The organism is Aromatoleum anaerobium, from assembly GCF_012910705.2.
In the GTDB taxonomy this organism is placed as follows: Bacteria; Pseudomonadota; Gammaproteobacteria; order Burkholderiales; family Rhodocyclaceae; genus Aromatoleum; species Aromatoleum anaerobium.
This window is the reverse complement of the sequence record NZ_WTVG02000032.1, coordinates 57,672-102,617: the sequence shown is the minus strand read 5'-3', so window position 1 is coordinate 102,617 and position 44,946 is coordinate 57,672. Positions and strand designations below refer to the sequence as shown.

General features: G+C 65.9%; 42 protein-coding genes (1 of these 42 cut by a window edge). 23 read left to right on the top strand and 19 right to left on the bottom strand.

Features of this window, described 5'->3' with window-relative positions; translation table 11 throughout:
• The 4 genes from GO606_RS01755 to GO606_RS01740 form a co-directional block, all read left to right on the top strand.
• The coding region (locus GO606_RS01755) for a PKD domain-containing protein (RefSeq protein ID WP_246979282.1) at positions 1-2,767 on the top strand (2,767 nt) is incomplete at its 5' end.
• A gap of 144 nt (positions 2,768-2,911) precedes the next feature.
• Positions 2,912-3,568, top strand: a complete 657-nt coding sequence (locus GO606_RS01750) for a PEP-CTERM sorting domain-containing protein (RefSeq protein ID WP_169117902.1) — start codon at positions 2,912-2,914, stop codon at positions 3,566-3,568.
• Positions 3,507-5,369, top strand: coding sequence for a type I secretion system permease/ATPase (locus tag GO606_RS01745; RefSeq protein WP_169117903.1), 1,863 nt, complete (start codon positions 3,507-3,509; stop codon positions 5,367-5,369). The genes GO606_RS01750 and GO606_RS01745 overlap by 62 nt, the downstream gene beginning before the upstream one ends.
• The gene (locus GO606_RS01740; protein ID WP_169117904.1) at positions 5,359-6,702 is read left to right on the top strand and encodes an HlyD family type I secretion periplasmic adaptor subunit; all 1,344 of its coding nucleotides are present in this window, start codon (positions 5,359-5,361) and stop codon (positions 6,700-6,702) included. The genes GO606_RS01745 and GO606_RS01740 overlap by 11 nt, the downstream gene beginning before the upstream one ends.
• 57 nt (positions 6,703-6,759) lie before the next feature.
• On the opposite strand, the gene pepN is transcribed toward GO606_RS01740, so the two are convergent.
• From pepN to GO606_RS01715, 5 genes are all read right to left on the bottom strand, one after another.
• Complete coding sequence (pepN, locus tag GO606_RS01735) at positions 6,760-9,462, bottom strand: aminopeptidase N (RefSeq protein ID WP_169117905.1); 2,703 nt, start codon at positions 9,460-9,462, stop codon at positions 6,760-6,762.
• A 194-nt stretch (positions 9,463-9,656) separates the two neighbouring features.
• Entirely contained in the window at positions 9,657-10,103 is a 447-nt protein-coding gene (locus GO606_RS01730; protein ID WP_211166568.1) for an RDD family protein, read from the bottom strand.
• Between the two features lie 25 nt (positions 10,104-10,128).
• Entirely contained in the window at positions 10,129-10,581 is a 453-nt protein-coding gene (locus tag GO606_RS01725; protein WP_169117906.1) for a DUF3106 domain-containing protein, read from the bottom strand.
• Positions 10,554-10,928 carry a DUF3619 family protein gene (locus GO606_RS01720; protein ID WP_169117907.1) on the bottom strand — a complete coding sequence of 125 codons (375 nt, stop codon included), beginning with the start codon at positions 10,926-10,928 and terminating at the stop codon, positions 10,554-10,556. The genes GO606_RS01725 and GO606_RS01720 overlap by 28 nt, the downstream gene beginning before the upstream one ends.
• A complete protein-coding gene (locus GO606_RS01715; RefSeq protein WP_169117958.1) occupies positions 10,925-11,488 on the bottom strand; it encodes an RNA polymerase sigma factor in 564 nt (187 codons plus the stop codon). The genes GO606_RS01720 and GO606_RS01715 overlap by 4 nt, the downstream gene beginning before the upstream one ends.
• A gap of 121 nt (positions 11,489-11,609) precedes the next feature.
• Here GO606_RS01715 and GO606_RS01710 point away from each other — a divergent pair, with 121 nt between their 5' ends.
• From GO606_RS01710 to pssA, 5 genes are all read left to right on the top strand, one after another.
• The gene (locus GO606_RS01710) at positions 11,610-13,319 is read left to right on the top strand and encodes an acetolactate synthase 3 catalytic subunit (RefSeq protein WP_169117908.1); all 1,710 of its coding nucleotides are present in this window, start codon (positions 11,610-11,612) and stop codon (positions 13,317-13,319) included.
• Between the two features lie 146 nt (positions 13,320-13,465).
• A complete protein-coding gene (gene ilvN, locus GO606_RS01705; RefSeq protein ID WP_011239814.1) occupies positions 13,466-13,957 on the top strand; it encodes an acetolactate synthase small subunit in 492 nt (163 codons plus the stop codon).
• A gap of 114 nt (positions 13,958-14,071) precedes the next feature.
• Complete coding sequence (gene ilvC, locus GO606_RS01700; protein WP_011239815.1) at positions 14,072-15,088, top strand: ketol-acid reductoisomerase; 1,017 nt, start codon at positions 14,072-14,074, stop codon at positions 15,086-15,088.
• 69 nt (positions 15,089-15,157) lie between these two features.
• Positions 15,158-15,805: a phosphatidylserine decarboxylase gene (locus tag GO606_RS01695; RefSeq protein ID WP_169117909.1), complete on the top strand. Its 648-nt coding sequence runs from the start codon at positions 15,158-15,160 to the stop codon at positions 15,803-15,805.
• A gap of 86 nt (positions 15,806-15,891) precedes the next feature.
• A complete protein-coding gene (pssA, locus tag GO606_RS01690; protein ID WP_169117910.1) occupies positions 15,892-16,665 on the top strand; it encodes a CDP-diacylglycerol--serine O-phosphatidyltransferase in 774 nt (257 codons plus the stop codon).
• A gap of 119 nt (positions 16,666-16,784) precedes the next feature.
• Here pssA and GO606_RS01685 read toward each other — a convergent pair whose 3' ends face one another.
• From GO606_RS01685 to GO606_RS01670, 4 genes are read right to left on the bottom strand one after another with little or no spacing between them, the layout of a single operon-like run.
• Positions 16,785-17,717, bottom strand: coding sequence for a YcjF family protein (locus GO606_RS01685; protein ID WP_169117911.1), 933 nt, complete (start codon positions 17,715-17,717; stop codon positions 16,785-16,787).
• A 53-nt stretch (positions 17,718-17,770) separates the two neighbouring features.
• Complete coding sequence (locus tag GO606_RS01680; RefSeq protein ID WP_169117912.1) at positions 17,771-19,135, bottom strand: sensor histidine kinase; 1,365 nt, start codon at positions 19,133-19,135, stop codon at positions 17,771-17,773.
• 2 nt (positions 19,136-19,137) lie between these two features.
• A complete protein-coding gene (locus GO606_RS01675) occupies positions 19,138-19,800 on the bottom strand; it encodes a response regulator transcription factor (RefSeq protein WP_169117913.1) in 663 nt (220 codons plus the stop codon).
• Entirely contained in the window at positions 19,800-20,135 is a 336-nt protein-coding gene (locus GO606_RS01670; RefSeq protein WP_169117914.1) for a PepSY domain-containing protein, read from the bottom strand. Before GO606_RS01670 ends, GO606_RS01675 begins: the two co-directional genes overlap by 1 nt.
• 197 nt (positions 20,136-20,332) lie before the next feature.
• Between GO606_RS01670 and GO606_RS01665 the strand changes: the two genes are divergently transcribed.
• The 5 genes from GO606_RS01665 (at position 20,333) to GO606_RS01645 (ending at position 25,060) form a co-directional block, all read left to right on the top strand.
• Entirely contained in the window at positions 20,333-20,749 is a 417-nt protein-coding gene (locus tag GO606_RS01665; protein WP_169117915.1) for a DUF1924 domain-containing protein, read from the top strand.
• Positions 20,750-20,812: 63 nt separating this feature from the next.
• Entirely contained in the window at positions 20,813-21,307 is a 495-nt protein-coding gene (locus GO606_RS01660; protein WP_169117916.1) for a diheme cytochrome c, read from the top strand.
• A gap of 123 nt (positions 21,308-21,430) precedes the next feature.
• On the top strand, positions 21,431-21,853 hold the full coding sequence (locus tag GO606_RS01655; protein WP_169117917.1) for a PepSY domain-containing protein: 423 nt from the start codon (positions 21,431-21,433) through the stop codon (positions 21,851-21,853).
• Positions 21,854-21,921: 68 nt separating this feature from the next.
• Entirely contained in the window at positions 21,922-23,241 is a 1,320-nt protein-coding gene (locus tag GO606_RS01650) for a ferredoxin reductase family protein (RefSeq protein ID WP_169117918.1), read from the top strand.
• 283 nt (positions 23,242-23,524) lie between these two features.
• Positions 23,525-25,060 (top strand): 2-isopropylmalate synthase, encoded by a 1,536-nt coding sequence (locus tag GO606_RS01645; protein ID WP_169117919.1) that lies wholly within the window; start codon positions 23,525-23,527, stop codon positions 25,058-25,060.
• Positions 25,061-25,098: 38 nt separating this feature from the next.
• Here the strand turns inward: GO606_RS01645 and GO606_RS01640 are convergent, their stop codons facing one another.
• Together GO606_RS01640 and GO606_RS01635 are read right to left on the bottom strand one after the other, a co-directional pair.
• Positions 25,099-25,458 (bottom strand): DUF2069 domain-containing protein, encoded by a 360-nt coding sequence (locus GO606_RS01640; protein ID WP_169117920.1) that lies wholly within the window; start codon positions 25,456-25,458, stop codon positions 25,099-25,101.
• Entirely contained in the window at positions 25,458-25,622 is a 165-nt protein-coding gene (locus GO606_RS01635; RefSeq protein WP_425532176.1) for an NADPH-dependent FMN reductase family protein, read from the bottom strand. Before GO606_RS01635 ends, GO606_RS01640 begins: the two co-directional genes overlap by 1 nt.
• A gap of 66 nt (positions 25,623-25,688) precedes the next feature.
• Here GO606_RS01635 and GO606_RS01630 point away from each other — a divergent pair, with 66 nt between their 5' ends.
• Positions 25,689-26,912: a YihY family inner membrane protein gene (locus tag GO606_RS01630; RefSeq protein ID WP_169117921.1), complete on the top strand. Its 1,224-nt coding sequence runs from the start codon at positions 25,689-25,691 to the stop codon at positions 26,910-26,912.
• On the opposite strand, the gene GO606_RS01625 is transcribed toward GO606_RS01630, so the two are convergent.
• Positions 26,900-28,423, bottom strand: coding sequence for a hypothetical protein (locus tag GO606_RS01625; RefSeq protein WP_169117922.1), 1,524 nt, complete (start codon positions 28,421-28,423; stop codon positions 26,900-26,902). The genes GO606_RS01630 and GO606_RS01625 overlap by 13 nt on opposite strands.
• 190 nt (positions 28,424-28,613) lie before the next feature.
• Here GO606_RS01625 and rpsP point away from each other — a divergent pair, with 190 nt between their 5' ends.
• The 4 genes from rpsP (at position 28,614) to rplS (ending at position 30,664) form a co-directional block, all read left to right on the top strand.
• The gene (rpsP, locus tag GO606_RS01620; RefSeq protein ID WP_011239832.1) at positions 28,614-28,865 is read left to right on the top strand and encodes a 30S ribosomal protein S16; all 252 of its coding nucleotides are present in this window, start codon (positions 28,614-28,616) and stop codon (positions 28,863-28,865) included.
• Between the two features lie 21 nt (positions 28,866-28,886).
• Entirely contained in the window at positions 28,887-29,393 is a 507-nt protein-coding gene (gene rimM / locus GO606_RS01615) for a ribosome maturation factor RimM (protein WP_169117923.1), read from the top strand.
• 7 nt (positions 29,394-29,400) lie between these two features.
• Positions 29,401-30,192: a tRNA (guanosine(37)-N1)-methyltransferase TrmD gene (gene trmD / locus GO606_RS01610; RefSeq protein WP_169117924.1), complete on the top strand. Its 792-nt coding sequence runs from the start codon at positions 29,401-29,403 to the stop codon at positions 30,190-30,192.
• Positions 30,193-30,277: 85 nt separating this feature from the next.
• Positions 30,278-30,664: a 50S ribosomal protein L19 gene (rplS, locus tag GO606_RS01605; RefSeq protein WP_169117925.1), complete on the top strand. Its 387-nt coding sequence runs from the start codon at positions 30,278-30,280 to the stop codon at positions 30,662-30,664.
• A gap of 122 nt (positions 30,665-30,786) precedes the next feature.
• Here the strand turns inward: rplS and lptG are convergent, their stop codons facing one another.
• Entirely contained in the window at positions 30,787-31,866 is a 1,080-nt protein-coding gene (gene lptG, locus GO606_RS01600; RefSeq protein WP_169117926.1) for an LPS export ABC transporter permease LptG, read from the bottom strand.
• Entirely contained in the window at positions 31,863-32,942 is a 1,080-nt protein-coding gene (gene lptF / locus GO606_RS01595; protein ID WP_169117927.1) for an LPS export ABC transporter permease LptF, read from the bottom strand. The genes lptG and lptF overlap by 4 nt, the downstream gene beginning before the upstream one ends.
• Positions 32,943-33,051: 109 nt before the next feature.
• On the opposite strand from lptF, the gene GO606_RS01590 reads away from it, so the two are divergent.
• Genes GO606_RS01590 through GO606_RS01580 form a run of 3 tightly spaced genes read left to right on the top strand, consistent with a single transcriptional unit; the run spans position 33,052 to position 35,521 of the window.
• Entirely contained in the window at positions 33,052-34,557 is a 1,506-nt protein-coding gene (locus tag GO606_RS01590; protein WP_169117928.1) for a leucyl aminopeptidase, read from the top strand.
• 17 nt (positions 34,558-34,574) lie between these two features.
• The gene (locus tag GO606_RS01585; RefSeq protein ID WP_169117929.1) at positions 34,575-35,012 is read left to right on the top strand and encodes a DNA polymerase III subunit chi; all 438 of its coding nucleotides are present in this window, start codon (positions 34,575-34,577) and stop codon (positions 35,010-35,012) included.
• Positions 35,009-35,521 (top strand): hypothetical protein, encoded by a 513-nt coding sequence (locus GO606_RS01580; protein ID WP_169117930.1) that lies wholly within the window; start codon positions 35,009-35,011, stop codon positions 35,519-35,521. The genes GO606_RS01585 and GO606_RS01580 overlap by 4 nt, the downstream gene beginning before the upstream one ends.
• Before the next feature lie 83 nt (positions 35,522-35,604).
• Here GO606_RS01580 and GO606_RS01575 read toward each other — a convergent pair whose 3' ends face one another.
• The 3 genes from GO606_RS01575 to GO606_RS01565 all read right to left on the bottom strand — a co-directional run bounded on the left by GO606_RS01575 (position 35,605) and on the right by GO606_RS01565 (position 39,976).
• A complete protein-coding gene (locus GO606_RS01575) occupies positions 35,605-36,909 on the bottom strand; it encodes an HlyD family type I secretion periplasmic adaptor subunit (protein ID WP_169117931.1) in 1,305 nt (434 codons plus the stop codon).
• Positions 36,896-38,620: a type I secretion system permease/ATPase gene (locus GO606_RS01570; protein ID WP_169117932.1), complete on the bottom strand. Its 1,725-nt coding sequence runs from the start codon at positions 38,618-38,620 to the stop codon at positions 36,896-36,898. Before GO606_RS01570 ends, GO606_RS01575 begins: the two co-directional genes overlap by 14 nt.
• Positions 38,621-38,770: 150 nt before the next feature.
• Positions 38,771-39,976, bottom strand: coding sequence for a CAP domain-containing protein (locus GO606_RS01565; protein ID WP_169117933.1), 1,206 nt, complete (start codon positions 39,974-39,976; stop codon positions 38,771-38,773).
• A gap of 355 nt (positions 39,977-40,331) precedes the next feature.
• Here GO606_RS01565 and GO606_RS01560 point away from each other — a divergent pair, with 355 nt between their 5' ends.
• Positions 40,332-43,178 carry a valine--tRNA ligase gene (locus GO606_RS01560; protein WP_169117934.1) on the top strand — a complete coding sequence of 949 codons (2,847 nt, stop codon included), beginning with the start codon at positions 40,332-40,334 and terminating at the stop codon, positions 43,176-43,178.
• A 92-nt stretch (positions 43,179-43,270) separates the two neighbouring features.
• Here GO606_RS01560 and GO606_RS01555 read toward each other — a convergent pair whose 3' ends face one another.
• Positions 43,271-43,501, bottom strand: coding sequence for a sulfurtransferase TusA family protein (locus GO606_RS01555; RefSeq protein WP_169117935.1), 231 nt, complete (start codon positions 43,499-43,501; stop codon positions 43,271-43,273).
• Between the two features lie 121 nt (positions 43,502-43,622).
• Positions 43,623-44,946: the 3' portion of a beta-barrel assembly-enhancing protease gene (locus GO606_RS01550; RefSeq protein WP_169117936.1), read on the bottom strand. It continues 116 nt past the right edge of the window; 1,324 of the gene's 1,440 nt are visible here — the last part of the coding sequence; its start codon lies off the right edge, out of view; the stop codon is at positions 43,623-43,625.

The following is a 44,946-nucleotide window of genomic DNA, read 5'->3' as shown; positions in this document are numbered from 1 at the left end:
TGCCGGAGTGGACGACGAGTTGTTCGCCATCGGCGAAATCATCGATCTCGACGCCGAGACCTCGCTGCAGGTCGACGCCGGCCCGGACGCGACGGTGAATGAAGGCGACACCTTCACCCGCACGATCGCCTTCAGCGACAGCGAAGACGGCGGCGGCGATGGCTGGAGCTACCAGATCGACTACGGTGACGGCACGGTGGTCAACGACACCACCCTGATCCGCAGCGTCGAGCTCAATCACCTCTATGCCGACGGCGATGCCACGCCCACCGTCAGCGTCACTGTCACCGATGAACCCGGCGAGAGCGACAACGACAGCTTCACGCTGACGGTCGCCAACGTCGCACCGGCGATCGCCCTCAGCGGCGCCGACACGGTCGACGAAGGCAGCCTCTACACCTTGAACTTCGGTGCCCTGGTTGACCCCGGCGCGGACACCCCGACCGCCTACCGCATCGACTGGGGCGACGGCACGGTCGTCGATCTGACGCCGGCCGAGTACGCGGCACTGGCCGGCGTCGCCACCCATACCTACACCGACGGCCCGACCGATCCCACCATCACGGTGTCGGTGACCGACGAGGACGGCAGCTTCGTCGCCGGCACCAAGGCGGTCACGGTCGCCAACGTCGCGCCCGGCGTCATCCTCGATGGTGTGGCGAGCCTCGATGAGGGCGACACCTACTCGCTGGCGATCAGCGGCAGCGATCCGGCGGGCGCCGCCGACACGCTCGGCTACACGATCGACTGGGGCGATGGCAGCGCCGTGCAAAGCGTCACGGCGGCCGAACTCGCCACTCTCGGCGGCAGCGTCGATCATGTTTTCACCGACGATGAGGACGGCCCGGTCAATGCTACCGCCCGCACGATCAGCGTCACCGTCGCCGACGAGGACGGCGGCAGCCGCACCGAGACCCGCGACGTCACCGTCAATAACGTCGCCCCCCTGATCGCACTGGCCGGTGCGGCCACCGGGGTCGTCGATCAGACTTACACTCTCGGCCTCGGCGCGGTCACCGACCCCGGCGACGACACCGTCAGCGATTACCAGATCGACTGGGGCGACGGCAATACCGACACCGTCGCCGCGGCCGGCGATGTCACCCACACCTACACCGCCACCGGCAGCTTCACTGTCCGGGTCGGGCTCGTCGACGAGGACGGCACCCATGCCGACGCCGGCACGCTCGATGTGACCGTCAATGCCGCCACACCTACCGTTGCCATCGACGCCGGACCGGACGCGGCCGTGAATGAAGGCGACACCTTCACCCGCACGCTCGCCTTCAGCGACAGCGAAGACGGCGGCGGCGACGGCTGGACGTACCAGATCGACTATGGCGACGGCACTGTCGTATCGGATACTACGCTGGTCCGGAGTCTGGACCTGAATCACCTCTATGCCGATGGCGATGCCACGCACACCGTCAGCGTCACCGTCACGGATGAGCCCGGCGAGAGCGCCACCGACAGCTTCACACTGACGGTCGCCAACGTCGCGCCCGACGTCGTGCTCGACGGTGTGACGAGCGTGGACGAAGGTGCCACCTACACGCTGGCGATCAGCGGCAGCGATCCGGCGGGCGCGGCCGACACGCTCGGCTACACGATCGACTGGGGCGACGGCAGCGCCGCGCAAAGCGTCACGGCGGCCGAACTCGCCACGCTCGGCGGCAGCATCGACCATGTCTTCACCGACGATGAGGACGGCCCGGTCAATGCCACCGCCCGCACGATCAGCGTCACCGTCGCCGACGAGGACGGCGGCAGCCGCACCGAGACCCGCGACGTCACCGTCAACAACGTCGCCCCCCTGATCGCACTGGCCGGTGCGGCCACCGGGCTCGTCGGTCAGACCTACACCCTCGGCCTCGGCGCGGTCACCGACCCCGGCGACGACACCGTCAGCGATTACCTGATCGACTGGGGCGACGGCAACACCGACACCGTCGCCGCGGCCGGCGATGTCACCCACACCTACACCGCCACCGGCAGCTTCACCGTCCGGGTGGGGCTCGTCGACGAGGACGGCACCCACAACGATGCCGGCACGCTGGCAGTCGCGGTCAGCCCGACCGCCGAGCCCGAGGTCATCAGCATTGGCGATGCCCCTGCCCGTCTCACCGCCGCAAACCGCGATGCCTGGGCGGAGGCCTGGAGTCATCCGCAAATCGACATTACGCACAAGGCGGATGGCGAGAACGCGGCGGAGGCGTGGACGCCCGTTACGTTCCAGAGCGGGAGCCCGGTGAGTTTGGCGGGTAGTGATGTGTATCTGGGCGATCTCGGAGTCAGTGGCCAGACTGCGGCAAGCAGCCCGGTAAGGCAGGAAATCGATGGCAGCGAAGCCCTGCGCTTCGAACTCGCCGACGATGCGTCTCGTGCGACGATCGACCTGTCGCGCTTCTACCTTCAGGACGACGGTCTGATGTTTGCCGAAGCCGGGCGCGTTCAGGCTTTCGACGAGCAGGGCAACCTGGTCGCGGAGCAGACCTTCGTCGCCGACAGCACCGACGGCAGCAAGCAGGTGACTTTGGAGGTTGCAAGCGGTTTTCACTCTCTGGTGGTTACCGCCGGCGCCTATGACGGCACCGATTTTGTCAGTGGCGGCTATGGCACCGCAGACGGAGGTTTCGGTTTCGCACTCTTCACCAGCGGCGGGAAGCTGCACGGCAGCGAATTCCTCATCGATGCGGTCGAGTTCGAGTTTCTGCCTGCCGAAACCGTCGGCACCAACGGTCTGTTCGGTGCGGGAGATGGTTTCTGAATCAGGCGGCCGGCGTGCGCTGCGCGGAGCGCCGGCCCTTTTTGCCGCTGCGATGGAAACGGGAATCAAATCGCCACTCGGTAACCCACCTTGCCTCCCCCCTCTCACGTCTTTATGCCTCCCTTACTCGCAAGAGGAACTGCCATGGCCTGCCTTCCAAGATACTTTCGCTCGTTTCTGTGCGCACTTGCTGTCACATCGGCCCTGAGCACGGCCGCACAAGCGGCGGTTCTGTACGCCCAGGCGCCGCTGGATGCGGGCGAGGCAATCGAAGCCGAGTATTCCATCGCTGGATTCTTCGGGTTCCAGAACGCGGATGCCTTCTCACTGGCCGGCCCCTCGACGGTGACCGGATTTCGCTGGTGGGGGACCGAGGTCAGCGATGTCAGTCTCTTCGTCGTCCGCCTGTTCGATGATGTCGCGACGGCACCGGACACGTTCGACACGCTGGGTGGATCGATCATTGCGAGACCGACATCCCTGACCGACTCCGCCGCGACCCCCATCTTCGAGTTCGACCTGACGCTGAGCACGCCCTTGCAGCTTGACGGGTCGGCCTATCTCTCGGTGTTCCTCGACACCGACCAGGAATTCTGGTTCTGGCTCGAGAGCGCCGAGGGCGACAGCGTCAGCGCTTTCCGAGGCGTGGATGGCGACGTCTGGGCGATGCTGCCTCCGGATCTGGCCTTTGCCGTGACCGGCGAAGCGGTGACCCAGGGTGTTCCGGAACCGGGCGCGCTTGCTCTTCTCGGTATCGCTGCACTCGCTGGCCTGGCCGGCCGCCGCAAGCATGCTGTCTGAGCAGGACCGTCGTGTTGCCGATCGCGAGCCGGCGCCTGCGGCTGGTTCGCGTTACACGATATTGACTCGCCCCCCCGAACTGCGGGAACACGCCGTGACGATCAATGCTCTCGCCCACGCGATGGGTCGTGCCCAACGGGTCATGTTACGAGTCGGCTTTTTCAGCTTCTTCATCAACTTGCTGATGCTGACCGCACCGCTCTACATGCTTCAGGTCTATGACCGGGTGCTGGCCTCGCGCAGCCACGAGACCTTGCTCTACATCACGCTGTTCGCCATCGCCAGCCTGCTGACAATGGGGCTGCTGGAAATGGTGCGATCGCGCATTCTGGTGCGTCTGGGCGCGCAGATCGACGGGCTGCTCTCGGTCCGCACGTTCCGCGTGGTGCTGGTTTCCGGGCACAACGGCCAGGCATTTCGCGATCTCGATGCTCTGCGCGGCTTTCTCACAGGCGCCGGCGTGCTCGCGCTGCTCGACGCGCCCTGGGTTCCGCTTTACGTCGGCCTGGTCTATCTCCTTCACCCTCTGCTGGGGCATGTCGCCCTCGCCGGGGCCATGATTCTGCTTGCGATCGGCCTCATCAGCGAGCGCGCCACCCGGGGGCTGCTGGCGGAAGCCGGCGCCGAACTGGCCGGCAGCACCCAGTTTGCCGAGCACGCCGCACGCAATTCCGAAGTGGTCCGCGCCATGGGCATGCTGCCGGGATTAATGGCGCGCTGGCACAAGCCGCATGCCGCGGGTCTGGCGTTGCAGGCGGTCGCCAGCGACCGGGCCGGCAGCATCACGGCGACTGCAAAGTCGGTGCGATTCTGTCTGCAGGTTGCGGTGCTCGGTGCCGGCGCCTACCTGGTGATCGAGCAGCAGATCACCGCCGGCGCGATGATCGCCGCGTCCATCATCATGGGTCGCGGATTGGCTCCGGTCGAATCGGCGATCGGTAGCTGGCGCGGTTTTCTGGCTGCACGATCCTCCTACGATCGCTTGCAGAAAACGCTCGGTACCTTGACCGAACAGGATGACCGCATGCCGCTTCCCGCGCCCAGGGGCAATCTTCATGTGGACAACCTTTTCGCAGGACCTCCCGACGGCGGCAGGAACGTCATCAACGGCGTTTCATTCCAGCTGGAACGTGGCCAGGTGCTCGGCATCACCGGCCCCAGCGGCGCGGGAAAATCGTCGCTGGTGCGCCTTCTCGTTGGCGTTTGGGCGCCGAAGTCCGGGACCGTGAGACTCGACGGTGTCGCCATCAGCGACTGGCGGCGCGAGGAGGTCGGACCCTATCTCGGTTACCTGCCGCAGGACATCGAACTCTTTCCTGGCACGGTGGCCGACAATATCGCGCGTTTCGGCAAGGTCGATGCCGAACAGGTGGTCGACGCGGCTCGACGCGTCGGAGCGCACCAGATGATTCTCGAGCTGCCCGCTGGCTACGACACCATCATCGGCCCGAACGGCGCCAATCTTTCGGGAGGTCAACGCCAGCGCATCGGTCTCGCACGGGCTCTGTATGGCCTGCCCGCGCTGATCGTGCTCGATGAGCCGACCTCGAATCTCGATGCGGAGGGCGAGGCGATCGTGCGGCAGGCGCTCGACGAATTGCGCTCCGCAGGCCATACGGTAATCGTCATCGCCCACCGGCCGACCCTGCTTGGCGGAACCGAGTTGCTGATGGTGATCCAGCGCGGCGCGATCGCGCTCTTCGGCCCGACCAGCGAGCTGATGCCGCAGATCACCCGCCGCCCGATGTCGACCGCCGGGCACCCGGGCGGCACCGCACAGGAGGCGCCCAATGCGCTTTGAGCTGGCGCCCGGTCCTGGATCCCCGGAAGAATCCGCCGTCCGCGATGCCGAACGCGGGATCGGCCGCTGGACCGTTATCGGCCTGGTAATCCTGCTGCTGAGCTTCGGACTCACCATCGCCTGGTCGACCCTCGTGCCCCTTGCCAGCGCTGTCGTCGCACCCGGCGTCGTCAAGGTCGATACAAGCCGCAAGAAGATTCAACATCAGGAAGGCGGCGTCATCCGGGAGATTCTGGTGCGTGACGGGGACCGCGTGAAAGCCGGGCAAGTCCTGATTCGCCTTGACGAAACGCGCGCAGGCGCTTCCCACGGTATCTTTCAGGCCCAGTACGACGCGGCGATCGCCCAGCTAAGCCGCCTCATGGCCGAGCGCGACAGACTGGAGGCGATTCCTTGGCCTGCCGAACTCCTGTCGCGAAAGAACGACCCAAAAGTTGCGGAGATCCTGCGCTCACAAGAGTCGATGCATGCCGCCCGACGGGCCTCTTTGATCGGCCAACTCGAGATCCTCGACAAGCAAATCGCTGCTCGACAGAACGAAATTCAAGGCATCGCCGGCCAGCGTGACGCCAAGGAAGCACAACTCAAGAGTCTCAAAATCGAGCTCTCCAGCCTCACCGACCTGCTTGGTAAAGGCATGGTAGAGAAGACAAAATATCGCACGCTCGAACGTGAGATCGCTCAGATCGAGGGCGAGCGTGCAGAGCATGTGTCGGATATAGCCGTCGCGAAATCCGCCATCGGGGAAAAGGAACTGGAGAAATTCCAGCTCCGCAAGGGATTTCACGAAGATGTCGTGGCCGAACTGCGCAAGGTTCAGAACGAAGCCTTCGACTACCTGGAGCGGATGGGCGCGGCCAAATATGTGCTGGCGCAGACCGAATTGAAGGCACCCGTCGACGGTATTGCCGTGGACCTCAAGGCTCATACGCTCGGTGGGGTGATTGCCCCCGGCGAAGTTCTGCTGGACATCGTGCCGACTAATGACCGTCTCATCATTGAGGCACAGGTTCGTCCGGAAGATATCGACCGCGTGCGGCTGGATCTTGACGCCGGTGTACAGCTTGCAGCCTTCGATCGTCGTGCAACCCCCGAACTGAACGGCAAGGTGCGCTATGTTTCTGCCGACGCCATCGAAGACCCGGTCACCGGACGCATTTACTTCGTCACCAAGATTGAAGTCCCTGAATCGGAACTGGCTCGGCTCGGCGACCAGAAGGTGCAACCGGGAATGCTGGCCGATGTTTTTATGCGCACTGGAAAACGCACATTCGTCGACTATCTTCTGCATCCGATCATCGCCAGCTTCGACAAGGCATGGCGAGAGCGCTGAAGATCAGGCTTCGGGCCATGCAATGTCAGGCCGGGCAGGCCGAAGTCGGTAAGTCGGCTAGACCCCCTCCCCCAGCGCCTTGTCGATGATCTCTGCGACGTCGGGTGACAGTCCGGTGACGCTGCGCACGCGCTCGAGTTGCACGCCGACGCGATCCCGGATTTCGGGAGTAAACCGGCGCCAGCTCTCGAGCGCCCGTGCGATGCGCGACGCGACCTGGGGGTTGCGCCGGTCGAGCGCCAGCACCTGCTCGGCCCAGAACACGTAGCCGCTGCCGTCCGGCAGATGGAACTCTGCCGGATTGGCGCGGAAAAAACTCCCGAGCAGCGCATAGACCTTGTTCGGATTCTCGGTGCTGAAACCCGGATCTTCCATCAGCCTGCGCACCCGTTCGAGCACTGGTGCGGCCTCGGCATCCCAGCGCCACGCGCCGGCCTGCAGCGCGAACCACTTGTCGAGCACGAGCGCGTCGTCGCGGTAGCGGCGGTGAAACGCGTCGAGCGCGGCCTCGCGTGCCGGACTCGCGCTGTGGACCAGCGCGGCGAGCGCACCGAAGCCTTCCGTCATGTTGTCGAAGCGCTCGAATTGCGCCTGCGCCCGCTCGAGACCTTCGCCGACCCCGGCGGCGGCTAGATACTTCAGCGCGAGGCTGCGCAGCGCGCGCCGTCCCGCATCGGCCGGGTGATAGCGGTACGGCCCGCTCACTTCATGCTTTTTGTAAAGCGTCAGCCACTCCTCGGCGAGCGCTCCGCCCAGCTCGCGCATCAGCGCCATCAGCGCCGCGCGCAGCGGCGCGGGGTCGGCCACCGCCATCCGTTCGAGCAGATAGGCTTCGGCAGGTAGCGCAGCGGCCTGCGCCCTGAAAGCGGGGTCGAGCCCGTCATTCGTCAGCAAGGCGCGGAAGGCTTGGACAAAAGCGGCCGGTACCGCCAGCGGACGGCCTGCGGCGGCGTCGGCAGCGAGCGCAAGGACGACCCGCTCCGCATAGCGCTGCGCCGCGTCCCAGCGGTTGAACGCATCGGAGTCGTGCGCCATGCGGAACGCGAGCCGCGCGTCGTCCTCGTCGAGTTCGAGAATCACCGGGGCGGAAAAACCGCGCAGCAGCGAAGGCACGGGCTCGAAGTCGAGGTCCGTGAACTGGAAGCTTTGCTCCGCTTCGGTCAGCTCGATCAGTTTCGTCGTCGCGCCGTGGTTGTCGGCCTGCAGCCGCAGCGGCAGATCGGCGCCGTCCGGGCCGATCAGGCCGACCGCGACCGGAATCACGAGCGGCAGCTTTTCAGGCTGGCCCGGCGTCGGTGGAGTGTGCTGTGTCAGCGTCAGCGTGTAGCTGCGGCTTTCGGCGTCGTAGCGCCCTTGCGCCGTGACTCGCGGCGTGCCGGCCTGGCCATACCAGCGCATGAACTGGTCGAGGTCGCGGCCGTTCGCTTCGGCCATGCAGTCGACGAAATCGTCGCAGGTCACCGCCTGACCGTCGTGGTAGCTGAAGTACAGGTCCATGCCGTTGCGAAACCCTTCAGCACCCAGCAGCGTGTGCAGCATGCGGATGACTTCGGCGCCCTTCTCGTACACCGTCGCGGTGTAGAAGTTGTTGATTTCCTGATAGCTGTCCGGGCGGATCGGATGCGCCATCGGCCCCGCCTCCTCGGCGAACTGAGCAGTGCGCAGCACGCGCACGTCGTCGATGCGCTTCACCGCCCGGGCCGACGCAGCAGCGGCCTCGCCCCCCGCCTCGGCCATGCGTCCGAGCATGTCGGCAGAGAACTGCTGGTCGCGGAATACCGTCAGCCCTTCTTTCAGCGTGAGCTGGAACCAGTCGCGGCAGGTCACGCGGTTGCCGGTCCAGTTGTGGAAGTACTCGTGCGCGACGACGCTTTCGATGTTCTCGTAATCGATGTCGGTGGCCGTGTCGGGCTTCGCCAGCACGTACTTCGAGTTGAAGATGTTGAGGCCCTTGTTCTCCATCGCACCCATGTTGAAGTCGCTCACGGCGACGATCATGAAGCGGTCGAGATCGAGTTCGAGGCCGAAAGTCTCCTCGTCCCAGCGCATCGAATGGATCAGCGAATCCATCGCGTGCCCGGCGCGGTCGAGATTGCCGTCTTCGACCCACACCTGCAGCAGCACCTCGCGCCCGGACGCGGTGTTCACCCGCCGTTCGAGCGACACCAGGTTCGCCGCGACGAGCGCGAAGAGATATGACGGCTTCGGAAACGGGTCCTCCCACCTGGCGTAGTGTCGGCCCCCGTCGAGCGGTCCCTGTTCGATCAGGTTGCCGTTCGACAACAACACCGGGCACGTCGCCGTGTCCGCCTCCAGCGTGACGGTGAAACGCGTCATCGCGTCGGGCCGGTCGGGAAAGAAAGTTATCCGGCGAAAACCTTCCGCTTCGCATTGGGTGAAGAAGCCGCCGCGAGACAGGTAGAGACCCGAAAGCGTGGTGTTCGCCGACGGGTCGATGCGGGTGGCGATTTCGATTTCTGCGCTTTCTCCCTCCAGCGCGATCTCGATTCCGTCAGCGGTCCGCCTGATTGCATCGGGCGCCGGTTGCGCTCCGTTGACCGTCAGGTCGAGCAGCTCGATGTCTTCACCGAAGAGCCGCAGCGGCGCCGCGGGCGCCAGCGCGTTGCGCACGCAGCGCAGACGGCTTTTGACGATCGTCGCCACCGGATCGAGGTTGAAGTGCAGGTCGAGGTGGTCGATCCGCCACGCGAGGGGCACATAGTCGGATCGAAGAATGCTGGGGGCGTTTTCCGTTTTCATTGTCGTCTCCGGTCGAGCCGGATCCAGTCAGGCAAATTCAAAGTATACGCAGGATTTGCGACGGGACGAATGCGGCGCGCGGAAGGCGTCACACGGAGCGGGAAGACCGTGGCGGTTCATGCCAGGGAGCAGGAAGCCGCTTCGCGCTGCCGCCTCAACCAGCACCAGCCACGCAGGTCCGCCGCAGTGCCCGGTCAGGCTGGCCGAAACACGATGCATGTTCCCGCCAACCGGTCATGCAGGAACTGGCGGTCGCGGTCCACGAGCGCCCATGCCAGCCCCAGACCGAAGCACAGCACGGAAGGCCAGGCGAGCGTGTAGCGCAGCCAGGCTGTCGCGACAGGCAGTGCACGTCCGTCCGTCGCCCTCACGAGTTGCAGGCGCCACGTCTGCATCGCCAGTGTTTGGCCACGCCGTCGCCAATACCAGACGAAGTACGCTCCCAGCACCAGATACACATGCAGCCACGCGAACCATCCCGCGGGAGCGACGTTCAGGACGACGCCGAGCACAAGATAGGGAACCATGAATGTCAGCCCGAGCACACCGAGCAGGAGCAGCGATTCGTACAGCATGCTGGCGAGACGGCGACGCAGGCCGGCCAGCTCGACGCGGGGGCGCGGCGGCAAAGGGGTGTTCAATCGAAGATCCAGTTCAGCGAGAGTTTCATTTGTCGTCCGGGCGCAACGGCGAGCGCGGTTCGGCGCGGCGATCGCGCCTGTCGTGCTGCGGCTGGCGTTCTTCCGGCGGGATGCTGCGGTAGCGCTGCCACAGTTCGGGCAGCGACTCCCGCTTGTCGGGAGGAATGTTGCGCAAGGTCCGGTACTGGTCGCGCGCCCGTTCGCGCTGTTCGGGCTGGAGATCGGCCCACGCCTTCATGCGGGCGCGGATGCGCTCCTGCTCCTCGCGCGTGAGCCGGCCGTAGCTGTCGGCGATGCCGATCCATTTCTGCCGGTGGGGCTCGCTCATGCCGTTCCAGTCGCCGGCGAGCGGCGCGAGGATTTCCCTCTGTTCGGCGTTCAAATCGCGCCATCCGGGCGCTCCGATCGGTGTGACCGCTCCCGCAGCGCCGGCAAGAATCAGCGTTGCGATCAGGATTGCGAGTCTTGCTGCAGCCATGCCTTGAAATCCGCGTCGAGATAAGCGTCGATCGGCAGGTCGTCGATCAACAGCGCCGTGTCCACTTCCTGGAGCGAATTGACGCGCGACCAGGTCACCCAGTAATCCCCGGCAAGCACCGTCGCGAGGACCGCGAACACCAGTACGGCAGGCCTGAGCACGGCGGGAAGCATCAGGCGAAAACGAAGCTTCCGGCCGAAAAGCCGTCCCGGCCTTCCGGCACGGGAACTCGCACGAAGCGCCTCTTCGCGTGCACTGCGCAGGCGGTCCGCGAGCTCGCCGTCGATTTCGCGGGTTGCGGCCGAAAGATGAACGGCGAGCTTGTGCCCGAACTCCTGTTCGTTCATAACACGATCCCCTTTGCCTTGAGGGCTGCCGCCAAGGTTTGCGTGGCGCGCGAACAGTGGGTCTTCACGCTCCCCTCCGAACACCCCATCGCAGCGGCGGTTTCGGAAACATCCATTTCCTCCCAGTAACGCAGCAGGAAGGCTTCGCGTTGACGATTGGGCAGGCGGGCGATTTCCCGCTCGATCGCCGCCATCATCCTCGCACGCTCGAACTGCGCGTGCGGCGTGCTGGCGTGAGCGGCATCGGAGTCGGCGGTCAGCATATCGAGAGGATCGCTGTCGTCGTCGGCTCCCGACGTGAATGACGACAGCAGCGTGGTCCACGCGTTGCGCACTTTCTGCCGCCGCAGCGCGTCGTAGATCACGTTCTGCAGGATGCGCTGGAACAGCAGCGGGAGTTCGGCGGGCGGACGGTCGGCGTAGCTGACCGAGAGCTTGAGCATCGCGTCCTGCACCGCATCCAGCGCCGCCTCGTCGGTCCTCAGCGCATACACGGCCTGCTTGAACGCACGCTTTTCGACGCCTTCGAGGAAGGTCGAGAGTTCTACCCGGGAAGCCAGCTGTGAATCCTTCAGAAGCCCGACTGTTCAGTGCTTTGCTGCAATGCGGCGGCCACCTTGACCAAATGTCGAGTGACCGGTAACATTCGACGTTTAGAACGTAACAACGAGCGAGTTTGTAATGGTGCTGACTGGTGCGGAAATTGTAATCAGGTGTCTTCAGGAAGAAAAGGTCGAATACGTGTTCGGCTACCCTGGCGGCGCCGTCCTCTTCATCTACGATGCACTTTTCAACCAGGACAAGGTACGCCACGTACTGGTGCGCCACGAACAGGCCGCAGTGCACGCGGCCGACGGCTTTGCCCGCAGCACCGAAACCGTCGGCGTCGCGCTGGTGACTTCCGGCCCCGGCGCCACCAACGCGATCACCGGCATCGCCACCGCCTATTGCGACTCGATCCCGATGGTGATCATCAGCGGCCAGGTTCCGACCGCCGCGATCGGACAGGACGCATTCCAGGAAGTCGACACTGTCGGCATCACGCGCCCGTGCGTCAAGCACAACTACCTCGTCAAGGATGTCCGCGACATCGCGACGACGATCAAGAAGGCGTTCTACCTCGCCAAGACCGGCCGTCCGGGGCCGGTGCTGGTCGACATCCCCAAGGATGTCTCGATGCACAAATGCGAATTCGAGTACCCGAAAGAGGTCTCGATGCGTTCGTACAATCCGGTGCTCAAGGGCCACCAGGGGCAGATCCGCAAAGCCGTGCAGCTGCTGCTCGAAGCCAAGCGCCCGATGATCTACACCGGCGGCGGTGTCGTGCTGTCGGATGCGGCCGAACAGCTCACCAAACTCACCCGCCTGCTCGGGTTCCCGATCACCAACACTCTGATGGGTCTGGGCGGCTACCCGGCGAGCGACCGCCAGTACCTTGGCATGCCCGGCATGCACGGCACCTACGAAGCCAACATGGCGATGCATTACAGCGACGTGCTGCTCGCCATCGGCGCGCGCTTCGACGATCGCGTCATCGGTGATCCGGCCAATTTCGCCGAGGAGCCGCGCAAGATCATCCACGTCGACATCGATCCGTCGTCGATCTCGAAGCGCGTCCGCGTCGATGTCCCGATCGTCGGCGATGTCAAGGAAGTGCTCGAAGAGATGATCCGGCAGATCGAAGCCTCGTCCGCCCGCCCGGACGTCGAAACCGTCGGCACGTGGTGGAAGCAGGTTGACGAATGGCGCCGCCGCGAGTGCATGAAGTTCAAGAACTCGGACGAGATCATCAAGCCGCAGTTCGTGATCCAGAAGCTATGGGAAGTGACCGGCGGCGACGCCTTCATCACATCCGACGTCGGCCAGCATCAGATGTGGGCCTCGCAGTACTACCGCTTCGACAAGCCGCGCCGCTGGCTCAACTCCGGCGGCCTCGGCACGATGGGCGTCGGCCTGCCGTACGCTATGGGTGCGCAGCTCGCGCACCTCGGGTCCCAGGTCGCATGCGTCACCGGCGAAGCGTCGATCCAGATGAACATCCAGGAATTGTCGACGTGCAAGCAGTTCCGGCTGCCGATCAAGATCGTGAACCTGAACAACCGCTACCTCGGCATGGTCCGCCAGTGGCAGCAGCTCTTCCACGGCGAGCGCTACTCCGAGTCCTACATGGATTCGCTGCCCGATTTCGCGAAGCTCGCCGAATCCTACGGTCACGTCGGCTTCAGGATCGAAAAGCCGGCTGACGTGGAAGGCGCGCTGCGTGAAGCTTTCGGCCGCAAGAACGACCTGGTGTTCCTCGACTTCCAGATCGACCAGACCGAAAACGTTTACCCCATGGTTCAGGGCGGCAAGGGTCTCACCGAGATGATCCTGTCCGCCGAAGACCTGTAATCACCGTTCGTTTCGCGGCGCGCGCCGACACCCCCGGCGCGCCGTGCGACGGGGCGCTTACCGGCCCCCGCCGCCGCGGATGCCGGCTTCCGGCAGTCCGTATCCGCGGAAGCACGGTTCAATCGTAGACCTCGAAAGAGAACATCATGAGACACGTCATCTCCCTGCTGATCGAGAACGAATCCGGCGCGCTGTCGCGTGTCTCGGGATTGTTCTCGGCGCGCGGCTACAACATCGAATCGCTGACCGTGGCGCCCACCGAGGACGCCTCGATGTCACGCATGACCATCGTCACGTCCGGCTCCGACGACATCATCGAGCAGATCACCAAGCAGCTCAACAAGCTCGTCGAAGTCATCAAGGTCGTCGACATTTCCGAATCGGCGCACATCGAGCGCGAGCTGATGATCACGAAAGTCCGCGCAACCGGCAAGGACCGCGACGAGATGAAACGCATGGCGGACATCTTTCGCGCCCGCGTCATCGACGTGACCGACACCTCCTACGTGATCGAACTCACCGGCAACCAGTCGAAGCTCGATGCCTTCATCGATGCCATCGAGCCGGCGCTGATCCTCGAAATCGTCCGCTCCGGCGTATGCGGCATCGGCCGTGGCGACCGCATCCTGAAAGTCTGACGCCGAACTCATCTGCCAAAATCACCCGCCGGCCGAACCATTTGCGACCGGTGCGAGCGCCGCTATCATGGCGGGCGCCGGAAGCACTCCCCATCGAAAGCTGAAAGGAACAACATGAAAGTCTATTACGACAAGGACGCCGACCTCTCCCTGATCAAGGGCAAGCAGATCACCATCGTCGGCTACGGCTCGCAGGGTCACGCGCATGCGCAGAACCTGAAGGATTCCGGCTGCAAGGTCACGGTCGGCCTGCGCAAGAGCGGCGCCTCGTGGAAGAAGGCCGAAGCCGCCGGTCTCGACGTCCGGGAAGTCGCAGAAGCCGTCAGCAATGCCGACATCGTCATGATCCTGCTGCCCGACGAGAACATCCCCGGCGTCTATTACAACGACGTCGAGCCGAACATCAAGCAGGGCGCGACGCTCGCGTTCGCGCACGGCTTCAACGTGCATTACAACCAGGTCGTGCCGCGCGACGACCTCGATGTCATCATGGTGGCGCCGAAGGGCCCAGGCCACACCGTGCGTTCGGAATACCTCAAGGGCGGCGGCGTGCCGTCCCTGATCGCGGTGCATCAGGACCGCTCCGGCAAGGCCAAGGACATCGCGCTGTCGTACGCCGCGGCCAACGGCGGCACCAAGGGCGGTGTCATCGAGACGAACTTCCGCGAAGAAACCGAGACCGATCTCTTCGGCGAACAGGCCGTGCTGTGCGGCGGCGCCGTCGAGCTCGTGAAAATGGGCTTCGAGACGCTGACCGAAGCCGGCTACGCGCCCGAGATGGCCTACTTCGAGTGCCTGCACGAGCTCAAGCTGATCGTCGACCTGATGTACGAAGGCGGCATCGCGAACATGAACTACTCGATCTCGAACAATGCGGAGTACGGCGAGTACGTGACCGGCCCGGAAGTCATCAACGAGCAGTCGCGCGAAGCGATGCGCGCCGCCCTGAAGCGCATCCAGACCGGCGAGTACGCGAAGATGTTCATCCAGGAAGGCCGCACGAACTACCCGTCGATGACGGCGCGCCGGCGCCTGAACGCAGCGCATCCGATCGAGCAGGTCGGCGGCCAGCTGCGCGACATGATGCCGTGGATCAAGAAGAACAAGCTCGTCGATCAGTCGAAAAACTGAGCTGTCTCGAACAACAGGCCGGGTTCCGCGTCTTGCCGGAACCCGGCCTTTTTTCATCTCGAGGACATCATGTCCAACAATTACCCCCATCCGCTCCTCGCCCGCGAAGGCTGGCCTTTCATCGCGATCGCCCTGGCGGTCGCGCTGGTCATCAACGGCGCGGCCGGCTTCGGCTGGGCGCTGCCGTTCTGGCTGCTGTTCATCTTCGTCGTGCAGTTCTTCCGCGATCCGCCGCGGCCGATCCCGCAGGGCGCGAAAGACGTGCTGTCGCCTGCCGACGGCCGGATCGTCGCGATCGAGCCGGTACGCGATCCGTATCTCGACCGGGACAGCCTCAAGATCAGCGTGTTCATGAACGTGTTCAACGTTCACTCGAATCGCAGCCCGGTCGATGGCGAAGTCGTCGCACGCTGGTACAACGCCGGGCGTTTCGTCAATGCCGCGCTCGACAAGGCCTCGGTGGAGAACGAACGCAATGCGCTGCACCTGCGCACGCGGGAAGGGCACGACGTCACCTGCGTGCAGGTCGCCGGCCTGATCGCACGGCGCATTCTGTGCTACGTCGAAGCGGGAGCGTCGCTTGCCCGTGGACAACGCTACGGCTTCATCCGTTTCGGCTCGCGCGTCGATGTCTACCTGCCCGCGGGCAGCCGCGCCCGGGTGACGATCGGCGACAAGGTTTCGGCATCGAGCACGATTCTGGCCGAGCTGCCCTGATGATTGCGCGGGGCATTTCATGACATCCCGGGGCTGCGCTAGAATCGGCATTCGGCATCCCGGCCCATAGCGGAACACGCCTCTTCATGCCCATGATCTCCCCCGAGAAACGCCGGCGCGGCATCTACATCCTGCCGAACCTCTTCACCACCGCGGCGCTGTTCGCCGGTTTCTACGCGATCGTGCAGGCGATGAACCTGCGTTTCGAACATGCGGCGGTGGCGATCTTCGTCGCGATGGTCCTCGACGGCCTCGACGGCCGTGTTGCGCGCCTGACCCACACGCAGAGCGAGTTCGGCGCCGAATATGATTCGCTTTCCGACATGGTTTCGTTCGGCGCAGCCCCGGCATTGGTGATGTACGAGTGGGCGCTCAAGGACATGGGAAAACTCGGCTGGATCGCGGCGTTCATCTATTGTGCCGGCGCGGCGCTGCGATTGGCCCGCTTCAACACCAACATCGACGTCATCGACAAGCGCTACTTCCAGGGGCTGCCCAGTCCTGCCGCCGCGGCATTGATCGCGGGGCTGGTGTGGGTGATCATCGACAACGGGCTGACGGGCGAAGACGTGCGGTGGTTCGCCGCGGCGCTGACGATCTTCAGCGGTCTGTCGATGGTCAGCAACGTGCTCTTCTGGAGCGGCAAGAGCATCAACCTGCGCAAGAGCGTGCCGTTCATCGTCGTCATCGCGCTGGTGCTGGCCTTCGCACTGGTGTCGAGTTACCCGCCCGGCGTACTGTTTGCGCTTTTCCTCGGCTATGCCCTCTCCGGCTACGTGGTCTACATCTGGCGCTTCATGCAGCGCCGGCGTACCCAAGAGGCGGCCGTCGCACCGCGAGACGACGAACCGGCCCCCTGACCCGGGGCTGCACAAGAAGCGCGCAGCGCAAGGCCGAGAGGCGAGGCAGCCCTGCGCTCTCGGGGCGGCAAGTTACGTGTGGAACTGCTACCCCCTGACGATCCGCCGGATGCCGCTGCTCAGGCGCGCAGCTCCGCAGTCAAGCGTTTCAGGTCGAGCGTGCGGGCGCGCTGGGCGATTTCCGGCGCATAGCGGTCCTGCAGGCCGCGCGCGCTGTCCGTCAGCTGAGCGAAACTCGTCTTCAGCGCCGCCGTGTCGAGCTTGCGGCCGTCCGCGTAATAGCGCTTCGCGACATGCCCGAGCGCATAGGTCGTCGCGAACGAGAACGCCGAGCCCGTCGCCTCGCTGCCGATCGTCCGGCCCGCGCGGCCAAGCATCTTGCCGAGCAGCCCGCCGACGAGCTTGCGACCGAACTGCTCGACGTACTGCGACGTCAGGCCGACTCCGACGGTCGCGAGAAAATCGGCGATGTGCCGCCGGTCCAGTTCGAAGCCGTACGCCTTGCCGACGCGATACACGAGCCGCGTCTGCAGCGGGATGATCGCCATCGACGCCAGCGACTCGGGCAGCAATTCCAGCGCGCCGTTGAGGATCGCGGCGTTGAGGATCATCTTGTCGAGTTCGGCCTGGTCGGGTCCGGCGGCGGCGGGTATTTCGGGAATCGGCTTGTCTACCGGCGCTTCGGCAAGCGCATCGGCGTCGCGCACGATTGCCGCCGACGCGGCCCGCGCGAGTCCCAGCACGCCGCTGAGCCGGTCGAGAAAAGCCGTTTCGCCGGCATCATGCACGCCGTCCGCGTCACACACGCCGACGGCCATCTCGAACGCGAGCTGGCGCAGTTCCGGACTCCCGAGCGCTTCGACCGCCTGCTCGAGGCTGATGCGCTTGAGCAGCACGTCCTGATACAGCGGCATGAAGTCCATGCCGGCTTGCGCCGACAGCGACTCGGCGACGCGGCGCACGTGCTCGCGCTCGCGCGGGTCCTGGTGTCCATCGGCGAACGCCGCCATCAGGCAGATGGTGATCAGGGAGCGGGTCTGTTCTGGATTCATTGCTGTCTCTCACGGTACGTTGGAAAATTCGAGGGCCGGCATCGCGGCGAAACCTACGCCGCCGGCAGCGTGAGCACGACACGCAGGCCGCCGGCCGAGGCCGCGTCGAGCCGCACGTCGCCGCCATAAAGTTGCGCGAGGTCACGCACGATCGCCAACCCGAGTCCCGAGCCGGGCGTGCGTTCATCGGCGCGCACGCCGCGACCGAACACGGATTCGCGCTCCGGCGCAGCAAGCCCTGGGCCGTCATCCTCGACGACGATCACGAGCTGGCTGTGCTCGACCGCCACGCGAATCTCGACACGGTGACGCGCCCATTTACAGGCGTTGTCGACGAGGTTTCCGAGCATTTCCTGGAAATCCTGCTCTTCGCCGCGAAAAGCGGGATCGCCGGCGCAGGCTTCGATCGCAATCTCGAGGTCGCGTTCCGCATGCAGGCGTTTCATCACCCGCACCAGCGATTCGACCAGCGGAAGCACCGCCGTGCGCATCCCGGGAACTTGCACCGCGGCGGCGGCGCGCGCGCGCGCCAGATGATAGTCGACCTGGCGCCGGGCGGTCGCGACCTGCTCGGCGACGAGACGTGCGAGCGGGCCGTCCTCGCGCGCCGCGGCGTTGCCGAGCACCGCCAGCGGCGTCTTGACGGCGTGGGCGAGATTGCCTGCCTGGGTACGCGCGCGGGTAACCACTTCGGCGTCGTGCTGCAGCAACGCGTTGAGTTCGTCGACGAGCGGCTGCACTTCGTTCGGATAGGCGCCGTTCAGGCGCCGCGTGCGCCCGTCGCGCACTTCGCCGAGCGCACTGCGCAACCGGCGCAGCGGCGCAAGTCCGACCGATACCTGGAGCACCGCTGCAACGACGAGACCGGCCGCCAGCACGCCGAGGGCGATCGCAAGCAGGCCGACGAACTCGCGCACCGGGTCCGTCATGGCGCGCTCGTCCGCGGCGACGATCAGGCGCAGCGGCTGATCGGGGAAAGCAGCCGGCCGGACTACGCGCTCCATCATCACCACGTGGGCGCGGTCCGGTCCGGCGATGCGGTGGACGTGGAGTTCGCCGTCGGCCGGGCTGTCCGGCGGCACGCGGAGCGTCGTGTCCCACAGCGAACGCGAACGCAGCACCGCGGGCAGCGCCCCATCCGCAGTGCGGTCGATCTGCCAGTAGAGTCCCGAGTACGGCTTCTGCAGCCGCGGGTCGCTCAGTTCGGCGCGCAATTGCGGGGTGCCGTCGAGGGCAAAATCGAGATTCGCGGTGAGCTGGTCGAGATGGATGCGCAGTTCAGCTTCGAACCGCTCCGCGACGTGGTGCCGGAAAAGATCGGCGAGAACGAACCCGGTCACCGTCAGCGTCCCGAGGATCCACACCAGGCTGCCGGCGAGCAGCCGCAAGCGCAGCGAACCGGGCGGTGCGCCGGACATGTTCACGCGGGACAAACCATGCGGTAGCCGAGGCCCCTGACTGTTTCGATCATCCCGGGGGGAAGCTTCTTGCGCAGACGACCGATGAAGACTTCGATGGTATTCGAATCGCGGTCGAAATCCTGAGCGTAGATGTGCTCGGTGAGATCGCTGCGCGACACGATCTCGCCCTGGTGGTGCATCAGGTAGTCCAGCACGCGCAACTCGTGGCTGGTCAGGTTCACCGCGGCGCCATTCACGCTCACGCGTCCGGCGCGCGTGTCGAGCAATACCGGACCGCACGCGAGCTCGGCGCTCGCGTGGCCGCCGGCGCGCCGGATCAGTGCCCGCAGGCGCGCGAGAAGCTCTTCCATGTGGAACGGCTTGGTGAGGTAATCGTCGGCACCGGCATCGATCCCGGCAACTTTTTCATGCCAGTTGTCGCGTGCAGTAAGGATCAGCACCGGCATCGTGCGTCCCGCCGCGCGCCACTTCTTCAGCACCGTGATCCCGTCCATCAGCGGCAGGCCCAGATCAAGCACCACCGCGTCGAGCGGTTCCACGTCGCCGATGAAGTGGGCGTCCCGCCCGTTGTCGGCGCGGTCGACCGCGTAGCCGGCAGTGGTGAGCGCTTCGACCAGTTGCGCGGCGAGCGTCGGTTCGTCTTCGACGACCAGGATATGCATCAGCGCCTCCCTCCTGCTCCCGGTGCACGTTCGCGGTCACGCAGGACGACGCCGTCGCGCGCGTCGATCTCCAGCTTGACGAGCGCGCCGCCCGCCTTCAGCACCTTGATTTCGTATATCCAGCGGCCTTTTTCCTGCTCGAGCTCGACTTCGATGACCTGCCCCGGGTGATTGCGCTCCACGTTGTCGAGTATCCGTTGCAGCGGCATCACCTCGCCCCGCTCGACGGCGCGGCGGGCGCGATCGTGGTCGTGCTCGTCATCGGCGAGAAGAGCGGACGGTCCCAAGGCAAGGACGGACGACACGATGACGGCAATGAGGGAAGCGAAGCGCACGAGTGACTCCTGGTTGTAGCGATCTGCGGCGAGGGTTCCGGCAGCCCCGTTTTTAGCAGCGTCGCCATGAACACACCGTGAACGGCCGCTTCAGCTTCGGTTCAGGTACGCCTTTCCACACTGCAGTCACGGTTCGTAATGGCCCTCACCAGCCCTCTCGCCCGGAACCGCAGTTCCGCCACGACAAGGATGAAAACATGACCCCCACACGCTATGCAATCGGTTTCCTTTGCGCTTTCGGCCTCGCATCCACGGCAATCGGCGGCCCGCGGGAAACCCTGATCGATCGCTATGCCGCAGCGGCGAAAGCAGCCGACGCGGGGTTTGCCGGGTTCTCGGCCGCCCGCGGCGAAACCCTGCATCGCACGCAATACAACATGGGCAAGGCCGACACCCCGGCCTGCACATCCTGCCACGGAAACGACACGCGCAGCGCCGGCCGCACCCGCACCCGCAAGCCCATCGAGCCGATGGCGCTGTCGGTTTCGCCAGAGCGTTACAAGGACATCGCGAAAGTCGAAAAATGGTTCAAACGCAATTGCGACGAAGTGCTGGGCCGCGAATGCACCCCGCTCGAAAAGGGGGACTGGCTCGCCTACATGATGAATCAGTGATCGCCCTTCCCCGCCCTTCCGCGCTCTGCCGAAACGTTTTGCCTCCCAGGAAAGGAGAATCGCATGAACATACCCGTACGTCCGGTCGTCGCCGGCCTACTCGTCATCGGCCTGACCGCCGCGGTGCTGACCAAGGCCCGCGCCGGCGGCGACGACTATTTCCCGCCCGTCAAGGACAAACTCACTGTCGACGAATGCGGCAGCTGTCACATGGCGTTTCCGCCGGCGATGCTGCCGGCCGCATCGTGGCGACGCATGATGGTCGAGCTCGACGACCATTTCGGTGACAACGCCAGCCTCGACCCCCAGACAGCCGCTCATGTCACACGCTATCTCGTCGACAACGCCGCCGACGCCGGTGGGCGCCGCTACGGCCGCAAGCTGATGAAAGGCGTACCGGCCGGGGCTTCTCCGCAGCGCATCACCGAACTGCCGAAATGGGTCCGCGAGCATGACGAGGTGTCCCGCAGCGAGTGGCAGCACAAGGACGTCGGCTCGAAGGCCAACTGTCTCGCATGCCACGTGGACGCCAACGACGGCTATTTTGAGGACGACTGAGCAATGCTCGGACGCTGAACGCAGCATGAACACGCGCTTCAGGCTTCGTTCAGCACCGCCCTCGCACAATGGTTTCACGGTCACAACCCGACCGGCAACCAAGAGACACAAGGAGATCGAATCATGCGCACTTCACACCTCGTCACCGCCATCGCCATCAGCGCCGGCCTGCTCGCCACTGGCCTCACGGTCGCCCCGGTGTTCGCCCAGAACGTCGCGACCGACAGCGCCGCCGAACGGGGCAATTGGCTGTCGATTCCGCAGATCCACGAAAAGATCGTCGCCGCCGGTTACCGCGACATCAGCGAGATCGAACGCGAGGACAACGCATATGAAGTCAAGGCCATCGACCGCGACGGACGCAAGGTCAAGCTCGTCGTCGATCCGACGAACGGCGACCTCGCCCGCACCGATCGCAAGGGGCGCGACGGGCGCCGTGGCGACGACTCCGGTGCCCGGCCCACGAGCGACTCGGAGCGCGGCGCCGAACGGAACTCCGAGCTCGATCCCGGCACCCGGCTGACCCGCCGCGGCCTGGGTGTGTGAGCGAACGGCCCGGCTCGGCCAATGCCGCTGCCGGGCCATTTTCCGACCCCCGTCACACGGACACGACCATGAAGACCATACTCGCCAGCTTCCTCGCGCTCGTGACCTTTGCCTGGGCCATCACTCTGTCATCAAACCCCGCCGAGGGCGCGTCCCTGCCCTGGGCGGTGCGGCAGGAGGCGCTGTACCTCACCGGGCTGTGGGCGTTCTCGCTGATGTCGCTGGCGATCGTGCTGGCGACGCGGCCGGCGTGGCTCGAGCGGCCGCTGGGCGGCATGGACCGGATCTACCGCGTACACAAGTGGGCCGGCATCCTCGCGATCGGCTTCGCCGCGCTGCACTGGCTCGTCGAGATGTCCGACGACGTCATCAAGTCCCTTGTCGGCCGCGCAGGCCGGCTGCCGAAAGAACACGAAGGCGGCTTTCTCGAAGTCATGCGCGACGTCGCCGAGGACCTCGGCGAATGGGCGATCTACGCGCTGATCGCGATGCTCTTGCTGACGCTGTGGAAGCGCCTGCCGTACCGGCCGTGGCGCTACCTTCACCACGCGATGCCGGTGCTGTACGGCATGCTCGCGATCCACGCCGCGTTCCTCGCGCCCCTCGACTACTGGACGAGTGCCATCGGTGCACTGCTCGCCCTGTTCATCGTCACCGGCACCGTTTCGGGCCTGCGCTCGTTGTCCGGACGCATCGGTCGCGCCCGACAGATCGGCGGCCATATCGAGGCCGTGCACGAACAGGCGTCCGGCCTGACGGAGGTCGTCTGTCGTCTCGAGGACGGCTGGCGCGGCCATCGGCCGGGGCAATTCGCGTTCGTCACGTTCGATCGCATCGAGGGCGCCCACCCCTTCACGATCGCCTGCGCCGACCGCGGTGACCGGCGCATCACGTTCCAGATCAAGGGACTCGGCGACTATACGCACGGGCTCGCGGCGCGGCTCGGCGCCGGCCAGCCGATAAAGATCGAAGGCCCGTACGGCCGCTTCGACTATCGCCGCGGCACGCCCAAATCGGAACAGGTCTGGATTGCCGGCGGCATCGGCGTCACGCCTTTCCTCGCGTGGCTCGAGTCGCTGCAGGAAGCGCCGGCCGAAGCCCCGGTCGCGGACTTCTACTACTGCACGCGCCAGCGCGACGACGACCCGTTCGTTGCGCGCCTCGAATCGCTGTGCGCTGCGCTGCCGACGATCCGCCTGCATGTCGTCAGCACCGACCGCGACCGGCCGCTGACCGCCGAAGCACTGCATGCCCGCCACGCCGGCAAGCATCAGCCGGAAATCTGGTTCTGCGGACCGCGCGCTTTTGCCGAAGCGCTGCGCGGCGGACTGCGCGAACTGGGCATGGGGCGCGTGCGGTTTCACCAGGAGGCGTTCGAAATGCGCTGAAGCCGGGCGCAATCGCGAGGATCGACAAAAACAATCGGCCTCGCGCTTGCGCAATTTCCGGCGCCTGTTTTATAGTCCGAAGCATGACTTTCGAACGCGACCCCTCCCTCCTGTCGCTTCGCCTTCTGCCGGCGGGCCTGCTGCTGCTCGGCCCGCTGCTGCGCCCCGCGCGCTAAATACATTCCCCTCCCTTCGTGTTGTTTGCCTGCTGCCGGCGTGAAAGCGCCGGCACTGGTCATATCCGTTTTCGCTATCCACCATTCATTTTCCCCAGGAGCCGACGATGAAAGACCACTTGATCGTATTCGATACCACCTTGCGTGACGGCGAACAAAGCCCCGGCGCGTCGATGACCCGCGACGAGAAGCTGCGCATCGCCCGGCAACTGGAGCGGATGCGCGTCGACGTCATCGAAGCCGGTTTTCCTGCCGCCTCGAATGGCGACTTCGAGTCGGTGCGCGCGATTGCGGAAGCGATCAGGGAATCGACGGTGTGTGGCCTCGCGCGCGCGAACGAAGCCGACATCCGCCGCGCCGGCGAGGCAATCGCTCCTGCCGCGCGCGGGCGCATCCACACCTTCATCGCGACCAGCCCGATCCACATGGAAATGAAGCTGCGCATGACGCCCGACCAGGTCGTCGAGCAGGCGGTGCGCGCGGTCGGCTGGGCGAAGGAATACACCGACGACATCGAATTCTCGGCCGAGGATGCCGGCCGCTCGGAGATTGACTTTCTCTGTCGCATCTTCGAGGCTGTCATCAAGGCCGGCGCGAAGACGATCAACGTGCCCGACACCGTCGGCTATAACGTCCCCGAGCAGTATGCACAGACCATCCGCACGCTGATCGAGCGCGTGCCGGACGCCGACAAGGTCGTGTGGTCGGTGCATTGCCACAACGACCTCGGTCTTGCCGTCGCGAACTCGCTTGCCGCAGTCATGGCGGGCGCGCGCCAGGTCGAATGCACGCTCAACGGCCTCGGCGAACGGGCCGGCAACGCCGCGCTCGAGGAACTGGTGATGGCGGTGCGCACGCGCCAGGACGTGTTCCCGTGCGACACGCGCATCGACGCCACGCAGATCGTGCCGGCGTCGAAGCTGGTGTCCGGCGTCACCGGCTTTCCGGTCCAGCCGAACAAGGCGATCGTCGGCGCGAACGCCTTCGCCCATGAATCCGGCATTCACCAGGACGGCGTGCTCAAGCACCGCGAGACCTACGAGATCATGCGCGCCGAGGACGTCGGCTGGGGCGCCAACAAGCTCGTGCTCGGCAAGCATTCCGGGCGCAACGCGTTCCGCAGCCGCCTGCAGGAAATCGGCATCGTCGTGGCGTCCGAGGAACACCTGAACCATGCGTTCGCGCGCTTCAAGGAGCTCGCCGACAAGAAGCACGAGATTTTCGACGAGGATATCCAGGCGCTGATGAGCGACGAGGTCGTTACTCCCGACCAGGAGCACTACCGCCTCGTTGCCTCGCGCTTCCATTCCGAGACCGGCGAGACGCCGCGGGCCGACCTCACGCTGTCCGTCGACGGGCAGGAGACGCGGACTTCGGCCGAAGGATCCGGCCCTGTGGATGCCGCGTTCAAGGCGATCGAGGCGATCGCGGGCAGCGGCACCGAGTTGCTGCTGTATTCGGTCAATGCGATCACCACCGGCACCGACGCGCAGGGCGAAGTCACTGTTCGCCTGGCCAGGGAAGGCAAGGTCGTCAACGGCCAGGGCGCCGATACCGACATCATCGTCGCGTCGGCCAAGGCCTATCTCAACGCGCTGAACAAGCTGCACAGCAAGTTCGAGCGGCTCAACCCGCAGCTGTGAACCACCGTGGCCGCCAGCGATGACGCCGGCGGCCGCAGTCAGCCGTTCGTCCGCCGCTGGCGCGACGGCGCCGAGAGCCGTGCATACAGCACGGCGCTCGCGAACAACAGCATCGCGAGGATCGCCTCGGCGATCGCGAGTGCTCCGGCCAGGCCGGGATCGGTCGCGCGCACGACCCCTTCGACGAGGTACAGCAACACCAGCATCGACAGCCACTGGTAGGTGTAGCGCCGCCCTTTCAACACGCCGAACAGCGCCGGCATCAACGGCAACACTTTCAGCATCATCCACGAACCGCCCGGCCGCAGCGGCGCGAGCCAGATCTCCCACAGCAGGCACAGCGCGATCAAGGCGACGAGCAGGACGCTCGATGCGAGGTTCAAGGCGCGCAGCGTCATCACCCCTCCGCGAGTTTCAGCGCGCTCGACGCGAGGCGCCGCCCGAACGCCGCGGGCAGGCGGATCTCGTCGTCGCTCGGTTCGGGATTGCCATCCGCGCCCGACACATGGCTCGCGCCATACGGCGTGCCGCCGCTTCGATACAGGACAAGGATTTCTTTCATGTGGACAGCCGCGGCTAGAATGACGGAATTATACGCGCCCGCCTCGCGCCGCCCGGAACCCACTCGATGATGCCGCTGACCGCCGCCCGGGAGTTCATGCGCCTCTTGGGCGGACGTTTCCTCGCCACCCGCTGCCCGCAGGTCGCAGGCAGCCTCGCATTCACGACGCTGCTGGCGATCGTTCCGCTGGTCACGGTGATCATCGCGCTGTTCAGCAACTTTCCCGCGTTCTCGCGGCTCGGCGCGTCACTGCGCACGTTCCTGCTCGAAAACCTCCTGCCGGACCGTGCCGGACAGATCATCGCGACCTACGCGTTCCAGTTCTCGCAGCAAGCGGCCGGGCTCACGCTGATCGGCACCGTGCTGTTGGTGCTCACCGCACTGATGCTGCTCATGACGATCGACCACGTGTTCAATCACATCTGGGGGGTGCGGCGTCCGCGCCCGCTCCTCACGCGCCTCATGGTCCACTGGTTTGCACTGACCCTCGGCCCGCTTGCGCTCGGCGGCAGCGTGCTCGCGACCGGCCATCTGGTCGCGACATCGATCGCGCTGGCCGGTGAAGGGTCGTGGGTCGGCGCAACATTTGCCCGCCTCGTGCCGACCGTCCTCCTCGGTTCGCTGTTCAGCTTTCTCTACTACGCGGTCCCGAACCACCCCGTGCGGATGCTGCACGCGCTGGCCGGCGGCATCGCGGCAGCGGTCGTGTTCGTGCTGATGCAGCGGCTGTTCGGGCTCTTCATCGTCCGCATGCCGACGTATACGCTGATCTACGGCACCTTCGCGGCGCTGCCGATCTTTCTCGTCTGGCTCTATCTGTCGTGGGTCGTGATCCTGCTTGGCGCCGCGCTGTCGGCCACCCTGCCGGGCTTCTTCGAGCGCGCGCGCATGCTGCGCGCATTTCCCGGCGACCGCGCCTGGGCCGCCGTGACGATGCTCGTCGCGCTGGCCGAAGCCCAGCACGCCGGCACCACCCTTCCATTCGCGACACTGCAAGCCGGTGCGCGCGTCAGCAGCAACGAAGGCGAGGCCCTGCTGGGCGAGATGCGCGACGCCGGCTGGGTCGCGCACACCGAAGAAGGGAACTGGCTGCTGAGCCGGCAAGCCGCGGAGATCGGCGTGGCGGCCGTCGTGAACCGCTTCGCGCTGTCTCCCGCCGCCTGGCGCGACGCTTCGGGCGGCGATGAGGCATTGCGACGCATCGCCGAGCGGCTCGCCACGGCCCTGCATTCGGCCGATCTGCCGCTGTCCGCGCTGACTTCCGCCGGGAGTCCGCTTCAGACGGGGTAGAGATCGATTTCGTACTGAAAGATTTCCACACTCGTCGTCTGCATGTCCAGACCGAGGACCCGCGCCTGCGCGACATAGAGGTGATCGCTCTCGTGCACGAGGCTGAACTCGCGCGACGTGCAGGTGCCGGCCGGGGCGACGAGCGCCGGATGGCGGCGCAAGGCGGGGACCGGCGCCAACCGCAGCGCTGGAGCCATCGCACGCGTGTCGCCGCCGCCAAAACCCACCGAGACGGCGCTCCACCCGGACGCGATCACCTGTAATCCGAGCTCGACCCGATCCGGACTGTCGTTGCGAATCCAGCGCACCAGGCACAGCGTCCACGGCTCGGCGGCATCCCGGCGCAGGGCCAGCGGCATCCCCGCCGCCACGCCGCCCGTCACGCCCGACACCGCGATGATCGCGTACCCGCCCGAACTCTCGTTGACCACGGTCCATTCGGCAATGCTCTCCGGGTCTGCAGCACCGCGGCTCACGTCCCAGATCGCCTGCAACCCGACACACACCTGCACGGGATATCGACCGGAGCGCCGCGCCTGGGTGCGGCTCGGGGGAGACGTCCAGCGCTCGCGCATCCGCCCGAGCAGCGACAACGCCTCGTCCGGGGTCAGCCCGACCGGCAGTCCCGGTCCCTCCACTCCGAACGCCTCGCTGTCCGGCGCGAACCCCACCGACTCCTCCGGAGAGATACCCGCCCTGAGCCATTCGAGCTTTGGCAAGATCGCGCGGGCGACGCCGTAAGCGGAGAAATACAGCAATTTGTCCGACAGGGGCGGCTCGCCGCGCGCCATCGCCACCGGCGGGGCGCCCGCCGCCTGGTCGATCCAGAATGCGGCCGAGGCCGGCAGGAGCGGCGCGCGTGAAAACTCCGCCGCGACCGCTGCCTGTCCGAGGAAATCGTGCGCCCACACGAGTTCCCGAGCGGTCAGGGTTTCCGGTTGCAGCGCGGCCAGCGCCAAGAGGCGCTTGAACTGCAGCGCCACGTCGGCCGTAGCCGTACCGGAAAGCGCCTCCCCGTCTCCGCCGGCATGGGCGCCGGCGACAACGAGCTCGCAAGCGAGGCGCCACAACTCCGCCGGAGCCGGTCTGCCGCACATCATCGCGACCAGGTAGGCTTCCTCCACGAGCCGCAACGCTCGTGCGCAGTAGATGTCCGGATCGCTGCATGCCCGCAACCCTCCTTCGCGCACCGCCGCCATCACCCGCTGCAGACTCACGGCGATCTCCAGCAGCGATCCGGCCAGTTCAGTTGCCGCAACGTACTGCCTGCGCGGCACCGGCAGCGCCGCGGCGAGAAGCCGGGACTTGAAGCGTTCGCAGACATCGAGCACCCGCGCTTCGAACTGTTCGACGCACTGGAGGAATTGCGCGTCGCCGACCAGCAGGGCCGAAAGCGCGGTGAAATGCCCGCGCAGCCTTTCCAGGTCCACGACCGGGTCGTCGGCAGGCTCCGCGTCGAGCCACGCAAGTGCGGCGGCGATGGAAGCCGGAACAGGCTCGGGGAAAGTCATGCGGATCGGGTTCCGTCGAAAAGGTCCGGCATTCTATTCAAGAATCACGGCGCTGCGCGCCTTGCACCGCCCCCCTCGCCCGCAACATCGACCGCGCGTGAATTGCGTCACGATGAAGGCAGCGCTTGTCCCCGTCGGGCATATGCCCTACAATCATCGGCTTTTCGCACCTACTGATCAGGACACCCAAATGGTCGTCATTCGCCTTGCCCGTGGTGGCGCCAAAAAGCGCCCCTTCTACAACATCGTCGCCGCCGATTCGCGCAACCGTCGCGATGGGCGCTTCATCGAGCGCGTTGGTTTCTACAATCCGATGGCCGCCGAGTCCGAAAAAGGCCTGGTCGTCAACGCCGAGCGCCTGGAATACTGGAAGCAGCACGGCGCCCAGCTGTCGCCGACGGTGCTCCGTCTGGCCAAGCAAGCAGCGAAAGCCGCTGCCTGATCGTTCCGGCAGCCTGCCGACATGATCGTACTGGGGCGCATTGTCGCCCCTTTTGGCGTCAAGGGATGGGTCAGGGTTCATCCTTTCGGGGATGATCCGCTGTCCTGGGGCGAGATGCCGCAGTGGTGGCTCGCGGACGACGCCGACGCCCCTGAATCGGCATGGCAACCGGTCAAGCTCGCGGGCTTCAAGGAGCACGGCGCCGGCCTGGTTGCAGCTTTCGTCGGCCACGACGATCGCAATGCGGCCGAAGCGCTTCAGGGCCGCTTCATCGGGGCGCCGCGCGAAGCGCTGCCCAAACCCGACGCGGACGAATACTACTGGGGCGACCTCATCGGACTGGCGGTGGTCAACCAGGCCGGCGAAGCACTCGGCACGGTCGAAGCCTTGATGTCGACAGGCGCGCACGACGTACTGCAGGTGCGCGACGGCGACGACGAACGGCTCATTCCGTTCGTCGCTGCCTACGTGCTCGACGTGGATCTCGCAGCCCGGACGATCCGTGTCGATTGGCAAAAGGACTGGTGACGGCAGCGTGAACACCCCGGCCGCCGCAAGGCGTTTCGATGTAATCACGCTGTTCCCGGAAATGTTCGCGGCGCTGACCGCGAGCGGCATCACGCGGCGGGCGCTGGAACGCGGCCTCTACGAGATCGCCTTCCACAGCCCGCGGGATTTCGTCACCGACCCGCACCGGACCGTGGATGACCGCCCGTATGGCGGCGGACCGGGGATGGTGATGCTGGCCGAACCGCTCGAGAAAGCGATCGGCAGGGCAAAAGCGGCGCAGGAGCAGGCGCTCGGGGCCGCGGGACGCGTGATCTACCTGTCGCCGCAAGGCCGGCCGCTGGATCACGCCAAGGTTGTGGAACTGACCACCCTGCCGGCGCTGACGTTGCTGTGCGGACGGTACGAAGGGGTCGATCAACGGCTGATCGATCGCTGCGTCGATGAAGAACTGTCGCTCGGGGATTTCGTCCTTTCGGGCGGCGAACTGCCGGCGATGGTGCTGCTCGACGCGATCGTGCGCCAACTGCCCGGGGCGCTGAACGATGCGGAATCGGCGCAGGAGGACTCGTTTGTGGATGGCCTGCTCGACTGCCCCCACTACACGAGACCGGAGATTTACGAAGGGGAGCGTGTACCGCAGGTGCTGCTCTCCGGCAATCACGCCGCGATCCGTCGCTGGCGGCTCAAGCAGGCGCTGGGCACGACGTGGCGACGGCGGCCCGACCTGCTGCAGGGGCGCAAGCTGAACAAGGAAGAATTGTCGCTGCTTGAAGAATTCAGGCACGAACAAGAAGGGGTCGAAGGCGGCAGCGCCTGAAGGCCCGCATACAAACCGCATGCATCAGGCTTCCGGCCTGCTCTGCACGCAAGGCCAAGTGCCATTGAAACGACAGGAGTCGCAAATGAACCTGATTCAGCAGCTCGAACAGGAAGAAATCGTCCGCCTCACGCAGAACAAGACCATCCCCGCGTTCGCTCCCGGTGACACCGTGGTCGTTCAGGTGAAAGTCAAGGAAGGCACGCGCGAACGTCTGCAGGCTTATGAAGGCGTCGTGATCGCGAAGCGCAATCGCGGCCTGAACTCCAATTTCATCGTCCGCAAGATCTCCTCGGGCGAAGGCGTGGAACGCACGTTCCAGACCTACTCGCCGCTGGTCGACAGCATCGAGGTGAAGCGCCGCGGCGACGTGCGCCGCGCCAAGCTGTACTACCTGCGCGAGCGCTCGGGCAAGTCGGCACGGATCAAGGAAAAGCTGAACTACAAGGCGCCGGCCGCGAAGAAAGCTTGAGCGGACGTCGATCGGTAGCTGGAAACGGGCCTTGCGGGGCCCGTTTTTTTTGTCCACCTCACTCTGTCCCTCACCGCTCGACTTCGCCCCAGCGAGGGCTTCCGCCGCCGCCCGGCGTTGCGTCAGCGCCGCTCGACCCAGACCAGCATTCCCGCTGCGGCGGCAAGGAACAGCGCGCTCGGCGTCAGCGCCGCCAGCGCGGGTTGCCAGCTGTTGATCACGCCGAGGCTCGAAAAGAGGCCATTCAGCAGGTGGAAGCCGATACCGAGCATGACGCCGAGAAACACTTTCATGCTGACGCCGCCCATGCGGTCGTGGGTGAAGGAAAACGGCAGCGCCAGCGCCATCATGACGAGCGCCGCGAACGGATAGACGAGCTTCTTCCACAGCGCGATTTCATAACGGTCGGCGTTCTGGCGATTCTCGCGCAGGTGGTTGATGTACGCGAAGAGAGTCGTCACCGACATGCGTTCCGGAACGACCATCAGCACGCTCAGGACTTCCGGCGTCAGGTCCGAAGGCCACGAGAGCTCCGCCAGATCGACAACCTCGGTGCGGTCGCCGAGGAATCTCGTCTGCCGCACCTCTTCGAGCCGCCACCCCTGCTGCGCGGCGTCGTAACGCCCGGTGGCCGCCTCGCTGATCGACAGCAGCGCGTGTTGCGCGTCGAAATCGTAGATCCGCACCTTTTCCATGCTGCGATCGGGCAGCACTGTGCGCACATTGACGACGCGCGGACCGTCCTTGACCCACAGCCCCGAGCGCAACTGGTTCGACACTGCCGAATGGGTCGCCGTCAGCCGCCACTGCTGCGCCGCCTGCTCGGCAGGCGGCGCGACGTATTCGCCGATGACGAACGTCAGCACGACGAAGATCACGCCGATCCCGCCGAGGGCGCGCAGCATCGCTGGCGTCGACAGCCCGGACACTCGCATGACGGTGATTTCGGAATGGCGCGCGAGCGTCGTCAGCGCGTACAGCGTGCCGATCAGCACCGCCACCGGCAGCAGCTCGTACACCCGGCCCGGGATGAGCATCACGACGAAAATCAGCGCGTGGTGCAGTTCGTAGCCGTCCTTGCCGACCACATCGAGCTCGTTGATGAAGTCGAAGAACACGAACAGGCCGAGGAAGGCCAGCAGCACCATCGCCGTCGCGCCGAGGATTTCCCGCGCGAGATAGCGGGTCAGCACGCGGTTCATGCGCGGGCTCGCCAGAACGGGGAAATCGCCAGCCGCCGATAGAACATCAGCGCGAGAACCGCGAGGACGACGACGTGCGGCAGCCATACCGCCAGTTCGAACCGCAGCCGGCCCTGCGACACCCAGGCCTGGAACACGCTGATCGCATTGCTGTAGACCAGATACGTCAGGATCGCGAACAGCAGGTTGTTCGCGCGTCCCGCACGAGGATTGACAAACGACAACGGGATCGCCATCAAGGCCAGCAGCAGCGCGGCGACCGGCATGCCGATACGGCCGAGCAGTTCGCCGAGCTTGCGGGGGGTGGGGTCGGCCAGCAGTTCCAGCGTCGGGGTGGTGCTGGCGCGCGACGCCGGACCGGCCGCCTCGCGTTCCTCGACCAGGACGCTGTAGCGGTCGAATTCCAGCACGCGGTATTCAGGCGAACCGGGCTCGCCCTCGTAGCGCCGGCCCTTCTCGAGGACGATGAAGCGATCGCCGTTCGGGTCGGTGCGCAGCGACCCTTCGGCCGATACGATGACGTCGAGCCGTCCGTCCTTCTCGGTGCTGACGAAGACGTTGCGAACCTTGCCATCCTCGCCCGCCCCCATCTCGACGAAGAACACCCGCTGCGCGCCGACCGATTCCCGGAACACGCCGGGCGCAACGCGCGATGCGTCGTTGCGCGAATCGATCCGCGCCTGGTATTGCGCGCTCTTCAGCTGCGCCCACGGCGCGACGAACAATGTCACCGCCGCGATCGTGAACACGATCGGCAACGCAAAGCGCAGCACGGGACGAATGAACGCGGTCAGCGGCAGCCCGGAAGCGAACCAGACGACCATCTCGGAATCGCGGTACGAGCGTGACAGCGACAGCAGCACCGCGATGAAAACCGTCAGCGACAGCACGATCGGCAAGCGGCTCAGCGAACCGAAGCCGATCAGCGCGAGCACCGCATCGGACGGCAGGCGCCCGCCGGCAGCCTGGCCGAGCAGGCGAATCAGCACCACGGTGATCAGAATGGCGAACAGCGCCACGAACACCCCGGCGGCCGACTGGAAGAACTCACGCTGAAGAGCGCGGCTGAAAATCATCGCGCGAAGGATTCGATATGCGTTGGGGAAAGTGACTTTTGACGCATTCGCCGGGGACGGGCCATAATCGGCGTCAATCGGAACGTCGCGTCTATCAAAGGAGCTGTGCGTGGAATTTACCATAAAGACCGGGACGCCGGAAAAACTGAAGACCGGCAGCGTGGTGGTCGGCGTCTTTGCCGACGGACAGCTTGGCGACGCGGCTGCGGCCCTCGACAAGGCTTCGAAGGGGAAATTCGCGGCGGTCCTCGGCCGTGGCGATCTGGAAGACAAGGCGGGCTCGGTGCTCGCGATCCACGACTTGCCCGGCAGCGCCTGCGAACGCGTGCTGGCCGTGAGCCTCGGCAAGCGGGACGAGTTCGGCGACAAGGCGTGGCGCGACGCGCTCGCCGCTGTCGGCAAGGCTCTCGCTTCGGGGGCGGCGAACGATGTCGCCGTATGCCTCGCCGACACTCCCGTACCCGGACGCGACATCGACTGGGCGCTGCAGCAGCTCGTCCGCGCGATCGCGGACGGCGCGTACCGCTTCGACGCGACGAAGAGCAAGGACAAGAACAAGGACTCGAAGCGGCGCGGCGCGGGCAAAGTCGTGCTGCTGACGGGCGAGAAGATCACGGCGAGCATGGAGGCGGCGGTCCAGCGCGGCCAGGCGATTGCAGAAGGCATGGCGCTGGCGAAGGACCTGGGCAACCTCCCCGGCAACTTCTGCACGCCGAGCTATCTCGCCGACACCGCCGTTGCGCTGGGCAAGCAGTACAAGCTCAAGGTCGAAGTGCTCGACCGCGACGACATGGAAAAGCTCGGCATGGGCTCGCTGCTGTCGGTCGCGCGCGGCTCGCATCAGCCGCCCAGGTTCATCGTCATGCACTACAAGGGCGGCAAGTCGAAGGACAAGCCGGTCGTGCTGGTCGGCAAAGGCATCACTTTCGATACCGGTGGCATTTCGCTGAAGCCCGGCGCCGAAATGGACGAGATGAAGTTCGACATGTGCGGCGCGGCGAGCGTGCTCGGTACGTTCAAGGCGATCGCGCGGATGGCGCTGCCGATCAACGTCGTCGGCCTGATCCCGGCAACCGAGAACATGCCGGGCGGCGGGGCGACGAAACCGGGCGACGTCGTCACGTCGATGAGCGGGCAGACGATCGAGGTCCTCAACACCGACGCCGAAGGCCGGCTGATCCTGTGCGACGCGCTGACTTACGCCGAACGCTTCAAGCCCGCCTGCGTCGTCGACATCGCGACGCTCACCGGCGCCTGCGTCGTCGCGCTCGGCAAGATCCCGAGCGGACTGCTGGCCAACGACGACGCGCTCGCGCGCGAGTTGCTCGATTGCGGCACCGTGTCCGGCGACCGCGCGTGGCAGCTGCCGTTGTGGGACGAATACCAGGAGCTGCTGAAGAGCAATTTCGCCGACATGGGCAACATCGGCGGGCGCTTCGCCGGCACGATCACCGCGGCGTGCTTCCTCGCGCGCTTCACGAAGGCGTACAAGTGGGCGCATCTCGATATCGCCGGCACCGCGTGGGTGTCGGGCGACGCCAAGGGCGCGACGGGACGGCCGGTGCCGCTGCTCGCCGAGTTCCTGATCGCCCGCAGCCAGGGGGCGCCGGGCTGAACGCGGCGTCGACGGTCATGACGCGGGTGCAGTTCTACCACAACGCCGAGAACCCTCTCGCGCTGGCGTGCGAACTGGCTGCCCGCGCCTACGCGGGCGGGCGCCGCGTTGCGGTGCGGGTACCGGGCGCGGCTGCGGCGCGCGAGCTCGATCAGCTGCTGTGGAGCTTCGACCCGCTGATGTTCGTTCCCCACGTCATGGTCGACGCGCCGCTGGCGGCGCGGACTCCGGTGGTCATCGGCGACGCCACCCGGGCGACCGCGTGGCCGCACGCCGAGCTGCTGTTCAATCTCGCCGACGACATCCCGCCGGATTTCGAGCGCTTTCGCATGCTCGTCGAGATCGTCGGCCAGGGCGAGGCACAGAAGCTCCCGGCACGTGCGCGCTGGACGCACTACAAGCAACGCGAACTGCCGCTGCAGGCGTTCGACGCGGCACGGCGGGAGGCGTTATGAGCAGCTGGAGCGCGCCGCCGCGCATCGATCCGGACGACGACCTGAAAGCTGCCGACGAACTCCTCGACAAGGCCAATGCGCTGCTGCGCCGCCACCAAGGCGCGGATCTTCCGAAACCCGATGAATTCGTCGCGCTCGACGACGACGAACTGCCGGTCTTGACCGATATCGTCGACCCGTCCGAACTGGAAGGGCTGGAGCTTGCCGAACCGGGGCCTGCAGCGGCCGCGACGGCCGCCGAGTCCGTCCCGCTCGCCGCCAGCGAGCTCGCCGAACAGCTCGTCAGCCTCGATACCGCAATCTCGCGCGAAGTCGAAAGCTGGTTCGCCACCGAACTGCCGCAGCTACTGTCGCGCGAACTCGACAAACTCGCCGATCGCCTGCAGGTCGAGGCGCGCGCCCACCTGCGCGCGACCCTGCTCCCGGCCTTGTCGGAGCGCATCTCGCGCAGCCTGGAAGGCGGCCCGGACAACGGCGCCGGATCTCGCACGCTCTCGCGCGACAAATAGAGAGGGTGCCTCAACGCTCGCGAGCACTGCGAGCGGGACTCAAGCTTTTCCCGTCCGTCGAATGCCTCTGCGCGTGGGGCGCGTCAGCTCTCCTTGAAAGCGCGGTTCATGCTGTCGATGATCGGGTCGAACAGGTAGCGCATGGCGCTGCGCTTGCCGGCCACGATTTCGACCTGGGCGAGCATGCCCGGAATCAGCAGGCCGCGCTCCACCTTGTCCAGTTCCTTCGCATCGATCTCGACCCGCGCCTTGTAGAAGGGGCGGCTCTGGGCGTGCTCGTCGCGGAAGGTACTGCCCGATACATGCGTCACCGTACCGACGAGGCTGATATGCGAGCGCGCCTTGTACGCCGTCAGCCGCACCCGCGCCGCCAGCCCCGTCCGCACAACATCGATGTCATCGGGCAGGACACGTGCCTCCACGACCAGGCGTTCAGCGACCGGCACCACATCCAGCACCGCACCTCCCGGCGGCACGACGCCGCCGACCGTGGTGTAGCGCAGATCATTGACGATACCGTCCTGCGGTGCCACGAGGCGCGTGCGCGCCAGCCGGTCGCGCGCCACCGTCACCCGCTCGCGCGCAGCCGCCGCGGCCTCCTGGGCACGGCGCAGTTCTTCCAGCAGCGTGCTCATCCAGTCATTCTTCAGCTTCGCGATCGCCACCTCGGTGTCGGCCAGGCGCTGGCGCGATCGCGCGATCTCGGCCGAGTTTTCCGAGAGCCGGGCGGCACTTTCGGCCTGCTGGCCCTGCAGCTGCAGCAGGCGCGGGCGCGAGATGAAGTTCTTCTCGAACAGCCGCTGGTTCAGCCGGCTCTCCTCTGCGGCATTCGTCTGCAGCTCGACCAGCGCAGCGCCCTTGCCTTCCCAGCTCTGCAGTTCGCGGCGGATACCGGCGAGGCGCACGTTCAGGCCGGCCTCTTCCTTTCTCAGCGCGTCCTGGCGCGATTCGAACAGGCGCACCTGCGCCATCACGCTCGGCGAAGCCGCCACCTCGGGGGCAGGACGGTAGGGACGACCGTCACGCTCGGCCTCCAGTCGCTGCACCAGGGCCTCCTGCGCAGCACGATCGGTTTCCGCGATAGTGAGCTGGGCGCGTGCCTCGGTGTCCTCGAGCCGCAACAGTTCCGTGCCCGCACTGACGGATTCCCCTTCGCGCACCAGGATCGCCTGGATGATGCCACCCTCCAGATGCTGAACGGTCTTCACCCGCCCCGCCGGAATCACCTCGCCGTCGGCAATGGCGCCGGAATCGAGTTCGGCGAAGACACCCCACAGCAGCAAAAACCCGAAGAAACACACCGCGACCGCGTAGAAAGCGCGCGTATCGAAGCGGGTATCGGTCGGAACGACGGGCCTTCCCCCGTTCGCGCGGTCAAACGCCGACACGTCGGACCCCAGCGACTGGCCGTGCCGGGACCGCCGGCTGCAGACGTGCAAGTACCTCCTCGCGCGGCCCGAACTGCTGCACTTGTCCGTCCGCCAGCACCGCCAGCATGTCGGCACGGGCCAGCACCGAGGGACGATGGCTGATCATGACGATCGTGGCGCCATCATCGCGCGCCCGGCCGACCGCCTGCAGCAAGGCCGTCTCGCCTTCGTGGTCGAGGCTCGCGTTGGGCTCGTCGAGAACGATCAGCCGCGGCTGCCGGAAAAGCGCGCGCGCCAGCCCGATGCGCTGGCGCTGCCCGCCCGACAGCGCCGCCCCGCTGCTGCCGAGCTGTGTGTCGTAGCCATTGGCAAAGCGAAGAATCATGTGATGGCAGCCGGCCATCTGCGCTGCTGCGACCACTTCGGCATCCTCTGCCGGGCCGAAACGCGCAATGTTGTCGCGAATCGACCCGGCGAAAAGTTCGACGTCCTGCGGCAGGTAACCGCAGTGCCGGCCGAACTCCGCCCGGTTCCAGGCGAACACGTCGGCACCGTCGAGGCGTACCGAACCGGACACGGGCTGCCAGACGCCGCAGATGAGCTTGGCCAACGTGGACTTGCCGGCCGCGGACGGGCCGATCAGCCCCAGCCAGCAGCCCGGTTCGAGATTGAAGCTGACTCCCTTGATCGTCGGCTGACCGGCCCCCGGCGGCGCATATACCAGGCGTTCGACACTGAGCCGGCCGCACGGCACGGGCAGCGACATCGCCGATTCAGTGCGGGGAAAGTGCTCCAGTGCGGTATTGATGCGATCGATCGCGGCACGCGTCGATACGAGGCCTTTCCAGGCGCCGATCATCGCCTCCAGCGGTGCCAGGCCGCGCGCCGCCAGGATGCTGGCGGCGACCATGACGCCGATGGTGATTTCGTCGTGGATCACGTACCACGCACCGGCGGCGGCAAGCAGCAGGTTGAGCAGCAGGCGCACCGCCTTCACCAGCCCGGACAGATGCGCAGCCCGCTCGGCCGCCGCGCTCGCCAGGCTCATCGACTCGGTCTGGGCGACCTGCCAGGAGGCCCGCATCGCGGCGCGCATCCCCATCGCCTCGACGACCTCGGCATTCTGCATCACACCTTCGACGCGGCGCTGAGCATCGATACCGGCCTCGCCGGCCGCGCGCAGCAACTTGCCGGTCAGGCCGTCGGTGGCCAGCGCGAGCGCGACGAGGCTCACCATGCCCGCCAGCATCACGCTGCCCAACCCCGCGTGCATCGCATACACGCCGACCAGGAAGACCGGGACCAGCGGTGCGTCGATCAGGCTCACCAGGCCCTGCGCTCCGGTCACGAACGAGCGCACCGTGTGCAGGTCGCGCAGCGCCTGCGCCGAGGGTTCGGCCAGGCGCGCCGAATGGGCAATCGACGCATCCATCAGGCGCGGCCCCAGCGCCAGCGCGTAGGCATTCCCCACCCGCAGCAGCATGCGGGCGCGAAGGGTATCGATCAGCGCCGACAGCGACAGGGCGACGGCGACGATCAGGGTCAGCAGCCACAAGGTATCGAGGCTGCGCGAGGTCAGCACCCGGTCATACACCTGGAGCGAATAGAGCGGCAAGGCGAAGATGAGCAGGTTGATGGCGATGCTGGCGACAGCCACGGTCACCAGCGAGCGACGGTCGAGGCCCGCGAGCGCGGGGGAGCGCAACAATGTCGCGAGCGATTTAATCATCGAAGAACAGTCCGTGGGGGTCCGCGACGTCGGTCCCGGATCGTACCGGCCGCGTGCGATGGAGGTGCCACGCCGCTCCCGCCGAGATGCTTGCGCGCGGATGACGGGCGGCGATCCGGGGCGAAGCGGCGATGCTCCGCCCCGGCACGATCAGATGACGTAGAAGTCAGTCTGGGTGACGACAAGTCCCGGCGTCAGCTGGGCGAACTGCTGGGCGGCCATCGTGCCGGTACCGTCGGCGTCAAAATATACCGCGCCCGTCCCGGCATCGTAGATCACCCGATCCGTCGCATCGTGCGCTTTCGTACCGGCATGGAAGGCAGCGGTGCTCAAGCCACCCGTAACCAGGCCGGTGAAGATCGCGTTCTCCAGGCGAATCGTATCGTCCGCCGGCGAAAAGTCGGTAATGCGGTCGACGGCGCCGACAAAGGGCGCGTCGAACACGAAGATGTCCGCTCCGCCCCACAACCAGTCGTTGCCGGTACCGCCGTCCAGCTGGTCGGCACCCGCCCGGCCGTACAGTTTGTCGGCGCCCCCGAGGCCGAAGATCACGTCGTTGCCGGTCGTCCCGCTCAGCGTGTTCGCCGCCGACGTGCCGGTAATCGTGCCGGGCTGCGGTGCCGGTGCCGTGGTACCGCCGCTGGCGACCGGGTCCACCAGATCGAGTTTAACGTTCCGGGTACCGATCGTGGCCTGCTGCGTCGTCGTGGCGAATCCGCTGCCGGAAAACGTCACCGTGTAGGTGCCGGCAGTCAGTCCGACGTCGTAACCCCCCGCTGCCGTCGTCGTCGCGGTCGTCACCGCTCCGGTAGTGTTGTTCCTGGCGCTGATGGTGATGTTGCCGAGACCTTCGCCGATGTCATAGCGCCGGTCGCCGTCCAGATCGTCGAAGGCGGCACCGGTCAGGAAAGGGCTGGACGCGGTACGGGCGAAGTTCTGCGTGACAAATGCGCCTTCGTAGCTGCCGTACTGGCCGACCTCGAGACCGACGCCGATCTCGCGGTAGGTGTCGTTCAGCAGGTTGGCGCGGTGACCGGAGGAATTCATCAGGTTGGTGTGAAGTTGCAGCACCTCGTCCTGCAGGCCCGCAGGGGCGCGTGTGCTCATCCAGGCAATGTTCTCGGCCCACGCCCACGAGCCGCTGAACACGTAGCCCGCCGCCTTCATGCGATCACCTGCACTCGATCCGCCTGCGCCGGTATGCGAGAAAGTGTCGGTCGCGATCATCCATGAACTGTGATTCTCGGCCGATTCGTTCAGATCGCCATCGAAGGCGAGGGGCTGGGCGCCCACCTTGGCGCGTTCGCTGTTGATGAGTTCGAGCATGTACTGCTCGTAGGCGTTGGCTTGCGACATGTGCTGTCCTGGTGTTATTCGATTCGAGGAGTCGGATGAGGCAGGCACTGCGCCGTGCAGCGCGTTCCCGGCTGGTGCCGCACCCAAGCGTTGTTCACAACTCTGGTCCCCAGAACGGGGCGAGCCATTAGACATGAGCTGTCCCGCCCCTGCAACCCGTTGATCGCCCTGAAAAATGTAAGCAAGAGTGGCGAACGCCGGCCAATCGGCGACGCGCGGGCGTGGCGCGGGCGTGGCGCGACCTCTGCGTTCCAATGCGTTCCAATGCAGGCTGCCTGATCGACTTGTCGCGTTCCGGGGGCCGGGCCTCGATCCGCTATAATCCGCCCTTTGCCTTCAAGCCCCCGAGCACATCATGGAACTGGCCAAAAGTTTTGAGCCCGCGGCGATCGAAGCCCGCTGGTATCCCGAATGGGAAGCGCGCGGTCATTTCGACGCCGGCCTCGACAAGTCGAACCCGAACGCCTTCTGCATCCTGCTGCCGCCGCCGAACGTCACCGGCACGCTGCACATGGGCCATGGCTTCAACCAGACGATCATGGATGCGCTGACCCGCTACCATCGCATGCGCGGCTTCAACACGCTGTGGCAGCCGGGCACCGACCACGCCGGCATCGCGACGCAGATCGTCGTCGAACGCCAGCTCGACGCGAAAGGCGTCTCGCGCCACGACCTCGGGCGCGAGAAGTTCATCGAAAAGGTGTGGGAGTGGAAGGAATACTCGGGCGGCACGATCACGCGCCAGATGCGCCGCCTCGGCACGTCGCCCGACTGGAAGCGCGAGCGCTTCACGATGGACGAAGGCCTGTCGAAGACCGTCACCGAGACCTTCGTGCGTCTCTACAACGAGGGCCTGATCTACCGCGGCAAACGGCTCGTGAACTGGGACCCGAAGCTCGGCACCGCGGTGTCGGACCTCGAAGTGGTGTCGGAAGAGGAAGACGGCTTCCTGTGGCACATCACCTACCCGTTCAGCGACGGGCCGATCGGCGAGATGAAAGGCCTGACCGTCGCAACCACCCGTCCCGAGACGATGCTCGGCGACGTCGCGGTGATGGTGCATCCGGAAGACGAGCGCTACGCCGACCTGATCGGCAGGACCGTGCGCCTGCCGCTGTGCGACCGTGACATCCCGATCATCGGCGACGACTATGTCGACCGCGAGTTCGGCACCGGCTGCGTGAAGGTCACGCCGGCGCACGACTTCAACGACTACGCGGTCGGCCTGCGCCACAATCTGCCGATGATCAGCATCCTGCGGCTCGACGCGCACGTCAGCGACGACGCGCCGGAGAAATACCGCGGCCTGGACCGCTTCGTCGCACGCGAAGTCATCGTGCAGGACCTCGAAGCGCAGGGGCTGCTCGCCGGCATCAAGCCGCACAAGCTGATGGTGCCGCGCGGCGACCGCACCAGCGCCGTCATCGAGCCGATGCTGACCGATCAGTGGTTCGTCGCAATGACGAAGCCTGGCACAGATGGCAAAAGCATCACCGCGAAGGCACTCGAATGCGTCGCCTCGGGCGAGATCCGCTTCTATCCGGAGAACTGGATCAACACCTACAACCAGTGGCTCAACAACATCCAGGACTGGTGCATCTCGCGCCAGCTGTGGTGGGGCCACCAGATCCCGGCGTGGTACGCGGACGTCGAAGGCGACGCGCGCGTGTGGGTCGCGCACGACGAAGCGGAAGCGAAGGCGCGCGCCGCGCAGGACGGCTACACCGGCCGCCTGCGCCGCGACGAGGACGTGCTCGACACGTGGTATTCGTCGGCGCTGTGGCCGTTCTCGACGCTCGACTGGACGGCCGAGTGGCCGGAAAAGTCGAACGACGCGCTCGACCTCTATCTGCCGTCGTCGGTGCTCGTCACCGGCTTCGACATCATCTTCTTCTGGGTCGCGCGCATGGTGATGATGACGAAGCACGTCACCGGTAAGATCCCGTTCCGCGACGTCTATGTGCACGGCCTGATCCGCGACGCCGAGGGCCAGAAGATGTCGAAATCGAAAGGCAACGTGCTCGACCCGATCGACCTCATCGACGGCATCTCGGCCGACGAGCTCGCGAAGAAGCGCACCGTCGGCCTGATGAACCCGAAGCAGGCGCAGAGCATCGAAAAGAAGACGCGCAAGGAATTCCCCGAAGGCATCCCTGCGTTCGGCACCGACGCGCTGCGCTTCACGTTCGCGTCCCTCGCGACGCCGGGGCGCGACATCAAGTTCGACCTGTCGCGCTGCGAGGGCTACCGCAACTTCTGCAACAAGCTGTGGAACGCGACGCGCTTCGTGCTGATGAACTGCGAAGGCCAGGACTGCGGCATCAGTGCTGCGGCCGGCAGCGCCGCGTGCAACGCCGCGCACCTCGACTTCTCGTTCGCCGACCGCTGGATCGTGTCGAAGCTGCAGCGCACCGAAGCTGACGTCGCGCAGCACTTCAAGGACTACCGCTTCGACCTCGTCTCGAAGGCAGTGTATGAATTCGTCTGGGACGAGTACTGCGACTGGTACCTCGAACTCGCCAAAGTGCAGATCCAGGGCGGCACCGAAGCGCAGCAGCGCGCGACGCGCCGCACCTTGCTGCGCGTGCTGGAGACGGTGCTGCGCCTCGCGCATCCGCTGATTCCGTTCATCACCGAGGAGCTGTGGCAGACGGTGGCATCCTTGGCCGGGCGCAAGGACACCGACAGCATCATGCTGGCGCGCTACCCCGAGGCCGACCTGTCGCGGCTCGACGAAGCGTCTGAGGCGAAGATCGCCGAGCTGAAGGCGATCGTCGGCACCTGCCGCAACCTGCGCAGCGAGATGAACATCTCGCCGGCCCAGCGCATGCCGCTCGTCGCCGCAGGCGACGCGACGACACTCAAGAGCTATGTGCCGTATCTCGCCGGCTTGGCGCGGCTGTCCGAGGTCGCGGTCGTCGACGAGATCGGCACCGACGAACTCGCCCCGGTCGCCGTCGCAGGCAGCTTCAAGCTGATGTTGCGCGTCGAAATCGACATCGCCGCCGAGCGCGAGCGCATCGCGAAAGAGATCGCCCGCCTCGAAGGCGAAATGACGAAGGCCGAGAGCAAGCTCGCCAACGAGAGTTTCGTCGCGCGCGCGCCGGCCACAGTCGTGCAGCAGGAACGCGAGCGCCTTGCCGGCTTCGGCGCCACGCTCGAAAAACTGCGTCCGCAACTGGAAAAACTCGGCGCGCGCTGAGTCAGCAACGGCACAATGCAAGGGGCCGCCCGCAGTCGATGGGCGGCCCCTTTTTCATCGGCCCCGATGCATGCCGGTGCGGCTGCGCCGTCCTACTTGCGCCGCAGGAAGAATTCGAAAGCCTGGTCGGTGGTCTCGCCCTGCTGCAGCAGGTCGTTGCCGGTCTGCTTCGCGAACGCCTGGAAATCCTTTACCGATCCGGGGTCCGTGGCGAGCACGCGCACCACCTGGCCCGGCTTCATTTCCGCGAGCATCTTCTTTGCGCGCAGAATCGGCAACGGGCAGGTCAACCCCCGTGCGTCGACTTCCTTGTCGAAATCCATCAGTCCCTTCCTCGTGCCATTCTCGTGGCATTCCTCGATCGATCGAGCGCCGGATTCTAAAGGCTCGCCCCCGTTCGCGAAAGGCGCGCGGCGCTCCTGCGCTCCTCCGCTCCTCCGCTTCTCAATTCCCTTCGCGCTTGTCGAGCCGGCGTTGTCGCTCCTCGGCCTTCAGCTCGCGCATCCGCGCATCGACAGCCGAAAGCTCGTAGAAGTCCCCGTCCCCCGCGCGGCGCGCGAGCTCGAGTTGCTCGATCGCCGCCGGCAGGCTTCCCTGCAGCACGTACACTTCCGCCTGCGCCCGATGCTGCGCGGTGCGGCGGCCAAGCGCCGCCTCGGAGCGCGCGACGAGCGTCCACATGCGGTCATCGTCAGTGCGGCGCAACGCGTCCGCCCGCGCCATCATGGCCGCATCGGAGGCGCGGCCGGCCTGCAGCAAGGCATCGACCAGCGCGTAGCGCAGCGCGCCACCGTCGGGGAATCGCGCCTGCGCCGCCTCGAGGATCTTCACCGCGGCGGCCGGGTCACGCGCCGCAAGCCGCAACTCGGCCGCGAGAGATTCGATGAACGATGACGCGGGAGCGTCGCGCCGCACCGCGTCGAGCGCCTGAGTAGCCTCGTCGATCCGTCCGGCTGCAAGCAGCGCGCGCGCCAGACCGTAGCGCGCCGCGGCGTCGGCGCCGGGTTTCGCCGCCAACGCCTGGAATTCGCGCACCGCGTCCACCGGCGCGACCGCGGCGACGCGCAGCTTCGTCCGCACGAAGCCAAAATCCTGCGAATCCGGCACCTGCCGATAGCGCATTTGCGCGACACGGTTGCCCATGTCCGAAATCCGCTCGCCGGTCAGCGGGTGGGTGCGCAGGTAGCTCGGCGCATTGTTTTCATAGAAACGGCTCGCGCGTTGCAGACGCTCGAAAAAGCTCGGCATACCGCGCACGTCGTAGCCCGCGCCTTCGAGCGTCTGCAGCCCCAGGCGGTCGGCCTCGCGTTCGAAGTCGCGCGTGTAGCCGAGCTGCGACTGGATCGCCCCCGCCTGCCCGGCGGCGATCGCCGCCTCGCTGATCTGCGAATTGCTGCGCGCCGCGAGCACCGCGACGAGCAGCGACGCGAGCATCACCATGCTCGACTGACTCTGCTTGCCGACCAGCTGGGCAATGTGGCGCTGCGTCACGTGGGCGATTTCATGCCCCAGCACCGACGCCAGCTCGGATTCCGATTCGGCCGCCAGGATCAACCCGCTATGCACGCCGATGAAACCGCCCGGCAGCGCGAAGGCGTTGAGCGTCGCGTCGCGGATGACGAAGAAGTCGAACTCCTGGTACGGCGCCGCGCTCGCCTTCACGAGCCGCTGGCCGAGGCGATCGATGTAGTCCTCGATTTCGGCGTCGTCGAGATAGGCGGCATCGCGGAAACGAATCTCGCGAATGATGGATTCGCCGATCCTGCGC

Bases quoted from the DNA above. Each gene is read 5' to 3' on its own strand.
- GO606_RS01750 (WP_169117902.1), top strand. From the start codon at position 2,912: ATGGCCTGCCTTCCAAGATACTTTCGCTCGTTTCTGTGCGCACTTGCT.
- GO606_RS01740 (WP_169117904.1), top strand. From the start codon at position 5,359: ATGCGCTTTGAGCTGGCGCCCGGTCCTGGATCCCCGGAAGAATCCGCC.
- pepN (WP_169117905.1), bottom strand. From the start codon at position 9,462: ATGAAAACGGAAAACGCCCCCAGCATTCTTCGATCCGACTATGTGCCC.
- GO606_RS01725 (WP_169117906.1), bottom strand. From the start codon at position 10,581: ATGGCTGCAGCAAGACTCGCAATCCTGATCGCAACGCTGATTCTTGCC.
- GO606_RS01720 (WP_169117907.1), bottom strand. From the start codon at position 10,928: ATGAACGAACAGGAGTTCGGGCACAAGCTCGCCGTTCATCTTTCGGCC.
- GO606_RS01710 (WP_169117908.1), top strand. From the start codon at position 11,610: ATGGTGCTGACTGGTGCGGAAATTGTAATCAGGTGTCTTCAGGAAGAA.
- ilvN (WP_011239814.1), top strand. From the start codon at position 13,466: ATGAGACACGTCATCTCCCTGCTGATCGAGAACGAATCCGGCGCGCTG.
- ilvC (WP_011239815.1), top strand. From the start codon at position 14,072: ATGAAAGTCTATTACGACAAGGACGCCGACCTCTCCCTGATCAAGGGC.
- GO606_RS01695 (WP_169117909.1), top strand. From the start codon at position 15,158: ATGTCCAACAATTACCCCCATCCGCTCCTCGCCCGCGAAGGCTGGCCT.
- pssA (WP_169117910.1), top strand. From the start codon at position 15,892: ATGCCCATGATCTCCCCCGAGAAACGCCGGCGCGGCATCTACATCCTG.
- GO606_RS01685 (WP_169117911.1), bottom strand. From the start codon at position 17,717: ATGAATCCAGAACAGACCCGCTCCCTGATCACCATCTGCCTGATGGCG.
- GO606_RS01680 (WP_169117912.1), bottom strand. From the start codon at position 19,135: ATGTCCGGCGCACCGCCCGGTTCGCTGCGCTTGCGGCTGCTCGCCGGC.
- GO606_RS01675 (WP_169117913.1), bottom strand. From the start codon at position 19,800: ATGCATATCCTGGTCGTCGAAGACGAACCGACGCTCGCCGCGCAACTG.
- GO606_RS01665 (WP_169117915.1), top strand. From the start codon at position 20,333: ATGACCCCCACACGCTATGCAATCGGTTTCCTTTGCGCTTTCGGCCTC.
- GO606_RS01660 (WP_169117916.1), top strand. From the start codon at position 20,813: ATGAACATACCCGTACGTCCGGTCGTCGCCGGCCTACTCGTCATCGGC.
- GO606_RS01655 (WP_169117917.1), top strand. From the start codon at position 21,431: ATGCGCACTTCACACCTCGTCACCGCCATCGCCATCAGCGCCGGCCTG.
- GO606_RS01650 (WP_169117918.1), top strand. From the start codon at position 21,922: ATGAAGACCATACTCGCCAGCTTCCTCGCGCTCGTGACCTTTGCCTGG.
- GO606_RS01645 (WP_169117919.1), top strand. From the start codon at position 23,525: ATGAAAGACCACTTGATCGTATTCGATACCACCTTGCGTGACGGCGAA.
- GO606_RS01640 (WP_169117920.1), bottom strand. From the start codon at position 25,458: ATGACGCTGCGCGCCTTGAACCTCGCATCGAGCGTCCTGCTCGTCGCC.
- GO606_RS01635 (WP_425532176.1), bottom strand. From the start codon at position 25,622: ATGAAAGAAATCCTTGTCCTGTATCGAAGCGGCGGCACGCCGTATGGC.
- GO606_RS01630 (WP_169117921.1), top strand. From the start codon at position 25,689: ATGATGCCGCTGACCGCCGCCCGGGAGTTCATGCGCCTCTTGGGCGGA.
- GO606_RS01625 (WP_169117922.1), bottom strand. From the start codon at position 28,423: ATGACTTTCCCCGAGCCTGTTCCGGCTTCCATCGCCGCCGCACTTGCG.
- rpsP (WP_011239832.1), top strand. From the start codon at position 28,614: ATGGTCGTCATTCGCCTTGCCCGTGGTGGCGCCAAAAAGCGCCCCTTC.
- rimM (WP_169117923.1), top strand. From the start codon at position 28,887: ATGATCGTACTGGGGCGCATTGTCGCCCCTTTTGGCGTCAAGGGATGG.
- rplS (WP_169117925.1), top strand. From the start codon at position 30,278: ATGAACCTGATTCAGCAGCTCGAACAGGAAGAAATCGTCCGCCTCACG.
- lptG (WP_169117926.1), bottom strand. From the start codon at position 31,866: ATGAACCGCGTGCTGACCCGCTATCTCGCGCGGGAAATCCTCGGCGCG.
- lptF (WP_169117927.1), bottom strand. From the start codon at position 32,942: ATGATTTTCAGCCGCGCTCTTCAGCGTGAGTTCTTCCAGTCGGCCGCC.
- GO606_RS01585 (WP_169117929.1), top strand. From the start codon at position 34,575: ATGACGCGGGTGCAGTTCTACCACAACGCCGAGAACCCTCTCGCGCTG.
- GO606_RS01580 (WP_169117930.1), top strand. From the start codon at position 35,009: ATGAGCAGCTGGAGCGCGCCGCCGCGCATCGATCCGGACGACGACCTG.
- GO606_RS01570 (WP_169117932.1), bottom strand. From the start codon at position 38,620: ATGATTAAATCGCTCGCGACATTGTTGCGCTCCCCCGCGCTCGCGGGC.
- GO606_RS01565 (WP_169117933.1), bottom strand. From the start codon at position 39,976: ATGTCGCAAGCCAACGCCTACGAGCAGTACATGCTCGAACTCATCAAC.
- GO606_RS01560 (WP_169117934.1), top strand. From the start codon at position 40,332: ATGGAACTGGCCAAAAGTTTTGAGCCCGCGGCGATCGAAGCCCGCTGG.
- GO606_RS01555 (WP_169117935.1), bottom strand. From the start codon at position 43,501: ATGGATTTCGACAAGGAAGTCGACGCACGGGGGTTGACCTGCCCGTTG.